The organism is Corynebacterium sp. HMSC068G04 (assembly GCF_001814885.1).
Taxonomy (GTDB): domain Bacteria; phylum Actinomycetota; class Actinomycetes; order Mycobacteriales; family Mycobacteriaceae; genus Corynebacterium; species Corynebacterium hiratae.
Window position 1 is genome coordinate 1 of the sequence record NZ_KV818349.1, and the last position, 51,612, is coordinate 51,612.

Below are 51,612 nucleotides of genomic sequence, written 5' to 3' on the forward strand. Positions count from 1 at the left end.
CTACGCACCCCGAAACCGGAAGAGCCGGTTTAGCGCTGCGTACCGCTCGCCGCGCGCGATCCACGCCAATGCGCTACAAGTAAGCCATGAACAACCTAGGCATCTTTCACTACATAGACACCCACATAGTCGATCTGCGCACGCTCACCAACGACGACCCCCGATGGGGCAAAATTCACGCGAGGAAATTCCATAAGCTCGCGTGGTGCTATGCCATTCCCCTGCACCGATGGCTGCACTTGAAACCCTGGGAGCGAGAAACCGCAGAGGTCTATGCCCATGCGCGTGCCGCACCGCGGGCAACTCTCCTGGGCAAAGCGGCGGCTCGCATCCACGGCATCCCTACGCTCACAACGCCGAGCGAGTATTTCGCGACAGTCCCCTCCAACTCCGTTCCCCAAAAATCCAAGCGCCAATACTTCCGCTACAAGCAAACGAAACTCAACAATCAAGTCACAGAAGTCCACGGCATCCGGGTCACTTCTCTCGCGCGTACGGCGATTGATATCGCACGATTCGATGGATTCGTCGAAGGACTCGTCGCCGCAGACTACGTAAGGTCACGACGGGTATCAAAGGACACTCTCAACTGGGTACTCGGCGACATGGGCCGCGTGAAAGGAGTCGCGGATGCACGCCGGGCCGTGGAACATAGCGTCAACAGCTCCGAATCTCCCTGGGAGTCCTACGCGCGGGCGCTCATCCTTGACGCGGACCTTCCGGCGGTTCGCAGCCTGCGCGCCCAATACCGAGTCAATCAGTACTACGCCGACCTCGCGATCAATGACTGGCTCCTCATTGAGATCGACGGCAACGTGAAATACGAGAACGAGCTGGATGAGGTGATTCGGGCCGAGCACCAACGCCAAAAGGCACTCCTCAACCAGGGCTTTGTCGTCTTACGTTTCTCTCCCCAAGAATTGCGCGAAGCTCCAGAAGACTTCATCAACACCATCGCACGGCACTTAGCTGCGGGCCCCCGAAACTTCCGCTAGATCCCCAGACCTGAAACCCGCAACCTGCAGGTGGGCGTCGCCAAGCGCTTGCCGACGCCCCACCGCCCACCAGGGAGTTTCGGGATCGAGGTCTGGGGGTTTGCGCTACCACAGCGCGAAGAAAGCAACCGCGCCGAGAAGCATCGTTCCCAGCGCAACGGCGGCAAGCGCCGAGGCCCCGGGCAGGGCAGGTGATTCGGCCCGGGCCAGGATCTCGTCAGCATCGCGGAGCTTGGCGGTGGCCAACCACAGCACCACGGCCACCACTACCCCAACAATTACGGCGGCCCATGGCGCAACGGAACGAACGACCAGCAAACCCGCGATGAGGCCGGCAAGCCCCGTGCGCTGCCAGGCTAAGCGGGTGCGCTCGGGTTGGAGGCCGGGATCAAAAAGCTCGCTCACGCTAGCAGCTCGCCCACCAGAATCATCAGACCGATGATGATCACCACGCCAACAATCAGCGCCAACGCCGGGCTAGCCGGGAGCGGGCGCCCCTGGCGCATCGCGCGCTCGGAGGCACCCCAGTGAAACCACGCCACCGCCGGCAGCACGATGGCCACGATCAACATGATGACGGAGACGACACGAGTCAGCGTGGAATTCAGAGGCAGCTCGAAAGTCTCCAGCGCCACACCACCGGCAATAAAGGCCAATGACGTGCGGATCCACGCCAGAAAGGTGCGCTCATTAGCCATGCTGAAGCGCGGGTCGGGTTCCTCCCCTGTTCCATACACCGAGCGCGGGAAACGTGCCTTCCTCATAGGCGCTACTGTAGCGCCCCGCTCCTCACTCCACAGCGCGAGGCGCCGCCTAGGACTGCGAGAAGGCCTCCAGATCCGCGGGGCTACCGGCGACGACGATGAGGTCGCGGTGGGTGAGCTCGGTGCCGTCGACAAGCGGGCGCCACTGGCCAGGCCCCTCACAGCGGGAGATGAGCTGAACGTTGTGTGCTTCCCACACCTGGTGCAGGTTGAGCGGGCGCTTGCTTATCGACGCCGGCGGGGTCATCGCCGTCACGCCATAGTCGGTGGCGATTTCCGCAAAATCCTCGAAGCGCCCGCCCAACAGGTGCGCCACGCGGCGACCCGTATCGCGCTCCGGGCGGATCACGTGGTGCACTCCCAGTTGGCGCAGGATGCGGGCATGAGCATCTGAATCGGCCTTGGCCCAGATATCGCTTACCCCGAGCTCCACGAGGTTGGAGGCCGTAAGGATGGAATCCTCCAAATCGGAGCCGATGGCCACGACCACGCGCTCTACTTCATCAACGCCCAGCTGGCGGAGGGCCTCGGCGTCGGTGGTATCCGCGGTCACCGCTTCGGTGAGGTACGCGGCGTGTTCGCGCACGTGCTTCTCCTCGGCGTCGATGCCGAGAACCTCCACGCCGTGCTCCATCAGCTCGCGGGCCAGGGAAGAACCGAACCGCCCCATACCAATGACGACGACCGGTGGAATATTGATGGACGTCTTCTCGCGCCGCAGGGCGCTGAACATGTTAGCCAATGAACGGCCTTTCTTCTGGGTAGCGGTAGCGCAGGCTGATGGTCCGGGCGGCCAGTGCCGCCACGAAAGTGGTGGGGCCTACGCGGCCAACGTACATGATGAGACACAGCATGAGCTGCGATGGTGCGGACAAACTTGCAGTAATACCCGTGGACAAGCCCACGGTGGCGAAGGCGGACATGACTTCGAAAGTGACCTGGTCCGCGGTGAACTCGGGGTCCCAGATGCGCAGCGTCGCCACACCTACGGCAACGACGATCATTCCGGCGGCAGTCAGCGCGAGGGCCTGACGGAAGGTGGACAGCGGCAGGCGACGGTGCCCGATGGAGGTGTCTTCCCTGCCCAAGAATTCAGAAATCATCGCCGCGCCCAGAACGCATGCGGTAGTCACCTTGATGCCACCCGCCGTACCGGCGGAGCCGCCGCCGATGAACATCAAGATGTCCGTAACCATCAGCGTCAACGGGTGCGCTTCCCCGTAGTCGATGGCGTTGAAACCGGCCGTTCGGGGCGAAGCGCTCATGAAGAAGGCGTTGATCAGCTTCTGGTCCAACGGCATCCCATGCAGCACACCGGAACCCTCGGAGAGGAAGAAGACCACGGTGCCACCCAGCAACAAGAACGCGGTGGCGCCCAGCGTCATCCGGGCGGTCATGGACATGCGGTGAATGCGGGGCGTGCCGCCGCGCCAGCGCGTTAGCCGTGCACGGGCCCGTCGCACGAACTCCGCCAACATGGGATAGCCCAGACCACCGACAATCAGGGCGAAGGCGAGAGGAATCAGAATCCAGCCATCGGCGGCGAAGGAAATGACGCTGTCTGAATAGGTACTAAACCCAGCGTTATTGAAGGCCGAAATGGCGTGGAAGATACCTTCCCACACCGCGCGCCCTGGTGCCACGCCGTGTTCGGTGGCTAGGCGCACACCGATGAACACGGCAACTGTGGCCTCACAGATCAGAGTCATCATCAGGGTGAGCAGCAGGGCATGTCGAATGCCTCCGGAAGCCACAGCACGACCTTCCGCCGCCATGGTCCGGCGGGCTTTGAAGCTGATGCGACCGGTCAACAACATGCCTGATAGCGATGCCAGGCTCATAATGCCGAGGCCGCCCAGCTGGATGAGCGCGATGATGACCGCTTGGCCGAAGGGCGTCCAATAGGTGCCGGTGTCCTCCACCACGAGACCCGTCAAGGAGACCGCCGAGGTCGCCGTAAACAGCGCTGGCAGGAACGGTGTCCACTGCGGAACGTTGGCGGAAATCGGCAGCATCAGCAGCAGCGTTCCCACGAGGATGAGCAGGATAAAGCCCACGGCGGTGAGCCGAGCCGGGCCCAGGAAATGACCGCGTTTCACAGCGCTTCAGCTTACTGCCATTTACCTCCGATGGACACTCCCCTCAGCCTTGAATATTGCGATTTTATTATGTGAATCATCACAATCGATAACCCCGAAGGCACCGCGAAGTAACCGCTACATCAGCTTGGTCTTGTCCAAGGTCTCCACCCAGCCGTTGGTGAACTTCTCCAACGGCTTGTGGAAGACCACGCCCAGAATCAGCATCGGTATGGCAAAGAGCAAGAGGGCGAACAGGGAGAGCCAGTAATCACCGTGGTAAGTTCCGGCGATGGCCGCGCGGAAAGCACGGATGGTATAGGTCGCCGGCAGCCACGGGCTAATGTTCTGGAACCAGTCCGGGAGCACCTGCAAGGGGTAGGCACCGCCCGACGACGATACTTGGACCACCAGCATGAGCACCGCCAAGGCTTTGCCTGCGTTGGCGAAGGAGACCACGAAGGTGTAGCAAATCAGCATAAAGATGAGCGAGCTAACCCAGCCTGCCAGCAGCATGAGAATCGGGTGCGCGGGCTCGATGCCCACGAAGAAGATGAGGCCCAAGATGAGCATCGTCGACTGCATGAGACCAACCGCGACGAACATTCCAAAGCGGCCGAAGAAGCGCTGCATCGGCGAGTACTTGTCCTTGTCCACCACGTCGGTGCGCACGCTCACCGCAGTCAGCAGCGCGCCGACCCACAGGGCCAGCGCCGTGTACATGGGTGTCATGCCGGCACCAAAGCTCTTGACTGGGTAGACCGCTTGCCTGTCGACGTCCACCGGCGCCGCAATCGCACGCGCCAAGGCATCCGGATCGGAACCGATGAGGTCCGCCAACTTCTTCAGGTCACCAGATGCCGCAGCGGAGTCGATATCCTTCCGCAGGTCGCCGAACTTGTTGGCCTTATCCTGCAGGCCAGAGGCGAGCTTCTGTACCGCATCCCGAGCATCCGTCAGGGAAGAGGAATCAATGGTGACGGGAGTCTTCGCGGTATCCAGATCCGCGCTCACCTGGCCCAGGGAGTCCTGCAGCGCACGCAGGGATTCGCGCAGACCAGAGGTGGAGATTCCCTCCACTGCCTTCTTGGCATTGTCGATGCTGGAGAGATCCGGCTTCGTGGGTTCGGGAGCATTCGCGGCCGCAGTGAGGCGCGCGTGGAGAGTGCGCTGCGCGTCGATGGCCTCCTCGATACGGCTGAGCGACTTCTCTTTATCCCCGGCAGGAATTGGCAGGGCCTCAATGTGGCCGTGCAGGTTCTGATACTGGGCAATGGTGCCTTCTACCTGGCCGGCCAAGGTGTTGAGCGCGGCGACGCGGTCGGCGCGGGAGGCGGAGGCGTCGTCGTAAAGCGCATCAATGCGTTGGCGCACCACATCATAACTAGCGCTGGTGGCATCGAGCGATTGCTGCAGCGCGTCCGTGGAAACGTTGAGCGAGGAGGACTGAACCTCCGGAAGCTCCAGGTCCGCTGAGTCCGCAATGCGTTGGGCGCTTTCCATGAGCGGAACTGCGGTATCCACAAGTCCAGCCAGGGAACGCGCAGTACGCGCCGCCATATCCAGCTGGGTCTGCACGCCATCCGCGCGCGCCTGCATCCGGTCCAACACAGCCTTGGTATCGCCCTTGCTTAAGAAGTCGGAGAGCGAGGTGACCAGATCGAAGGACACGTCACCGACCGTCGTGGTGAAGGCTTCGGCAACCTGGGCCGACACGCCCTCTGCGCCTTGACCGGTGATCTTCGGCGCCAGCGCGTTCTTCTTCTCATTCATATAGAAGGATAAATCCGCGGGCTGGGAACCATCCGTGTAGAAGTTCATCATGTCGGTACTGAAGTCTTCCGGGAGCACGATGGCTGCGTAATACTCACCGGACTTGGTACCTTCAATCGCCTCATCGGAGGTGGTCACAACCCAATCCAGCTGCTCGTTCGCGCGCAGCTCATTGAGTACTTGATCGCCGACGTTGATGGGCACCGGCAACAGATCGCTCTCATAGCCGGTGTCCTTGCTGGCCACCGCCACCTTGAGCTGGCTGGTGTTATCAAAGGGATCCCAGCTAGCCAACACGTTAAACCACGTGAACAGCATCGGAATGACGACGAGACCCACGAGCATCACCGCGCTCATCACGTTGCGGCATGCGGTGCGCATGTCATTGAGGAAAAGATCGAGTGTTCCACGCATTAATTATCCCCCTCCGTGGAATCCGCGCCGGCGCGAGCCGGGTGTTTGATGTCATCTTCATCCAGCGTCACGAGCTCCGCGGACTGCTTCAGGCTAATGCGCAGGTATTCCAGGGTGACCGCGGCGACAATAATAAGGAAGCACCACGCCGTCCAAATGCCCAAGAGCAACGGCTTCTGGTCGGGCAAGAGGCCCGAGACAACAATGAGGATGACCGCGCCGACAACGCCCGCGATGGCCACCAGCTTGAGCCAGTAGCCCCAGTTATGAGCGCGGCGGTCCAAATCCCTCTTGAGGCCACTGCGGCTATCCAGCGCCTGGATGACGTCCGCGATGCGGTAGCCGGAGCCCACAACCTGCACGTTTTCATAGTCGAAGAGCTCGGTGTCCTTCAGCTCGCGGTTGAAGATGACGTTGAAGTGCGCCAACGCCTTGCGCAGTAGAAGGCCGAAGACAAAGAAGAGAATGAACATGAAGGCGAGCACGCTCATGTTCTTGAAGTAGTGGTTGCCGTAGAACCCGCCGATGGTTTCGCGCATGGCGTCGATGCCGTAGGTGAAGGGCAGCAATGGGTAAATGGTGTGGAAGAAGCTGGGCAGCAGCTCAATCGGGTACAGGCCCGACGCACCTGGAATCTGGATAATGGCAAAAACCACGCAGAGGCCGCGGCCGAGGTGACCCAGAGACGTCGACAACCCATAGATAATGCTCAAGTAGGCCAATCCCACGAGCACGCCCGTCAGGATGAAGGCAGGCGCGTTCACGGTCTGCACGCCGATGAGCAGATCACCCACGGTCACCGTGACGGCCTGGATGATGACCATCAGGGCCATGAGGAGGAAGCGGCCCAAGTAGGCCTGGCCCACCGTGATGCGGTCGAAGCCCTCCTTATCGACCTCAACCCGGAAGATCACCATGAGGACGAAGGCACCAATCCACAGAGAGAGGTTAGTAAACAGCGCCGCCATGGCGGAGCCGTAGCTGTCCACCGGGTACACGGTTTCGGTCTTCAGCTCGATGGGCTCCGCAAAGAATTTACCGATTTCTTCCGCGTCCAGCCCGGTGACATTTTGAACGACTTTGGAGTTCATCGCGGCACGCAGCGAGCCTACATCGCCCTGCATAGCGCGCAGGCTGTCCTGCAGGGCCAGGAGGTTGGTATCGAAATCGGACAAGGTGTCCTTCGTGGCGCGCAGCTGCTGGGCCACGCCGTCCAGGAGACCATTGGCCTCCTGCATGGTTCCCTTCTGAGCTTCCAGGGTGGAGCTCAAAGCACTCGCCATGGAGCTCAGATTGCTCATGGCACGGTTGATTTCCGGCACGGCGGTGGTCACGGTATCGCGCAGCGTCTGCGACGTGGCCTTGGTATCTGCCGCTGCCTGGTTGATGGCCTCCGCGCTAGCCTGCACGTTGTCCGCTGCGGCCTGGGTATCCTTGCTCAGCGCATTGAGGTTCCCCACCAATTGGCGGTTGGATTCATTGCCCTCATCGAGGCGCTGGATGGCGTCATCGATCTCCTTGGCCACCTGCGGTGAAAGCGTTGCGGAATCGCGCAACGCCTTAAGCTGCGCAATCGATTCCGCACTCGCGTCAATAGCAGTGTTCGCCCGTTGCGTGGCGTAATCGAAACGGTCACCGGCCTGGTTCAGGCCAGCTGTGACATCCGCAATGGATTCCTGCGCCTGTGCGGTGCCGTCTGCCACCGCACTTGCGCCACTGACGAAGGCACCGGTGGTCTGGTCGGTGAAGTCACCGATGCCCCCTTGGGCCTGCTCGACTAGGGAGGAGACCTCGGCGAGGGCTGTTTGGGCGTCGCCCAGCGCAGCACTCACATCAGCCACCGTGGACTTGGCGCCCAACGTGGAATCAGCGGCGGCGTCAAGCTTTCCCTGGATGCGCGCGAGGTTCTCACGGTTGCCGTCAATCTCCTGCGCGGTCTCCCCGAAGGCCGAACTAGTGTTGTTCATCGCGCGCGTGACTTTTCGCTCGAAGTCGGTACCGGTGTCCTTGATGTTCTCCGCCGCGACGGTGGCCACCTGCTCCTTGAAGGCCGCAGTGATCTGCTTGTCTAGACCTTTGGCACCGGTATCCGTGATCTTCACGGCGATGGCGTTGTTCTTCTCGTTAACACGGTAGACCAGCTGCGGCTGCGTGAACTTCCCGTCGAGCATGCTCACGAGGTTCTCGCTAAAGTCCTCAGGAATCGTCACCGAGGCATACACGTCTCCCTCTAAAAGGGCTTTCTCGGCTTCGTCGCGCTCGAGGAATTGCCAGCCTAGCTGGTCATTCTTTTTGAGTTTCTCAATGACCTCGCTGCCGACATCTATCTTCCCCGTCAGCTCGTTGTTAGCACCCTTATCCTCGTTGACCACGGCCACCTTGATGTTGTTGGTATGGCCGTAGGGGTCACGAAAAGCCGCGATGTTCACCCATGAATACAACGCGGGGGTGATGATAAGCCCGATGAGGATGATCCACGCCCTGGGGACGCGGCCAAGCCTGGCTACATCTCTAATAAAAATCTTCCAACTTTGGCGCACTGAAGGCAGTGTACCCGTTGAAGCTTCGAGTCTCTAACCTGCCGAAATACATAAAGTAATTTAAATAATTAACAAATAAACTTTAACATGGTTTGCCGGATCAAACCCCTGGCTTGAACATATGGCGATGAAAACTAGACTTCAAGTAGTTGAACTTTTGGTATGGAGATGCCTATGCGTAAGACCTTAATCAGCCTCACCGGCCCCGCCTTCGTTGCTGCAGTGGCTTACGTCGACCCCGGCAACGTAGCCGCCAACATCAGCGCCGGCTCCCACTACGGCTACCTCCTGGTGTGGGTACTCGTCGTGGCCAACCTCATGGCCATGTTCATCCAGTACCACTCCGCCAAACTGGGCCTAGTCACCCACCGCTCCCTGCCGGAAATCATGGGCGAGCGTCTCTCCCGCCGCGCGCGCCTAGGCATGTGGGCCCAGGCCGAGCTCATCGCCGCGGCCACCGACCTCGCCGAAGTCATCGGCGGCGCCATTGCCCTGCAACTCCTCTTCAACCTCCCCCTGTTCGCGGGCGCGCTCATCATCGGCGCGGTCTCCATCATTCTCCTCATCTTCCAGAAGAAGAACCAGTGGTTCGAGGGGCTTGTCATCGGCCTGCTCCTGGTCATCTGCATCGGCTTCCTTGCCGGCCTCGCCATCGCCCCGCCCGACCCCGCCGACGTGGCCGGCGGCCTCATCCCCCGCCTAGAGGGCAAGGACAGCATCCTGCTGGCCGCCTCCATGTTGGGCGCCACCGTCATGCCGCACGCCATTTACCTACACTCCTCCCTGACCAAGCAGCGCTACCCCGACCTGGAAATCCCCCACGTGCTGGCCGGCACCCGCGCGGACATCGCCGTGGCGCTGTCCATCGCCGGGCTCGTCAACGTGGGCCTGCTGGTCCTGGCGGGCTCGGCCCTCTACGGCGTGGACGGCACAGAGACCATCTCCGGGGCCCACACGGCGATTGCCAGCCACCTCGGCCCGCTGGCCGGCGTTCTCTTCGCCATCGGCCTGCTGGCCAGCGGCCTCGCCTCGACGTCAGTGGGCGCCTACGCCGGCTCCGAAATCATGGACGGCCTGCTTCACATCAAGGTCCCCCTACTAGTCCGCCGCCTGGTCACGCTCATCCCGGCGCTGGTCATCATCGGCTGCGGGGTCGACCCCACTATGGCACTGGTGGTCAGCCAGGCACTTCTTTCCCTGGGCATCCCCTTCGCCATCATCCCGCTTTTCCGCTATGCCGGCTCCCGGGACGTCATGGGTGAGTTCGCCGCGAAACCCTGGTCTATGGCCGTGGGCTGGACGCTTGCCGCGCTGGTCATCGCACTCAATCTCGCCCTCGTGCTCCTGCCGCTGCTCTAGGCCGCCTACAATCAGCAGCCATGATTGAAGTAGCAGCCGTCGTCATCCGCAACCCACAAGGCCACGTGCTTACCGTGCGCAAGAAGTCCTCCACCAAGTACCAACTGCCCGGCGGCAAGCCTGAGGCGGGCGAGGCGCTTGTCGACGCCGCCCTGCGCGAAGTTGCCGAAGAAGTAGGCCTCACCCTCGACGCCGAGAGCCTCAACAAACTCGGCACCTTCGACGCTCCCGCCGCCAACGAACCGGGCGAGGTCGTCGTCGGCACCATCTTCACCTACACCCGCACCGTCACCACCGACGAACCCCACGCCGCCGCCGAAATCGGGGACACCGCCTGGGTCAACCCAACAGCACCCGACCGCGAGCTTGCACACCTGCTGCGCGACCGCGTCTTCCCCACGCTGGCCTAGCGCCAACTGTCAACACTTCGGCGTCATTGACCTCGAAACCATCAAGAGCTACCCTTTTGAACATGTTCACTGAACACGTTCACTCATCGCGCTCGGCCGCCAAAGCTGGCACCGTCAGCAAGGTCCTAGCCACCGCCTACGAACTCTTCCTCACTCAGGGCTACGCCACCACCAGCATCCGGACTATCGCATCCGAAGCTGGCGTTAGCGTGGGAACCGTCATGGGAGTCGGCGACAAACAAACGCTGCTCATCCGCACCATTGGCCAACACATTTCAGAACTCCACGATGACATCCGGGGACAATCCGATAGCCTTCTCGATGTCCTGAGACCTTTCCTCCAGATGTTTACCGGCCACGAAGAGCTCTCCCGCGCCTTTGGCGCAGCACTCATCCAACAAGGCAATCAAGGCGAAGCGCTCACCGCACTCAAAACGCTCCTGACCGATGAAATCACCCTGCGACTCGGCACCAGGCTCAGCAGCGCCGATGCGGCCGAGTACGCCGACCTGCTGTACAACGTCTACCTCGGCTTACTCATCGGCTGGGCCGCCGGAATCTACGACACCGAGCACCTCACATCCCAAGCCGCCTCATCGATCGAACGCCTCAACACCGCATTCGGAGTAACCCAATGATCCTAGAATCTTCCCCAGCCTGGCCCTCCCTTCTACTAGCAGCCATTCTGCTTGGCGACGCCGCCCTCTCCCTCAAACCAGTCCCCTTCATCGAAGCCTGCCTCAGCGGCGTCAAACTCCCCAAGGACTGGTGGTGGGCGCTCATTGTCATCAAGTGCCTCGCCGCCGTAGGACTCATTGCCGGCCTCTGGTTCCCCGGCGTAGGAATCACAGCCATGATTGGAGTCATCGCCTATTTCTGCGCGGCCGCAGCAGCCCATGTCCGCGCCCACTTCCTCGGTAGCGCATTCTGGATCAACTGCTTAGGCATGCTCGCATTCTCCATCGGAGTACCGATCCTGACGCTCGCACTGACTTAAGACACCAGTCAACCATTCACGGCTTCCAGAAGGAAGATGCATCATCGCACCTATTGATTGATGACTTGATGCTTTCTACCCTAAAGGTATGCACACCAGGATAAACCTCCCCTCCTTCGATTGCGGCGGACCAGCTCTAGTTGATCTCAGCGACAAAGAAGCCGTATGGGCGGTGCTCGATGATCATTCCTGATGTCAACATTCTCGTTTATACCTTCCACTCCGCAGCACCACAACATAAACCCGCTCAGCAGTGGTTAAGTGGTGCGCTGAATCGGCATGAAACAATTGGGCTCCTGGATGTTGTGGCAACGGGCCTTGTTCGAGTTATGACCAACCACAAGCTATTCCACAAACCACTAACCGCCCAGCAAGCACTGACTGCACTCAATACCATTTTAGCGGCCCCAAACGGGCACTCTTTTGAGCTCCAGCCCAGGGACCTGGACAACCTTCACTGAACTGGTGCGCTTGCACAAGCTTAAAGCCAGCGACATCCCTGATGCCTGGATAGCCGCGTCCGTAATAGAAGAAGAAGCAACCTTACTGAGCCAAGATCAGGGCTTTGCCCGCTTCCGAGAGCTGCGCTGGCACCCGCTTCTAGAATGACAACAACAAACGCAGATCCCGAGCCACCGGTGAACGATGACTAGGGTTCTATAAGTTGAAGCAGCGAAATCAAGCAATCAATAAACCGACAAGCCCTCGACTAAAGCGACAAAATTAACGCACTCTAAAACTTCTCGATGTTAGGACAAGGACTAGTATTGAGGCATCTGCCGATGGCGCTACGTCCGCCGACTAACAAAATACACTCGGCAACAACCAACACCGTCCAAATCCGACTCGTCGCTAGCGCAGGAAGTCGTTGAGCAGATTCCGCCTCCTCTTTTGCGTAGCAGCTGCAACTAGTCGTTAGATAAAGCGGAAAATCTCCTAGCAAACAGGCTGTGTAATTTAACCATTTCCTTTACACTCATTAGAAGAAGAGTCTTCAGAGAGTTTTTCCTCCAGGAAAGAAAGCGGCGTGATAGTAGTATCCCCTTTCCCATTGCCGCCTTCAATGAGGGCCACCAATTCTCCTGCAGGATTATAGACAGGGGCGCCTGAATCCCCAGGTTTTGAAGTCATTTGAGCCTTTAGAGTTCGCGCCTGATATTCTCTCCCATTGATGGAAAATGCCTCACAATATAAGTTCTTGTCGTTGACAACCCCATCAATTCTCCCTCCGAGAAAGGTTTTTGCAAAAATAGCTGAAGGTATTTCGATACTTTTATCACTAATTTTATCAGCCCGAAGAACGTAATCTACCGGAGGATCAAGAAGTATTTCTGAAACATCTATCCCTTGGTTACTCCACAAGTAGTTTTCACCAATACTTCCAATACGCCTACCTTTCGAATACACTTCATCCGCACTTTCACTTTCACCACAATGACCGGCAGTCAAGGCCCGCTGCTGGGAAATGATAGTCACAGAACACGTCACCGCCCCTCGGGGAGGACCCACCTGCACCTCATCTCCACTTTCAATATATGAAAGAGGATCGAAATTCCTCTGTTGAGCAGTAGATATTGATGAAGCCGTGGCCCCAAAAGATACGCTAGCCAGAAAGAAAAGAGCTAGCCTGCCTACTATAGAAATAGTATTTTGTTTCATAACTTAATAAATAATCAATCTAAAACAGAGGCAGGCCCGCTAAAATACCCACCTCTGCTCAGATATTTACTTCTTCCCAGATGGAACAAACACAAGGAAAATGACCAAAATTGCTAGAGCAATCGTGACCCCATACGGCCACTGAAGTTGAGCGGAAAGCATCATCAATAAAACGCCCACAGTGGCCAATATCTTTTTCCACATATTTTACTCTCCAGAACCATTTCTATTCTTGCCAGGCGGCAGATTCTCTTGGACTGTTATCTGAACAATGCAGAAACATCCATATGGCAAAATTCCAATTACCTTTCCCTAAACCCCTTTCTGTTTAGAGGAAGGATAATTTATTGAAAACCAACCCGCTGAGGATATGCATTATGTGTGAAAGCGCCAGCCACAATCGAACCAATGCCATAGTCTGCATACATACCACCGGGCGCAAGACCAGCAATAGCCCCTCCAGTAGCTAGGATTTTGGAAAGAACTGGCTCGGGAATCCAGACTCCAGCGATTGTGACACCGCCACCCACCCGGTTAATCGTCGTTTTAGACAGTAGCACCCTCACATAAGTCCCATGGAATTCAATTCCATTCCGACCCTCTTGAAAGTATGGATCAATGTCATCATCATCAGCGCTCGAAATCTTCGGCCCTTTTTCCCAGAAAGTTATCGAGTCTCCCGCCACCTTCATCTCAAGGTTACTATCAGCCTTGGCCTCGCTGATCCTTTCGTTCTGAGTCTCTACTTCATTTTTGATTTCTTGCAGTTCCTTTTGCGAAAGAGCGCTTTCTGCCTCTCTAGCAATCGCGAATTGGTCTCCCTGAAGGAAAACATAGGAATCTGCTTTTTCCGCAACTTCTGAGGAAACAGAAGACTGAGAGGCATTATTCTGAGTCGACTCAGCGAGGTCAGTCTCAGTACCGGCACTAGCATTGACTGGTGCAAAAACTGTTGCTGCCGCAACCAGCACCACTAAACGCGTAGATTTCTTGAGACGATACATGTCCATAATCCTTTCTAGAAAAGATGGCTGAAAATCGGACACCCCTAGAGTTACATCCAGTAGGGATAATTGGAAGCAAAAGATGTAAAATGTAGACTATTGTATAAACTTCCTCAAGATTTGTTGCGAGGGCGCACAAGAAGGCATATAATCCCTCCCCTTCCCCGCAAACCCTAGTCTTTTGAGACTCGGGTTAACCAGCGCCCCAAAGACTGGTGGTGGGCGCTCATTGTCATCAAGTGCCGCGCAGCCACAGGAGTCATCGACGGACTCTGGTTCCCAAGCGTAGGAATCGCATCCATGTTTTGAGTCATCGCATATTTCTGCGCAGCCTCAGCAGCCCGTGTCCGCGCCCACTTCCTCGACAGTGAATTCTGGATCAACTGCTTAGGCATGCTCGCGCTCTCAACCGGTGTATTGGTCCTGCCGCTAGTGCTGAATTAGGCGACCAAAAATTCTTCGGAACCACCCCTGCCCCATTTCGCCATCAAGCACATTCGCCCGATATTTACTTCTTTTTCATCCCCCACCTCACTATGCCGTTCGTTGCTTTGGGAAGTGGCTGAGGGGAATAGCACTCATGAATTTTGGAAAGAACAAAATATTCGGACAAAGTTCTCATCGGGATCGATGTTCGCGTTACTTTCCACATCCCAAATTGGCTCTTTTAGTAACTCCATGACGCTCCCAGCCAGCACAGATTAAGGTCAGCGCCTTCATTCTAAGCTCTCTGCTCACGGGCTGCCGACATACGAAGCGACTGAAAACGTAAAATCCCGAGCCACCGGTAAAACGATGACTCGGGTTCTGTAGTTTGCGGAGACGAGAGGGACTGAACCCCCACACCACTCCCATGGAGGTCAAAGGCTACTTTTCAAACATCAACTTGCGGACTGTTGCGTAATTGTTGCGTAACGGACAACAGGAACCACCAGGAAAGGGCCACCATGACCACCCCCGAAACCACCACCCGCCAGACGCGCCGGGCCACTGGCACGCCACGCTTGCGGCACCTCATTCACCACATCGAACCACACGGCGTAATCCACACTCTATGCGGCCAACGCCTCTACAAGCACAAGGGTGCCACCACCGGGGCACACACCAACAAACAGAACTGCCCCGCATGTGATGCCGCTGCAATCCTCTACGAGGTGACACTGTGAGCATCCAACAACTCAACGAGACCATGCAGGAACTGAAGACCAATCTTGAACTGCTGGAGAGCATCAACCAGCAGTGCCAGAACTGCACCCCATCCGAATACCAACGGCTAGACCAACAGGCCCTGAAAATCATGCGGGCCAACACTCGCCTAACACGCACCATCCGCAACCTAACCAATGAACTGACAGGGGCACCACAATGAGCACACACCAACTGCCCACAGCAGACCAACCAGACAACTACACCGGCATCTGGAACCGGCACCGGGTGCGCTACCTCTATGCGGACACCACCACCGGCCTCTGGCACCTATGTGTTGGCACACCCCACGAGGGCAGCTACTGCACACACATGAACCCCATGCGGTGTGTTGACCTAGCCGGGCTTAATCTCCACTACAAGGACGGCGGCTACATCATCGTGCCCCGCGACGGGCTAACAGTAGGCACCCTCATGCCAGACTCCCTAGCGCGGCACTACCCCATGACCTACAAGGAACAACACCTAGAGGTGTGCTCCAACTGTTTAAGCATGGCTGCTGTGCAAGCAGAGATGTTGGGCCAGCGGGCATACCCGCTCAGGCGGCTGTTAAACGAGTTGGAGGGTACCAACGCCCCTAGCCGGTAGGTTCATCGCCTTAAACGGCGATATTGAACAGGCAAAACGCGGGAGGTTCCGGTAATCTCCAACTGTAGAAACAGGGACGGCCCGGCGGGGGCGTTCGGGGGGGGGTCGCCACACAGCACCGGGCCTAACCATTCACACCGGGGGGATAGTGAACGGCTACACGTAGTCTCACACAGGCATGGCGGGCGCGCCACCGGAACAGCACGCGAACACCCCGCTATCCGTGGCTACTAATGCAGGTCACAAAGGGTACGGCCCATACGGGCGCGGGCGATATTCGACAATTGACGATTTGAAGGCGCTAGGGAAAGTACGGCCCATACGGGCGCGGGCGATATGTAGACAATGGTAACCATTGTCTAATTAATCAAAGTAGGTCACCTACCTTGAACGGTAAACGAGACGCTGAGTACTACCTTGCAGCCTTGAAGAAGAAACGACCCGACCTAGCGCAACAAGTCATCAACGGCGACATGAGCGCAACCAAGGCGGCACCCGGTACTTTTCGGCACCCCACTACTTCCACGAGGTGTGGAGAGAGAGACGGCCTGACTCACGGGCAGACGGGCAGAGTCAGGCAGGGCAACGGCCTTAAGAAAACAGGCGGCACCCCACCGGCACCGAAATGCTGGAACCCGTACACAGGCCCGGCCCCTATGCCTTCCGGCCCACCACCACGGGGCGGGGAGGGGCATCCCCCAGGGTGCCGTTTCTGATAAAACTCCAGACCTGTAGCCGAGTGGAGCAACAATGCCTTCCGGCGGTGCCAGCGGCTAGGGGCGGGACAACTCCCCTGCCCTCTACTAGCCCACCTTCCTGTGGCTGTGTTCAACGAGGTCACGCAAACTTTTGGCCTGTGTGTAAAAAATGCTTGAACCGTAGCGAAACGGGGCAGGGTTCTGTGGGCAACCCTAGGAATAATGTTGGTGGGCACCAGGGCGCGGGGGTTGCTGCCCAGTTATGAGCGGTAACAGGTGACTGTAGTCCGGGTAATTATCGTGGGTACATGTTTGTTAGCAGGCGCTGTACTCCCCCAACACCGCTATGCATAATCTGGAAACATCATGCACCAAACTGACATAATATAGATTATCGGACAACATACAATGCAACACTATGTATACACCTCCACTACCTGCATAAACGGCTGCATAGAACAGGTGTTGCTGTGCACGTTATCGTTATCGTCTGCCTAGTGTCATACTCCTACCTGTGTTGCTAAACTGCACCACATGGAAGAATACACCACATGGCTTGCCACCATCACCACGGATAGCGCACGCACCATTGCTAAAGCCACCGGCCTATCTCACACCACAATCAGCAGGGCAGCAGACAACACCACTCCCCCACCGGCTGTGGTGGTTGCCGTGGCACGCGCCTACGGTGCCAACCCTGTTACAGCACTAGCCCAGACAGGCCTACTCACCACAGCAGAGGCGGAACCATTCAGCGGCGCTCACGAGCTACGCACGGTGCCTAGCGCGGTGCTGCTTCAGGAACTACTCAGGCGGGAAGTGGAGAGCAGCTAACCACCCTCCACGCCCCGGCGCGGCGGTCTAGTAGGTGGACACCTCAATAATGCGGCCACCGATGTATCCATCCTCCCGGAAGGCGTGCGGGAACCTCACCACATCCGCGTGCGTCCACTCCAGCCCCTCCACGGGAACCTTGCGCACAATTGTCTTTGGCAGGCCACTATCCGGGTACCAATCCGGGTTGGGCTTGCGCACGGACTTGCGGCGCTTGCGCGTTAGGTTAATCTCCCGGCCCAATACTTTCGGGGCCAGGGCCATGCAAGCGTTGTACCAATCATCTGTGTCATGCGCGGACTGCCTTCCTGAGGCTCCTAGCCAGCAGTGCAGCATCTCGTGAAGCACGGTATCTGAGACCACATCCGTGCCCTTCTCGAATAGGTTGGACGCGATAGAAATACGCATGGACTCCAGGCCCACATCTACATGGCGAGTCAGTCCTAAGCAGTGTCCGTAGGCAGTGATGCCAATGACCATAGGCAGTTGCTCAGGGAGGCCAGGGAACAACGGCAGGTGCTTCTTGTAGCACTCATGGATAAAGTCGCCTGCTTCACCCCACAGGGCGCGGGCGGCTGTTTGGTAATCGTACGTAGTCGGCATAGCTATAGTGCCCACTTTCTTTCTGGTAGGGCACCGCTGGCAGCTCAGGCGTTGGACTGTCATCCGGCCATAAGCGCCAGGGCGCGGGGGTTGGTTGGTGTGCTGTGTGGTTGGGGGCGAAATATCTCAGCTGAGTTGCACCGTGTTCCACGTGTTCCATGTGTTCCACCAGGTCAGGGGCATGTTCCCTGTGTGTTCCCTACCGTGTTCCATGTTCCACTGAATCCCAGCAGCTGAAGGGGTAATTATTTTCTTTGGAACTTAATGGAACAAGAATGGAACATAGTGAAGATAGTTATCTACCAGGGGGAACGTATGGAACATAGGGAACACGGTAGTTTCAGCTACTTAATTCCCAATACGTAGCGGGGGCGCTTGCGCTTCTGCCCAACTACCCAACCATCTTGTTCAGGTGCTTCACGCTGCCTCACCTTCACTATCGGGGTCAGGGCGTTAATGCGGCGGTGAAGCTCAGCCTGTGAAACAGTGCCACGGCCTTCTTCCTTGCACCACTGCTTGTAATCGGCATACACAGTTTGCAAGACGATCCGATCATCTTCATCGCCGGTCACGTCGTAGGTGTCATAAAGGAAGGCACGCACGGGCGCGCCCAGGTCGCGCATCTCAGCAGCAACTACTTCCATCGTCTGTGGAACAGTGAACTTGCCCTGCTGGTTCAAACGCTTAAGCCCCTCCAGCGCCCAGATAAAGATGCCGGGCATCTCTTCTGCAATGCGCTGCCCCAAACTGGTATCAGGCTTATCCGCGAAAGACTTCACAAGGTTGACTGACATGAACCGGGTAACAATGGCTCCAGAGGCATCAATCAGTTTCGGAGTCTCATTACTCACCAGCATCAGGCGGGTGTTCATCGTGCCAACCCAATAGGGGCGATTCTTGCGGTTGATAGACACTTGGTCTTCACCCGTAATGTTCAGAATGCGCTCCACCTCACGAGGTGCGGGCTTATCATCACCACGGGCATCTTCCACCACTGCCAACGGCTTGCCAATCATCTGCTCCAGACCGAAATCACTGGCAAAATCTTTCAGCGCCGGGCTTGCCGTGTTCTCCATGCCAATCAGTGCTTTCAGCGTGCGGGAAATAGTGCCCTTGCCACCACGAGCCGGGCCAATGAGCAACAAGGCCTTATGCAGGTCTGTACGGCCCGAAATCAGGTATCCAGCCCACTCTTGTACCGTTAGCTGTGCTTCAGGGTCATGCGCAAACACGTCTGCCAGGAACTCCTTCCACACCGGGCATTCTGCACCAGGGCCATACTCATATGGAAGGACATAACTACAGAAAAACCGTGGCGTATGCGGATACAGCTCACCTGTTTCCAGATACACCAGCCCGTTATCCACCGGGGCGAAATCTTGCGCCAGGTGCCAATCTCCCTTGCGGACGTAATAAGGCATGTCCTGCGAATCAGACACATGCCGGTTACACAGTCCCTTCAGCGGCTCCAGCACCTTAGAAATCTTGGCAGGGTCAGGACTCCACGGCGCGTAAGAATCTTTACCGACGTTATAGACCTGCGCGTTATCCAGCACCTCATACAGTTCAGTACGGAGGTCAATCTCATCTTGCACAGCCCAGTGCGTGCCCTGATAACGCCACCATTCCCCACGGTAGAACTTCAGCACCGGATAGCCGTCATCGTCTAAGAAACGATCCCTAATCAGTTCCTGCGCTACCTTAAACGGCTCATGACTACCAGGCAGCAGCTGCTTACCTTCAATCATTACTTCCTACCTCCCCATGCTTCATCGGGTGCGTCTGTACGCGGGCCAATAGGGTCACGGTGCCCACTAGGCAGCGGCGGCATCCTTAAACCAGCCTCACGGCGGCGGGCAGCAGCTTCCCTATCCTCCAGGGCCTGCTGCTTCTCGTTGAGTTCATCAACCAGGCGGTAATCAACAGTCCCCATTACGTCACCTCCAGCCCGGCGCGTTTGGCTACATCCACGAGGCCACTTAGGCGGCTTAAGCAGCGGGTTATCTCTTGCGTGCTTGCCGTGGCTGTGGTCAGGCAATCCTCCCCCACCACCACGAGGGCGCGCCTTAAGCGGGCCTGCTTCATGCCCAGGGCCAGGTGTTCTACATCCGGCCATGCGGGCGGTAAGTAGGCTCCAGCGGTCACAGCAATCAGGGCGCGGGCCACTGTGTCCTGCTGGAGAGCGCCGGCCTGCTGTAGGTGTTGCTGTACCCGCTCAGCAGCTACCGGGGCATCACCACAGCCTGCCTCCACGAGGGCGTGGGCACAGGCCACCACAGCAGCGAACACCGTGTGATTATGCGGGGCATGGAAGTCATGCGGAACGAGAGTGTTGGCCAGGGCCACAACACGGGTAGCGGGTGCACCAATCAGGCCACGGATTAAGCCCTGCTCTAGTAGTTCCGGGCTGGTTGTGCTGGTATCGTCTAAGGCGATAACGCCGCCACCTGCATTATCGTCTTGCACCTGCCCTTGCACCGGGCGGGTGCTTTGCTTTGTGTCGGTCACTTAGCTGCACCCCCGTCTAAAGCGGTGAGCGTGGGGCGCGTGGCACGCTGTTTCTCCCACTCTGCATATCGTTGGTTGTGCTCTCTGTGCTGCTGCAATTGCTTGTTGTCAGTTTCGTTTGGTGCCATGAGCACGGGCAGGCGGTTGTATCCCAGTTCCTCATAGCTCCCAGGTTCCGTGTGGATCGGGTCACCAGGCTGGAGATAGTCGAGTCCGACGTATGCAATCACAGGCCTGCCGTTGCTATAGGTCTTAGGGCCTTTGAGCATTTTTATTCCTCCACCGTGGTTTGTTCCAACAGTGAGCAGTCCGAGGTCACGGAGGGCGTTATTCATCTCTGCGCAGAGGTCACTAAAAGGCTGTAGTAGCGCGTCCCACTCTTCCGGAAGTTCCGGCCCAGGTTCATCTTCTTCTTCTTCCCACGGCCTGTACTCGTAGTTGGTCTCGTAGTAGAGCTCTTCAAGTTCACGGGACATCTCTAGCCAGAGCGGCTGTGCGCGATATGCGAAGTAGAGCAACCAATCTTGTGCGGTAGGTTCCTGCATTACGCTGCACCTCCGCTCCACTTGTTGGTGGGGGTGAACAGCGCGGCTACGTCTTCAGGCTTCAGGCGGATAGCGCGGCCCATGCGGTACGCCACGAGACGGCCCTCCGCGATATAACGGCGCAAGGTGCGGGCGCTTATCTGTGTGCGCTCAGAGGCCTGCTGAAGCGTAATCAGTTCAGGTAGGGCAGACGCTGGTTTTTGGACAGTCATCCGGTTCAACTTTCCCCATGCTTTAGGCATGGCAACTAGCCCCAACGAATCGGGCACTTGTTGCACTCCAGGCCATTTAGCCTGTCATGGGTAGTTGAAACTCCACCATCCCCCGTTTATCCGCACGCTAACCTTGTCGGTGACTTGTTCAATCCCTTACGGCGGCTTGCTTTAGTAGACGGGTCGCACTTGCAAGCTGGATAGTTGTCAGCATACACCAACCGGGGCCATGTGCGGCCAGAAACTACATTCCTAGTAGACGGCGCAGGTTAGAGTACTCAATCTCACGCATCCCACCATTAAGCGCCTGTTGGACAATGGGCAGCAGCTTCTCAGCTCGAATCGAAAAATCAGGGAACTGTATATGCGGCCCGTCTTGTCTAATTGTTCGTGGCCTGCGCTCACGCTTCTGCGTTTCGGCCCACTCCAGAAACCTTTGGTGACTACCAGAAATTGCGGACGGGACATTAGGCCGGTTATCGGCTGTAAGTGTTGTCACCCGTTTAGCCGTCGTGCGGGGCGCTCCCAGTGGCGGCACAGACCAGGATTCATCCACTACCAGATCTCCTAGAATCCGGTCACCATCCATAACCCGCAATGTTTCGACAAACAACCGGCCACGGTATCGCTCAGATTTTTTCTTAGCCACTACGCTGCACCTCCCAGGGTTGCGTTAACCTTCTCCATCAACGAGGTTGTGCGACCGGCGCGAACCTTCATGTACACATCCAAAATTGTGGCCACATCGTCCTGCCCCAACAGCGTGCCAATCTCTTTCAAGTGCGCGCCCTGCTCAGCCAAACGAGTAATCAACCAGTTACGCCCACAGTGCGGATCAATATCGGCACACACCCCGGCCTTCTCTTTCGCACGTTTAAGGGCACTGCGATAACTCGTGTCCATCATCAATTGCCCTGTGTTAGTGGTGGTGAACAGGCGGGCGCGGCGGGTGCCAGCAGCAGTCCGCAAAACCGTTGACTCAGCAGGCACATGCAGGGCCAGGTGCTCCAGGAAGTAGGGAACGTCCGCGCTCATAATCGGTACCTCACGGTACCCCGCTTTAGTCTTAGGCGGCTGCACCTCCATGTGGTTGCCTCCACCATCCGTAATGCGCTGTGCGTTCTGCTTTACATGCACGCTCACACGCGGCATCCACGGGGCGGGCAAGTACTCAACGTGAACATCCTCAGCCTCCAGGGCCAGGGCCTCACCAATCCTTAAGCCGTGGTGCAACACGAGGGACGTTAGGGCCTTATAGCGGGCGGGCATGTGCTTCAGAATCGCCTTAAGCTCCCAATCTTCCGGCAAGTACTTCCCTTTAGTGGCCACTTTCTTACCAGCGTCTGGAACATCGACCGGGTTAACGGTGAGCATCTCACGGCGTACAGCTTCAGCGCACGCGGCCTTAAGTCGCTTATAGGCCTGCTGGTTAATCGTGCGGGCCTTTGGATAGCAGCGCTGCACCCCATCCCACCAGCGGTACACGTCCGCTTTAGTCAGCTCCACCAGACGCACATCCTTCAGGTGGCACACGTCCACATCGTCCGCGCCGGTGCCATAAGGCTCAGTAATCCGCACGCGGGTCACGCGCCTGTAGTTCTGCATGGTGGACTTACGGGGCGGCTCAGGGCGCTGCTCCAGCAACTCGTGAAACCTATCCATCCACTCCCCCACAGTCTCCGCGCTTATCTCTTCCTGCACGCGGCGCTGTTTCGGTGGTGTCCACTCTTCTAGGTCGATCAACTTACGTTCTGTTGCCAACCATCCACGGGCATCTGTTCGTGTCTCAAATGAGCGGCCCGGGGTATGCCTAGCCCCATCCGGGCCTGTGTATTGCGCGGTGAACCTCCGGCCCGTCTTGCGGACAGTGCCCCAATCGCTACGAGTGCGTCGTGTGCGTGCCATGTCTTATGTCCCTTTTTCGTGGGGCCAGGTCTTGCGCAACTGTTGCGTAACTGTTGCGTAGTGAGTGCTACTAGTGGCAACTCATGGCCACCTATGGCAACATAGTATCATGCCAATGACCAGCACAGATACAACAAAACCCCCGGTGAACACTCACCAGGGGAAATGTAGTTTGCGGAGACGAGAGGATTTGAACCTCCGGACCTACGCAAGTAAGTCAACTCCTTAGCAGGGAGCCCCATTCGGCCGCTCTGGCACGTCTCCAGCGATTCGCAATGAATCGTCCATCACTCTACCTGAGCGCTTCCCCTAGGGACAAAATGGGGCTTCCCTATTCTTTCCCTGAAGCGCCGCATGCAGCTTGAGAGCCACGTAGAGAGCCGCGCAGCGCCAGCCATCATCCAGCACGCCAGGCCCGAGAATCTCGCGGACGCGGTCCAAGCGGTAGTGCAGCGTGGCACGGTGGATGTAGAGCGCAGCAGCGGTCGCGGAGACGTTGCGGGAATGCTCAAAATAGGTCAGCAGGGTGTGCCAGTAGGAGTTGCGGGGGTCGTCGAGAAGCACGGCGGCATCCGGGCTCATCTCCACCACCGTCGCTGGGGTCAGCTCCCACCCGCGCAGCAGCCGCCACGCGCCCGCCTCCTCCCAGCGCAGCGAATCCTGGCCACAGAGTTTGGCCACGTCCGCCATGAGTCGCGCCTGCGGGGCCGTCGGCGCCGAGCCGCTCGCCACCACCTCAGCGCCGGTGACAAGCGCGGCACTCTGCAGCTCCTCCATGAGAGCCTCGGTGTCCTTGTCATCGCGGCGGCACTCAATGAGCACGAGGGAATCATGAGAGTCCGCGACCAAAAAGGGCCGGCGCACCAACGGGCGGGCAAGTTCCACGGCCACCGCACGCTGATCGCCTTCCACCAGCACGCGATGCACGGTCAGCTCGCCATCGGAGGGCAGGAGATCGCGCTCCCGGGCACCCGCCAGCGCGGCCGGATCACCGGTGAGCACCTCGCGGGCCAGCTCCCCGAGCTGTTGGGCGCGGGCGGCGAGGGGAGCATCGCGTTCGTCGATAAGCCTGGCAAGGGGCGCAAGCAAAGAGTCCAGGCGGGCCAAGGGGGCGTCGCCCAGCGCGGGCTCATCAATAATCCACAGATAACCCACCAGCCTGTCCTCGTGACGCAAGGGAATGACTACACGGGGCAGCATGTCATAGCGCGGGTTAGCGGGCAGGCGCACGGGCAGCACAGCCTCTTGGATTCCGAAGCTGAGCATCCACGGGATGGGCTCCGGGGGCGGGGTGCGATTAAGGATGGAGGCCGCGCGGTTCTTATCGATGGCACCGATTTGCGCACTAGCCGCAATCACCGCAATGGCGGGGGTAGTCACCTCAACGGAGCGCTGCAAGATCTGGGCGCATTCGTCGACGATATCCTGGATGCTCGTCAGCTGCGGGGGTGTCACTTTTGACATATGTCAAAGATACTTCCGAATATTGTCTAGTGACAAACAAAACTGTGCTGCGCAATAATCTCCTACAGCTAAATGACCCACGTCACACATATACGTTCATGAAGGGCGTCTACATGACCACAACCAACAATTCCGTCCGGGCGCAGGACGTTGTCGCCAGCGACAACGCCAGCACAGACGATGGCCTGCAGCGCGGCATGAAATCGCGCCACCTGCAAATGATCGCCTTCGGCTCGTGCATCGGCACGGGCCTCTTCTTGGGCTCCGGTGCCTCCATCCAGGAGGCCGGTCCCGGCGTTATCGCCGCCTACGCCATCGGCGGCTTCATCATCTTCCTCATCATGCGCATGCTCGGTGAGATGGCCGTGGAGCACCCCGTCGCCGGCTCCTTCAGCGCCTACGCCCGCGAATACATCGGGCCCATCGCCGGCTTTGTCACCGGCTGGAACTGGTGGTTCACCACCATCGTCGTCGGCATGGTGGAGCTCACCGCCGCGGGCACCATCATGGACTTCTGGTTCCCTGGCATCCCGCACTGGCTCACCGCCCTCGTCGCGCTCGTCATCGTCACCGCCATCAACCTGGTGCACGTCGGGGCCTTTGCCGAGGCGGAGTTCTGGTTCTCCCTCATCAAGGTCGTCGCACTCATCCTCATGATCGTCGTCGGCGCGGCCATCGTCTTCGGCCTTACCCCGGAGCCCGCCCTCGGCTTGAGCAATATCACCGAGCACGGAGGCTTCTTCCCCAACGGTGCCGCCGGTGTGCTCTTCTCCCTCGTCGCGGTGATTTTCTCCTTCGGCGGCATCATCTCCATTGGTACTGCCGCGGGCGAGGCCCAAGATCCCGCCAAGAGCCTGCCCAAGGCCATCAACAACGTGATCTGGCGCATCCTCATTTTCTACGTCGGCGGCATCAGCATCATCGTGCTGCTCGCCCCGTGGAATGAGCTCGATACCTCTACCTCCCCCTTCGTACGCGCGCTGAGCACCCTAGGCATTACGGCCGCCGCCACGGGCCTCAACCTCATCGTGCTCGTCGCCGCCGTCTCCGTGTTCAACACCATGACCTTCTCCGGCGCGCGCATGCTGCGGGATCTTTCCCGCGGCGGCCAAGCCCCGCCCTTCTTCAACTCCGTCAGCGCCAAGGGCGTGCCGGTTCGCGCCTTGCTCTTCAACTCCCTGCTCATGGGTTCTGCCGTGCTGCTTAATTTCCTCTTCGAGGGCAAGATCCTGATTGTTCTCCTCGCCATCATCGTCGGCGCGGAGCTCATCTCCTGGTCCGCCATTGCCATAGCACACCTGAACTTCCGCAAGCGCTGCCCGAACGCCGCCTTCCGCGCGCCCCTCTACCCCATCGCTAACTACCTGTGCTTGGGCTTCTTCGCCCTCATAGTCGCCTTAATGTTTACGCTGCCCGACTACCGCACCGGCGCCATTGTCCTACCCTGTTGGATTGTGACCTTGGCCCTCATCTGGCTGGGCAAGAAGCGCCACGACGCCCGAAACAACTAGAAAGGACCCTCTCATGCAGACCACCATTGGTGATTTCATCCTGGACCGCCTCAAGGCCATCGGCATTACTGAAATCATCGGCGTGCCCGGTGACTTCAACCTGAGCTTCCTCGAGCAGATTGAGGCATCCGAGGGCATCCGCTTCGTCGGCGCCTGCAACGAGCTCAACGCCGCCTATGCTGCCGATGGCTACGCCCGCCAACGCGGCGTAGGCTGCCTGCTCACCACCTATGGCGTGGGCGAGCTTTCCGCACTCAACGGCATTGCGGGTGCCCGTGCCGAGCACGTCCCACTGGTGTCGCTGGCAGGCGCGCCGCCGCAGTATGCGACTGAGTTCCGCTGGAACCTGCACCACTCGCTTGCCGACGGCGACTTTGCCAACATGCTCGATTCCTTCGCGCCCTTCACCGAGGTGGCCACGCGCGTGTCCCCCATGAACGTGGTCGAGGAATTCGACCGCGCCCTGCACACCTGCCTGCGCGAAAAGCGCCCGGTGCATATCCAGATCCCGTCCGATATCACGCACCTGACCATCGAGGTTCCCGACGAACCTTTCTCCACCGAGCTCGCAACCTCCGATCCGGAGCGCCTGAACGCCGCTGCGGACTACGTGCTGGAGCACCTCGCGAAGGCCAAGGACCCGATCATCCTCATCGACCAGGACACCAACCGCCACGGTTTCACGGAGAAGTTCCGCGCCATCATCGACAAGGCCCAGCTGCCCTACTCCCAGCTCTCCTCCGGCAAGGCCATCTTGTCTGAGCGCCACCCGCTCTTCATCGGCACCTATAACGGCGCGGCCTCTGCCCCGGGCGTCCAGGAGCGCATCGAAAACTCTGACTTCCTGGTCACCACGAACCCGCGCTTCATCGAGGTCAACTCCGGTTCCTTCACCCACAACCTGGCCGACGCCCGCGTCTACAACTTCGGCGACCAGCACCTCAACGCCGACGGCGAGTTCTTCGTCGGCATCAATACGCTGGAGCTTCTCGACGTCCTCCTGGACCGCATCCCGGAAGCGGAGGCAACCACAACCAAGGAATTCCAGCCCGAGGCCTTCGAGCCCAACCCGGATGCCCCGCTAACCCAGGAACGCATCTGGCCGCAGATGCTCGGCTTCATCCAGGAAGATGACGTGGTCATCGCCGAAGCCGGCACCTCCAATATCGGTTTGGGCCAGCAGCGCATGCCCGAGGGCGTGCAGTACATCAACTCCACCATCTGGGGTTCCATCGGCTTTACCCTGCCGTGCGTGCTCGGTTCGCAGCTGGCCAACCCCGAGCGCCGCCACGTCCTCTTCATCGGTGATGGCTCCTTCCAGCTCACCGCACAGGAGCTGTCCACCATCCTGCGCCAGGACCTCAAGCCCATCATCGTGCTGGTCAACAACGATGGCTACACCATCGAGCGCTACATCTTGGGCATGGAACGCGAATACAACGAGATCCAAATGTGGGATTACACGGCGCTGCCGAAGGTGTTCATGAAGGACACCACGATGGAGTCCTACGTGGCCTCCACCGAAGGCGAGCTGGCGAAGGCCCTGAAGGACATCGCCGCCCACCCGGAGCGCGGTGCCTTCCTCGAGGTGCGCCTCGATGCTTTCGACGCACCGAAGGGCCTCCAGGCCTTCGGCCCGCAAACTGCAGAATTCGACTTCGGCCCTCGCGGCCCCCGCAACGCCTAAGGTAGAGAACATGATTCGACCAGACCTTTCCTCCCTGCCCGCCTACGTCCCCGGCAAGAATGCCGAGCACGCCTTGAAGCTCTCCTCCAATGAGGCAACTCAGGAGCCGCTGCCCGGCGCGCTGAAGGCCATGGAGACTGCTGCCGCGCACGTCAACCGCTACCCGGATATGGGCGCGGTGGAAATCCGCAAGGCACTCGCCGAAAACCTCGGTGTTAGCCCTGAGCAGGTCACCACCGGCGCTGGTTCCTCCGCGATTTGCCAGCAGCTGGTGCAGATCACCTCGGTGCCCGGTGATGAGATTGTCTTCCCCTGGCGCTCCTTCGAGGCTTATCCCATCTTCGCGCAGGTCGTGGGCGCTAGCCCGGTCAAGGTTCCGCTCACCGCGGATCACCGCGTGGACTTGGAAGCCATGGCGGCTGCCATCACGGACAAGACCCGCCTGATCTTCGTGTGCAACCCGAATAACCCCACCGGCTCCATCATCACCAAGGAAGAGTTCGACGCCTTCTTGGCCAAGGTCCCGAAGGACGTCATCGTGGCGCTCGATGAGGCCTACATCGAGTACAACCGCAACGACGCCGTCCCGCTGGCCACCGACTATGTCCACACCCACAACAACGTCATTGGCCTGCGCACCTTCTCCAAGGCCTATGGCCTGGCCGGTGTCCGTTTGGGCTATGCCTTCGGCAACGCCGAGATCATCGAGGCCTTAAGCAAGGTGGCCATTCCTTTCTCCGTGAACTCGGTAGCGCAGGCGGGTGCGGTGGCCTCGTTGGCCGCCCAGAACGAGCTACGCGAGCGCACCGATGAGACCGTTGAGCAGCGCGACCGCCTGGTCACGCACTTCGCGGACTTTGGGGTTCCGGAGTCCCAGGCCAACCACATCTGGTTTGCCGCCGACAGCATCGCGAAGCTGGGCTCCCCGCAGGACGTCGCCGCAAAACTCGCGGAGAATGACGTCCTGGTCCGCGCCTTCCCCGAGGGCGTGCGCATTTCCGTCACCACGGCGGAGGAAACCGACGTCCTGCTTAAGGCGTGGGACGCTGCCTTCGCTGCAGAGGAGTAGTTTCCGCGCTAGAGTGCAGTTGTGAAGACATTTATCAATTTTGCACTCAACGTCATTGCCGTCGCGGTGGCCTTCTGGGCCGTGGTGGCGATTGTCCCCGGAATCGACATCGTTCCTGCTAGTACCCAGAATTTCCTGTTCATCGCGGCGGTCTTCATCATCGTCAACGAGGTCGTCACCCCGGTGCTTCGCTTCCTCGGCGCCCCGCTGACCTGCCTGACACTGGGACTGTTCGCGCTCGTCATTAACGGCGCGGTCCTGCTCCTCGTCAGCGCGCTGATGGACTCACTCGTCATCGACGGCTGGGGTGCTGCCATCATCGGCGCGATTGTGCTCGCGATTGTCTCCGGCGTGGTGAACTTCTTCACCAGCCCGCTGCGCAGCCGAAACTAACCACCAGCGAAGGGTGGGAGGACGTCGACGCGGGAAGCGCGACCAAGCACGGCACCCTCGGTAGCGCTCGCGCCATCCACCAGGAAGGTGCAGCGCTCCAGCACCTCTGCAAAGCTCATACCGGCCTCGGTGCTGCCGGTGTGGCGCTGACGCAGTACTTCCAGCAACTCCCCCAGTGTCGCCGCCTGCGCTGTGTCCTGCGCGCGCCCTGCGGCGGCGCGGGCTGCGGCAAAGTAGTGTATGTCAACCATGGTTGCCACTATGCCAGCCTCCGTGACAGGAAGGAACCCGATGCGCACCTATGAGGAACACCTTGCCGCCGTCCGCGCGGCCCTTCCGCAACCCCGCGCGGTCTCCACTCCCCTGAGCAGCGCCTTCGGACGCCGTGCCGCCGCCACGTACCGCGCGGAACACAACCTTCCACCTTTCGATAATTCGCAGATGGATGGCTATGCTCTTCCGACTACACACGGCGGCGCCTTCACCGTCGGCCGCACCATTGCGGCGGGTGATCCTCCGGTGGACCTCACCGAAGGCACCGCCCTTCCCATCATGACCGGCGCCAAAATCCCCGAAGGCACCGCTACCATCGTCCCCGTCGAGCACTGCGAGCCCCCGCACTTCCCCGAGGAGGGCGCCACGGTCACCGTGCCGGCAGCCCCCGAGCAGTTCATCCGCCGTGCCGGCTCCGATGTCCAGGCCGGCACGACCCTCATCAACGAGCACGCGCTTCTCGACGCCCCCTCCATCGCCACCCTCGCCTCCCAGGGCCTGGCCGAGGTCCTCACATACGCGCCCGCCCGCATCCTCATCTGCACCGGCGGCGCGGAAATCGGTGGCACGGGCGAGGCCACCATCCCCGATTCCAATGCACCGATGCTCGCGGCCTTGGCTGCGCAGTATGGCATCGACGTAGCCGGCTTCGTGCGCACGAATGACGATCCTTCTGCCCTGCGCGCGGACCTCACCGAAGCGGTCATCACCCACCGCCCCGATGTCATCGTCACCTCCGGCGGCATCTCCCACGGAAAGCTTGAGGTCATCCGCCAGATCTTCGAAGAGGACGGCTGGTTCGGCCACGTGGCGCAGCAGCCCGGCGGCCCGCAGGGCCTGTCGCGTTTGGGGGAGGTTCCCGTTGTCTGCTTCCCCGGCAACCCGATCTCCACGCTAGTAAGTTTTCGCCTCTACTTGGCACCCGTTATCGGCCGCGCTCCCGCTCCATTTAGAGCACACCTTACTGAGCCCGCCGAAGGCCTCAACAACCGTGAACAGTTCCGCCGTGGAACTATCAACATTTCCGATGGCACCGCCGAAGCCTCCTTCCTCGGCGGCACCGGCTCCCACCTGATGTCCCAAGCCATCGGCGCTACTGCCCTCATCCGTATCCCGGCTAACACGCAGCTTTCAGCCGGCGACCTCGTGGAGGTGTTCCCGCTCTCATGACCCGCCGCGCACTCGTCATCGTTGCCTCGACCCGCGCCGCCGCCGGTGAGTACGAGGACCGCTCCGGACCCATCCTGGTGAACTTCCTTCGTGAGCAAGGTTTCGATACCCCGCAGCCCCTCGTCGTCGCGGACGCCGATATCGACTCAGCCCTCGCCACTGCCTTCGCCGATGCGCCCTCCGTAATCCTCACCTCCGGCGGCACCGGCATCACGCCGGATGACCGCACCGTCGAAGCACTCACCCCGCACGTGGAGCGCGAACTGCCCGGCCTAGCCCACGCCTTCTATGCGCACTCAGCGGCCATCCCCACCGCGGCACTCTCCCGCACGGTTGCCGGAGTCACCGGGTCCACTTTCGCCATGGCCCTGCCCGGCTCCACGGGTGCGGCCAAGGACGGCTGCGCGGTCCTCGAACCAGTTCTTAACCACATCATCAACCAGCTGGAAGGCATCAATGAGCACTAACTTCGGCCTACTCGGCGCGCACATCAGTGCTGAGACCATCACAGCCCCCGACATCGCCACCGCGGAAACGGGTGCCGTCGTTTTATTCGACGGCATCGTACGCAACCACGACTCCGGCCGCGGCGTCAAACTCCTCACCTACACCGCGCACCCCTCAGCCCAGCAGGAGATCGAGCGTGTCGCCGGCGAGGTCGCCGCCGCCTTCCCTGCCGTCCGCCTCTGGTGCGCGCACCGGACTGGAGCACTAGAGATCGGCGAGTCCGCCTTCATCGTCGCCGCCGCCTCCGCGCATCGCAAGGATGCCTTCGAAGCAGCGTCGACCTGCGCCGACCGCGTCAAGGCGGAAGTCCCCATCTGGAAGGAACAGCTGCACACCGATGACACCACCACGTGGGTAGGCCTGGAATGAGTTCACGCTACGCACGCCAGGAAGCCCTGTGGGGAACCTCTACACAGGAACGACTTCGCGCTTCCGCCGTCGCCGTCATCGGCGCCGGCGGCCTGGGATCGCCTGCCCTTCTCTATCTCGCAGGCGCAGGCGTGGGACGCATCCTGCTTTTCGACGACGACACCGTCTCCCTCTCCAACCTGCACCGCCAAGTCATCCACAGCACAGCAACCGTAGGCCAGCCCAAGACCGAATCCGCCGCTTCGGCCTTGAACGCCCTCAACCCGGAGTGCACCGTCGAGGAGTTCTCGCGCCTGACACCCGATACCGCCTTGGAGCAACTGCGCGGCGCTGACCTCATCATCGACGGAACCGATAACTTCTACTCCCGCCACCTAGCCTCCTGGGCCGCCCATGAACTGGGCATTCCGCACGTATGGGCCTCGCTTCTGGGCTACGACGCGCAGCTCACCGTCTTCCACTCCGGCCACGGCCCGGTCTACGAAGACCTCTTCCCCACCGACCCGCAGGTGCCCTCCTGTTCGCAGGCTGGTGTGATGGGACCGGTCGTCGGCGTCGCCGGCTCCGCCCTGGCCGTCGAAGCGCTCAAGCTCCTCACGGGAATCGGCACCCCGCTCATCGGCACGCTGGGCTACTACGATTCCCTCGCCGGGACCTGGGAGTACATCCCCGTGCGCGCAAACGGCGCCACCCCGGCGCGCCCCGACAACCCCACCGACATCCGCGACATCCCAGAGGACGCCACGCTTATCGACGTCCGCACCGCCCCCGAGCGCGCCGCCTCCCTCATCCCCGGCTCGCAGCATCTCCCGCTCGATGAGATCCTCGCCGGCCACAACCCGCCACTAGACCCCGCCGACCTCGCCGTCCTCTACTGCGCCAGCGGCCTGCGCTCCGCCCAGGCCGTCGAGACCCTGCGCGCCCGCGGTTTCAGCAACGTCTACTCGCTGCGCGGCGGCATCGACGCCTGGCAAGAGCACATCTCCGAACTCTCGGCCGAAGCCGACGCCGAGGCGAGCTAGAGACCATTTCTCTCGATGACCTAGAGGCCGAACGTGGCGTGGAGAATTAACTTCACGCCGCGCGGTGCGAAAGCCTTCCGAAAGCTAGCCAGGCCAATGCAGAAGAGAGTCAGCAGGTTTCTTCGCGAAGTCTACGATTAATCAGCCAACGGGTCGGTTCCGCCGAGCTTCATCTCGAAACGCTCGTAGTCCTCTAGGTTCGCAAAGTGCCGCGAGTAAAGATCGCAATCGCGGTCTACATAACCATAGAGGGCTGGCGCGACATCCACGATGTGCCGTACCTTCACATCCTCTCCATCGGCCTGCTCGTTCGCCATCGCTTCAACGCGCTCTCGGGCCTTCTCTTCCGACTCCGCATACACAATATAAAAGTCCTCGCGGAAGAAGCTTTGGGCAGATGAACTGGACTTCTTAGCAAGCTCCATCACGACAATTCCAACATAAGGTTCCATTGCCGGCTACTGTCCTTTCCGGTTCTTGGTCAGCTTGGGCTCGACTCTACCTGCTCACCCAGACCACGTAGCGTGGAAAGAATCAGCCGGTCGCCCTTTAAGCTCATTACCAATGAAGACCCATTCCGCACCCACGGCTTCAGCAACGTCTACTCGCTGCGCGGCGGCATCGACGCCTGGCAAGATCACAACGACACATAGCCCGCACTCTTGCTCAGTCTCCTCTGCTCACATGGCATCTTGTAAAAGGCATCAACCAGAAGGCGTTTTCAGAGCCAAAAACGCCTTCTGGTTGATGCCTTTTGCCAGACGCCTTTCGCAGAGGTCCTCGGCCGGTCGCCTTGTAAACTCACTGGCATGAGAAGCCGCCAGTATTACGTCGCTACCGCTGTGGTGTGTGCTCTCACGCTGGTGTACATGCTGCTGCGCTGGGATTCGGTGCCTGATCCCATCCCGGTCCACTTCGATGGCTCGGGCAACCCGGACCGCTTCGAGCCCAAATCTTTCCTCAACGCAACGGTCCTGGTGTGGATCGGCGTTGTGTTCGCCATTGCGCTGCCGCTGTGCGTGCCGCCGATCTCGCTGGCTCGAAAAACAATGGATGTTCCGGCAGAGTCAACTCTTCCGTTCTCCGAGGCCACGGCACAGCGCGCGGAGCTGCTCACTGGAAAGACCTCCACGTTCATTGCCCAGACAGTCCTCACCATGACGGCCTGCGTGTGCCTCACTGCGGTCTGCACCGTCATTCCGGATATCCCCTTCTCGGGCTTTCTCCTCGTGGCCGCGTGGATAGCCTTCACCGTGTTCATCATGATTCAGGGCGTCCGATTGACGCTGACATCTGCGAAGGCCGTGCAATCCATTCCCACCGACCATGATGAACAGGTTCGCAACACAGCACTCCGCTTTGCCGGTGGTATGGGCTTCTATAACGAGCCCACAGACCCCATGTGCATGGCAGTCTTCCCCACGAATCCATCGAAGCTGCAGATCAACACCGCGCACGAACCGGGCCGGCGCTACCTGTGGCGCATGGGCATCGCCCTCACTGCATCCATAGCATTCTGCGTGCTCATCGCCGTACTCTAGGCATATGGAGCACCTGTTTGAGCGCGCACACTCGATTCTTTCTGATGCCACCCACGTCGAGGTGTTCACCGGCGCGGGCATGAGCGCGGATAGCGGCATCGCCACGTACCGCGATGCGCAGACGGGCATTTGGGAGAACGTGGATCCGGTGGCGATGGCGTCGATAAGCGCATGGCGCAATGATCCTAAGCCCATGTTCGCCTGGTACCTGTGGCGCGCCCAGCTGGCGCAGCGGGCCGCGCCCAACGCCGGGCACCGCGCAATTGCTGCCGCACGCGGCATGACGGTGACCACGCAAAACATCGATAACCTGCACGAGCGCGCCGGAAGCCAAGACGTGGTTCACCTGCATGGCTCCTTGTTCGCATTCCGCTGCACCGACTGCGATACGCCGTATGACGAGGACATTGCACTGCCGAGCGAACCGGTCGAGAGCATCACCCCACCCGAATGCCCCGTGTGCGGCGGGCTCGTGCGCCCGGGCGTGGTGTGGTTCGGCGAGGCCCTGCCCGACGACGAATGGGCCGAGGCCGAGCGCCGCATGTCCACCGCGGACGCGCTGCTCATCGTTGGAACCTCCGGCGTGGTCTACCCTGCCGCCGGCCTGCCGCAGATTGCCCACGCGCGCGGCATCCCCATCGTGGAAGTCACCCCGCAGCCCACGGACCTCTCGCCGCTTGCCAGCGTGGTGGTCACCGCCACCGCAGCGGAGGCGCTATCTCGCATCCTGGCGGGGCGGATCGGATAAACAGCAACCCGATATCCCGCGACCCTTGCCCACCGAAATGTACAAGATGTACATTTGCAGTATGAAAACGATGTCAGTGGCATCCAGCCAATTCCGCCAATCCCAAAGCCAAATTCTTGAAGAGGCACAGCACACACCCATCGCCATCACTAGTCGTGGAAGCCGGATTCGCGCTTTTGTCGTCTCTCCTTCATTTTTCGCCCGCGCAGTCGAAGCACTGGAAGATCGTGAAGATGTTCAGGCCGCTGAACTTGCCCGAGGAGAGTCCGTAGAGATTTCACACGAAGACCTTAAAAAAGAACTGGGCCTCACCTAATCGCCTTCTATGGCTAACTCCACTTATCGCATCACCTATAAGGCATCCGCAGCCAAGGAGCTACGCAAGCTCGACAGGCCGACACAAAGGCGACTACTTGCCGCAATCGAAGATTTGGCCGTTACCCCTCGCCCGGATGGAGTAAAGAAGCTCAAACCGGCCAGTCATTCCGCCCCTTCAGAGGAGGTAAACCCATGCTCTACCTTGTTCCAGGAGCCTTAGCGGGAATCACCTTTTACGCCATTCTCACAGCAGTGAGCTGGGCCATCGGGAAAGCCTGGCCACAACGACGTCTAGGCGCACATAGCCGGTTGACCATCCACTGCCTTGCCGCAGTTGCATTTTCAATTTTTCTCGCTTTGCCTGGCGGCGGCGGAAACTGGGCCACCCACCTGCAAATCAGCGGGTTCCTACTAGTGGGATGCGTTCTGAGCTGGGTGACTGCAGCGATGAACAACGGAGACAATGCCTGACGCCGTAGAGCGATAACTTCCCTTAATCGCCATTCCTCACATCCCTAATGCATACAAACCCTGTGAGTTGTTCTCCGGGGAGGCATAAGGGCTTCTTCCCTGCATTTTCTCTTCGCTCATTAACGGAGAAAACGAATTGAGCGAACTGGGGAACAATCTGTACCGATGGAAAAAGCTCCCTTAATTGGTGAGTAATACGCCATCCCGCGTCGTACCATCGAAATCTATCGAATTGGTCCTTCCAACGCGGACGCTGGCGAAAGCTATCGGGTATCTCGAGGAAATTCTGCTGAAACTCCTCCGTCCACTCAAGGATTTCGCGTCCCAGATCGGACTCAATTCCTAAGTCTTCAGGAAGATAGAATCCGATTCTATTAGCCCCAGAAACTATGAGTTCTTTAGACGGCCACAGCGAGCTTGGGTGGCTGTACTCTGGGCGGAGGAATATTTGCCGGTTGGCCATGGGACTAGAATAGCCCAGTGCCACTGCTAAATTTACGCAAGATTTTGGTGTAATCACCAAAAAAAATTGGCGGAGGCGGCGGGATTTGAACCCGCGGTGAGTTTCCCCACGCTGGTTTTCAAGACCAGTGCATTCGGCCGCTCTGCCACGCCTCCTCGTCACGCGTCAGCATGCACCGCGCGCAACACGTTCAGAGTACTAGACTCCGGCGCGGGAGAAGAATTCGGCTCATCTCGTTGAGCAATGGCCAAGCTATGGAGTTCAAACTTGATGCTTAGCGTTATGGGGGTAGGTCCGTTAAAGCGAGCGAGTGGGGTCAGGCAACAGCGCATATTCAGCGTGACTACACCATCACGGAGCCAGAGGAGGGTGAAATCGTTGACTACCACTAACAAGCTTCCGCCAGTGCACCCGGGGGAGGTCCTCATGGAGGACTCCATCGAGGGGTTCAGCATCACGCAGAACAAGCTCGCGGTGCCGATCGGTGTGCCTCAGCGGCCGAGCAAAGAGATGGTGCACGGCTAGCGGTCCATCACCGCCCTGCTTCTGGGGCGCTCACCGAGAATGCATGCCGACGTTGATGACGTTGCCTGATCCGTCGCGGTAGAAGAAGCGCGTAACGCCCTACTCTTCGGTCGTGAGAGGGTGCACGATCTCGCGACCTGCCTCGACAGCGCGACAGTAGGCGGCTTCGACATCATCGACGAAGATTGAGACATCGGGATTCTCGCGGGCTGTGGCATCTCTCGTGAGGAGATTCAGCTGACAGCCTCTGGAATCGGCGAGTGTGACGATCCAGCCGTGATCCATCACCACCTCGAGACCGAGGACCGCAGCGTGTTCGTCGACGCTTCTGCGGAGATCTGCCACCGTGAGGTTGGGGACGATGCGTTCGATGTTCATGCCTTCACGCTTCCAGCTGGAGGAGTGCCAGTCAAGAAGTTATTCAGCTACGGAACGTGGTGGAGTTCAAGTTCAACGTGTAGCCGAGTGCGTCGTTCAGCCTCTGGTTGATCGGCTGAATGGCCGCTTGAGGGCGGCCCCGGAGTTCGCCGGGGCCGCCCTTTTCGTGTGGGGGGAGCCGGTTGGCATGAGTGACAGGTGGTGTGCATGGCTCGGATGGAAGGAGGAATTGGACGGCTCGGGTTTTTCTGCCGGCATGGCCTTCCTTGCCGATGGCAATCGCATCCGCGCCTCCGAGGAAGCTCTGTCCGGCACCGCCCTTGTTATGCTGGCGGGCGACGATGCCGTCCAACTTTGGAACTGCGAACTCACTGAGGTTCAGCTCGTCGAGGTGGTTTTCGTCGACCAGTCTCCAGTCACGGATGAGTAGGGGAAAATTATGAGGTTGATTGAGACCAACGAGGTTTTCAGTTCTCTTGAGCAGCTTGATCCCGCCATCAAAAACAAAGGCAAGATCCCTGACATCGATGCAACGTACACCGAGTTCATTCATCGATATGACGGGGTAAGTATCACGCCGGACATTGTTCTGTATGGCTATCAGAAGGTCCTCGAGTGGAATCGGCGAGCACGTGGCGACGGCTTGCCCGAAGATCTGTGGCTTATCGGGCAGTCGGGGCAGGGCGATGAGTGGTTCTTGAGTGCACGGCGCAAGACAGTGTTCTTCTTCGACCACGACCAGGGGGAATACGGAGGGCCAGAGAGCTTCCTCGATTTGAAGATAGATTTCACTGGTTTTCTCAGGATGGGGTTCCTGTTGTCGGAGCTGGAGGAGAAGCTTGCCGAGGGGCAGGAGATCGATGACCACGAGCAGGAAGTTTCGGACCTTCTGAACAGCATCGATCCGCAACTGAGTGAGAGGTATCCCTTCAACTATTTTGAATGATTGCACCTTGGTCTCAGCTCACGGCCATTAGCGCAGGCGCGATGTTGACGCCTGTGGCAAGTGCGCGGGTGTGGGCGTCTTCGACGGCATCAACCAAAACGGAAGTATCGGGGTTCTCGGGAGCGGTGGTGCTGAAAGGACGTTTCCAGTCACCCCAGGGACGTGACTGTCTCGAAGGACTTGGCCAGCACTCGGGCTTTCTTCAGTGCTGCAGACGAACCTTTCTTCGCTGCCAGCGCGTCGAGGCCGTCCCACGCGTCAGCCGGTATGTAGCCGCGGCGGGTGGCTTCGAGCAGGATCTCGGCGTGCAACGTCACAACGTCGAGGACTCGGTTCACCCACTTCGGTATCGTGTCCAGGTTCCCGGCAAACCGCAGGGGTTCGCTCAACGTTGGCCACAGGTATGGCAGCAACTCAGGTTGCTTCTCCAGGGTGTGCACCACCCGCGCCGGGCTCCACACCTCGTGGTATGGCAGCAATCCGATCGTGGCGGCTTTTACTGCTGCGGAGCCGTAGGCCTCTTTTTCGGCCAATTCTTGTAGCCGTTCCGCTGCCCATTCCCGCTTCTGGTGGACGTTGTCGGCGCGAACCCCTGTGTAAGCGATCAATACCGCAATAAGCGCGTCGGAAAGCTCAGGTGTAGCCTCGCTCCGGTTTCTGGAATCGTCTGCAACCAGGGCGTCGCCGTCCCAATAGAGCCAGCTTTCCTTGCCTTCCGGCTCGGCCTGGCTCACGCGCTTGGAAATAGCCTGCCCCAAATTCCTGATTTCAAGGAACTCTCTGGTCGGGCTTTTAATCTCGAATACGGACGCCGGGTAGCTGGGAACAACCATGTCGAGTTGCAGGTGGGGCTGCTTTGTGTTCGAACCTGCCTCGCGCAGCGAATACGTCGCCCCATCCGGGATGTTCGGCTTGGTCCCGGCCGCTGCCGGCCAGATCCGTTCGAACAGCGCTACGTCGAGCGCAGGCGTAGCAGGCTGCGGAGGTTCCACCTGCCGATCGGGCAGTTGCTTGACGACACCCCTGGCCGCGTCAACCGCCTTTGAAGACCCTTTCCGAGCCGCGAGCGCGCGTACTCCCGGCACCTCCAACGCTGACGCCGGTGCAACACCCGAGGTGACCGCAGCCAGCACCTCGCCAACATAGTCTTGCATCGCCTGAGCTGCCTCGGCGGTGCCTGCCAACATCCGCGGGGCTTTGAGAGAGGCGACGAGCACGTCGTCCAACACCGGCCAGACAACCGACAACATGCCGCGATCCGCTGCGTCGCGCAACGACTCAACAAATGATGCGATGTTGCTCAGCTGAGCATCCCAGTCGAGGTAGTCGATGTCAGCAACGCCGGGCACTAAAAGCCCGCGCTCCCAGGCTTCTTGTAGCGCTAACGCTGACTCGGTGGCATACTGCGGGCGTCCGTGACGTTGAACGGCCAGCAAATTCACCGCCCCGCCCGGCCCAAGCGGCTTGGCGCTGCGAGCTAACTGCCGAGCCATGACCGATGCATAGTCCGGGTAGAATCGTCGATCAAGGTCGATATTCAGGGCATCACCCCAGTTGGGGAATACCCCGAAGCAGTTCTTCCGGTTATTGACGATCATATTGCAGTCCAACCCAACCAACGACTTGGGCCAGGCCAAGTTGCCATTGCGGTCTGACAAGGCAAAAGGCGCCTCCATATCGACGAATGGTCTCTTCAGGTAGGACATGATCACTTGGGCTGTGTTTCGAAGTAGCAGCCTGCCGTTTGCCAGCTTCACCGGAACCTCGGGCAGGCTGGCTTTAGCGTCCGCCTTCGTCACGTCGAGGCGAGCCAGCGCCATAACCAGGTCAGCCTGCAGCACCGGGACGCCCGCGGCCGCGTACTTTTCCAAGGACGCAACCAGATCGTCGAACTCGACACTCAGATCAACCCGCGATGGTTGCGATAACAGACAGGGGATCTGCCCGAGGTGGTCAAACGTGCTTTCAATACGCATGTACCACAAGAAACTTCCCGCTTGCCAACGGGGACGCGCCGGGTCCCCCGCCAACCAGTTACGGACGACCTGTGCCCAGAGCACCGACGAGATCCCACTGAGCGCCCTTCGGGTGTCGTCCAGGCTGTGGTTAGCCAGTGCGACCGCCAGCGCCAGGAATCGTTCTGCGTCCAAGTCGAGCACAGCAATGTCACCGCGAGATGTCAACACTCGAAGCGCTTCGGTCAACGCCTCCGGGGTGACCTCATCCACTTCAAATCGTGGGACGTTCCACAGCTGTGGAGTTGGCTGCCACAGCCCGGTGACCTCGGGCTCTTCGCTTGCGACCGCGGGGGTCACGTTCCAATTCGCCAGCACCGCCTCGGCCAGCTTCGCCGTGGCTTTGTCGCGGGACTGGGCAAGTTCACTCAGTCTGTCGTATAGCAGTTCTGCACTCGCCTGCCCCGGAAAGTCGCGCTGCTTCAAAGCAGTCAACACTTGTCGCACTGCCTTCTGTGTCTTCACGTACAGGCAAGCCAGAGCCACTTCTCCCACCAGGTCGTCGGCTACGTTCGCGATCAGTCGAGGGCCGAAGCTCTCGACGATCGGCCCTTCGCCGTGACTGAGGACGGGGATTAGCGCGTCGGTGCGGGCGACCAGTTCATCGTCGGTCACCGCGATGTCGTTCACGATCAACGACGTGAGTGCTTTACGATCACCAGGACGCACCGCCGCATCCAAAGACGCAAAGAGCTGCTCCATCCCCGCGCTGCGCTCGATTAGCCCTGCTTTGACCGCAGCGGAAAGAAGCTTGCCCAAAGGCCCCGTCATGGGTACACCTGAATGCAGTGCTGCCCGCCAGTGCTCGTCAAATGAAGGGCGCAGTTCTTCAAAGGTCGGGAGCGCATGTTTTTCAGGCCATGGGATTTCGGCGACGTCACCGGTAAGCGCCGCAAGCGCCACCACTGCCCAGTCTTTGAGGTAGTCGATTTTTTCCGGGACAGCTAGCCCGAGGTCGCACACCAACCGGACGGCCGCCGCCCCATGGGCGGACAGGGAGTGCTCAGACGCCCTCAGGAGCGGCAGGCACACTTCATCAATGAACTCGGCGGCGTAAGCCTCGCCGCGTTGGGCGACACACCTGGCCAAAACAACATCGTCGGCATGCTGCAGCAGCCACAATGCCCTGTGCGGGATTACACCGAGCCGCAACTCAAACAGCGCCAGCATGGTTTCATCGACGTCCACCGCGCTGATCCAGCCGTAAGTGTCCGGCCCGACCTTCCCGTACTCGCCCCAGTCGCCGGTTCTCAGACCGGCTAAGGCCACCTTCTGTTGTTCTTTCGTGCCGAGCGGCAGCGTTGGCGCATCGGCGACATCAGCCTTGTCCCAACCTAATTCGCGGAAGATTTCAACGGCCTCATGCAGCCTCGGATTCACTGTCATTAGAGTCCTTGTCGTTCGGTGGGGCTGGTCGATTGCATCAGCATGACGGCGAGAACGTGCTTGCACGGCCCACGGTCGCCAGCATGTGAGAGATACCAGGTGCAACTGCAGGTGGCGCCCTTCTCGGGAACATCAGCATCGGGGCCGAGCCGCACGCCATATTCAGCGTCACCCGATGTGACGGTCCAGGCATCCGAACCGGCGCTTCGCACGGCGCCGGCGGACACGAGCTTCTGTGCTGCGGTTAACCGTGGATTGTCTTTTTCCACCCGTTCGGGCGTGTCAGGTAGTTCGCGGTGGAAATAGGCTTGGTCGTTGACATCCCACCCCACGCGGCCAGAGGCTGCGAGTACTGCCAGAGCGGCTTTCACTCGAGACTCGGGAAGCGCGGTGTCCTTGGCAAGGCGGTGTACGTCAATGATCGGCTCAAAAGCCAACATGGCGCTCACCAGGTCGGCGTCTTCCATGACGTTCGGTTCTGCCAGTGAGGCCAGTAGTGAGCCTTCGCCGGAGTACCCGCGCCATTCTTTATCAGTCAGCCCGAGGGTGAGCCGAGCGTCCGGAAGCAGCAGCGTGATCATTGCTCCAACGGTGTGCTCGTCGGCGGGGCCGTGGACGACGAGCCCTTGCGTGTGCGGCAACAGCCGTTTTAGCGCGCTCAGCCGCTGCAGACCGCTGACCAGCACCGCTCCCGGCGTCGCCACCGCACTGACCTTTATCGCGCCACGGGATGAGGACAGCCAGGCTGAATGCCCGGACGCACTCGCCGGCGGTAATCCGGCAAGGAATCGGCGTGCACCCGAGGCCGGCACTCGGAACGCCTCGACGAAGCCTTGCTGCGTCTGCGCCGCGTTGCCTAGTGCAGGCACCCAGCGTAACGGCATTGTCACAGGACGCTCAACCGTGGACGTCGTCAGCGTCGCCGCCCGCAGACCCTCTGCGCCGACGTCGAGATGCAGAAGTTCGTGGCGCGGCAGATTGGATAGCATCACCCTAGACGCGGGGCCGATGTCGACGTTGGTCGTGCCGCGCCCGATGTCACCGCCGTCAAGGCCTGAGCCCATCACCTCGAAGCACGCGTAGACGGCGTTGCACCCCGAGAAACACTCGGCCCGCAGACGATCGCCGTGTGCGGAAAGAATCGGGTCACGCTCCGCCATCGGGGTGAAGTTGTAATAGCGGGTGGCGGTGATGTCTGCGAGTGTTACGAGCCCGCGTGCGAGCACCTGCGGGTGGGTCGCAAATCCATGGAAGAAACTGGGGGACGCGTTAAGTCCATCAGGCTCTAGCCCGGGCGCGAGTGCGAGCGTCAGCCGGTCATCTACGAGAGTGGTTTCTCTGGAGAAGGTCCTTACCATCTAGTCCTCCAAGCCAGTGCCCCTTGTCAGTGGCAAGCCGTATTTGCCGCTCAGCTTACATGACCTCGCGTGAGGTTGCCGGACGGTTGTGACGATGCTGTTCTGCGGTGCTCGCATAGCGGGGGGCTGGGTTTCGCATAGACTGCTCGCATGGCATTCCCCGTTGATGAATCACGAATCCGCGCTGCTGAGGAAGCACTGGGCCGCACCTTCCCAGACGACTTGCGGCAGCGCCTGATGTTGGAGAACGGCGGCGAAATTGACGACGCCGACGAGGGCTACTGGTTCCTCTATCCGGTGTACGACGATTCTGACCGCCGCCGTCTCGCGCGCTCGGCGAATCACGTGGTCAAGGAAACCGAAACGTGGCGTTCCCAGGCCGACGGGTTCCCGCAGGACGCTGTCGTCGTCGCAGAGGACCAGGAAGGCAACGCGATCGTTCTTCTGCCCGGCGATGACAGCTTCTACGTCTGGGACCACGAATTGCGGGATACAGAGCCGATCGAGTTGCTTTTCGACGAGTAACGCCTGTTGGTTTGGCTCAGCCCTCGTAAACCTTGTCTCTGCGACCGATCGAGAAAACCTCGATGAGGACGATGTCATCGTGGATAAGGGCGAGGATGCGATAAGAGCCCACCCGGTAGCGCCATTCTCCCGAACGGTTCGCGGTCAATCCCTTACCGAAGGCGCGTGGATCGGCACATCTATCGAGGTTGTTCTTGATCCATGTTGCCAGGATCTTGGCGTCGAAGCGGTCTATTTTCTTGAGTTGCTTGCGTGCTCGCGCGGTCAACTCAACGCGGTAGGTGCTGGACTGAGGTGGCATTAGTCGAGTTCAGCGAGCACTTCGTCGATGCTGAAGCGTTCGCCTGAGTCGTGTGCAATCGCTTCGCGAAGTTCTTGGAGGTCGTAGGAATCTTCGATTTTTTCCAAGATGGCGGTGCGGGCAAATTCGGAGATGGTGACGCCCTCGAATTGTGCGAACTTGCGCACGAGTGCAGCATCCTGTTCACTCATGCGCACTGTCATTGTGCTCATTGTTTCTCCTTTCCACTGCTCTGAATACAGTGTATTCAGGTTCGTGGGCCGCTGGCAAGGTGTACATGGAGGACAAAGACTACGTCATGGGTCAATGGTGACGTAGTGCGGTTTTGGTTCCTCGACAGCGCTACTCGTCGTGCTGATTGCGCGCGACATGCAGTCTGGCGTGGGCGATGGCATCGGGTGTGTCGTCAAAGACGTGATTCGCATGCGCAAGCTGGTCAAATACGCCGAGTTCGCGCAACACCGGAACATGTTCGGGCTTCGTGGCTGAGAGTAGGACCCGGGTGCCGTGACGTTCAAGGCGCCCGATCGTGTCAGCGAGCATCTGGGCGCCAGTGGCGTCAATCGTCGTGACATAGCGCATGCGGAGCACGACAACCTTGACCGACGAAGCATCAGCGAGATCGAGGAGGAAATCGTGCGCTGCGCCAAAGAAGAGTGGGCCTTCCAAGCGGAAGGCGGCGATGTGCTCATCGAGGAGTTCGCGTTCCTTGTCGCGGTGGTCTCCTGTCTCCAGTGGAGCGGCCTCTAACACCGCCGTGCGGGCGGTATCGCGCAGCGCGAAGAAGCCCGCTATTACAAGGCCAATGAGCACGGCGACGACAAGGTCGAACACGACGGTGGCGGCAGCCGTAATAAGCAGGGTGACCCCGTCGCCCTTGGTGGCGCGCATCACCGAGCGGAGGTTCCGCGGATGGATCATCTGGATCGCAGTGGCGATAAGCACGCCGGCAAGCGCAGCGAGAGGAATCTCGCCCACCCACCGGGCCGCGACGAGCACTGCGACGAGCAAAAGCAGCGAATGGAACACCGCCGCCAGGCGCGTACCTGCGCCGGCCCGCACGTTGACAGCAGTTCGGGCGATCGCGGCGGTCGCGGGAATCCCGCCAAACAGAGGCGCGACGACATTGGCCACGCCCTGCCCGAAGAGCTCGCGGTCGGGATCGTGACGGTCGCCGACAGTCATCGCGTCGGCAACCGTCGCAGACAGTAACGATTCCAACGCACCGAGAGCTGCGACGGCGACCGCTGCCAACAGCAAGGAATCCAGGTGCTCCCACGGGATCTGCGGCAAGCGCGGAGCAGGCAACGTCGACGGGATGTAGCCGATTGTCTTCAGGTTACTGTCTGCCAGCATGTTGATGGCCGTCGCGGCAGCTACCAACACCAGCGCCGCGGGAAAGCCACTACGAACGCGCGCCGCAACCACGATTCCGGCCGCCACCGCGAGGGTCATCACTGGCGCCTGCCATCCCGGGGCATCTAACCAAGCTTTGATTGCGCCCCACGCCAACCCGAGGACCTTCTCGCCGTCGACGTCAACACCGAGTGCAGCAGGCAGCTGTTGGAGGCCGATGATCACCGCAATACCGGCTGTGAAACCTTCGACGACAGGCAAAGGCATGTACTTCATCGCGCGGCCAGCGCCGGTGAATGCCAGTAAGAGCAGCATGAGTCCCGCCAGCACGCCAACGACGAGCACCCCATCGGCACCATGGTCGGCCACGATGGGGATTAACACGACGGTCATTGCGCCGGTCGGGCCGCTTACCTGAACATTGCTACCACCGAAGACCGCGGCCAAGATGCCCGCGACGATGGCCGTCGTAATTCCGGCTGCGGCGCCAACACCGGACGCAACGCCGAAGCCGAGCGCGAGGGGCAGTGCGACGAGGGCCACCATGAGGCCTGCCGAAAGGTCGCGCCCGATCGTCGCGCGGGACCAGTCCGAGCGGCGCGGTGCGAAACGCAGGGCACGCGATCGGATGCCCACCTTAGAGACGGTGGAGGGGTAGGTCATGCTACTTTCTTGCTCCTTAAAAGCTCAACGACATCCAAAGGATACACAAGGCGCCATCCTTCGACGGGCCGCATTCGCAATTCTGGCCGATGCCTCATGTTGACGAATTCCCACCACACCCCAACCCTTCGACACTAACTTGGCCAAGTCAGGGTTGGGCGTGACGCCTGCCACAAATTAATGAAAACCATTGCCATATAAACCCTCCTCTGGTTTACTCGCGGCCATGCAGACAGTAGATACCCTCATCATCGGCGGTGGCGCGGCCGGCCTGCAGGCAGCCCTAGTCATGGTCCGCGCCCGCCGCAGCGTGCTCATTGTTGATTCCGCCACTCCCCGCAACCGTTTCGCCCATGAAATTCATGGAGTCATTGCCCTCGAGGGCACGCCACCCCTTGAGTTCCAGGAGCGCGGCAAGGAGCAGCTGCGCAGCTATGGCGCGCAGATCATAAACGCCACCGTGGATTCCGTCACCGATAATGACCGCACGCTCACCGCCACGTTGAGCAACGGTGAGACCGTCGCTGCCCGCTCCATCATCGTCGCCAGCGGCGTGGACGACGAGCACCCCAACATCCCGGGCTTGGAAGAAAACTGGGGAAATACGGTCCTCCACTGCCCCTACTGCCACGGATACGAGGTGGCGGACAAGAAGCTCGGCGTGCTCTACATCGGCGAGTTCTCCTTCCACCATGCCGCGGTTCTGCGCCAGTGGTCGAAGGACATCACCTTCTTCACCAATGGAATGGAATTCACCGACGAGCAGCGCGCGGACCTGACTCGGCGGGGCATTGCGCTTATCGACGGCCCCGTCACCGCCTTCCAAGACGGAAAAGTCCTGCTGGAAAGCGACGAGCATGCCGTCGATGCACTGTTTTACATGCCCATTCCCCGCCCCCACGATGAGTTCCTCGCTGACCTCAACCTCGAGCGCCACAGTCCGCCTCCTGCGATGGGCGGCAGCCTGATCAAGGCCGATCTCACCGGTGCCACCAGCCACCCGCGCGTCTGGGCAGTAGGCAACGTGGTCAATCCAGCCGCACAGGTGGCGATGGCCATGGGCCAGGCCAATGCTGCTGCTATCACGGTCAACGGCTTCCTCGTCGAGGATGATTGGATTTAAGTACGGTGGTGTGGCATGAAAGCTATCATTCAGACCAACCTGGAAGACCCGCACTCGCTGGAGTTGGGGGATGTCGCCACACCAGAACTAGCTGCCGGCGAAGTCCTCGTTAAAGTCAAAGCCGCCGGCGTAAACCGCGCCGACCTGCTCCAGGCCCGCGGGCACTACCCACCGCCGCCGGGCGCTTCGGAGATTATCGGCCTCGAAGTCGCAGGCGAAGTCGTCGACGCAGGCGACACCGACGTCGCGGTTGGCTCCAAGGTCGGCGCCCTGCTGGCCGGCGGCGGCTACGCCGAGTACGTGGCCGTGCCCCAAGGCCAGCTGCTGCCCATCCCCACCGGCTATTCCTTTGCCGAGGCCGCATCCGTCATCGAGGTGGCCTGCACGGTCTGGTCCAACATCGCTATGGAAGCTGGTCTTACTCAAGGCCAGACCATCCTCATCCACGGCGGCGCGGGTGGCATCGGCACCTTCGCCATCCAGGTGGCGAAGCAACTGGGCGCCACCGTCGCCGTGACGGCTGGCTCGGACGAAAAACTCGAGACCTGCAAGGAACTCGGCGCGGACATCCTCATCAACTACAACGAGCAGGACTTCGCCGAGGAACTGAAGAACCAGTGCGATGTCATCCTCGACATCATGGGCGCGAAGTACCTCAAAAAGAACCTCATCGCGCTAGCCAAGGGTGGCCACATGGTCACCATCGGCATGCAGGGTGGCACGAAGGCCGAGCTCAACATGGGTATTCTGCTTAACAAGCGCCTGACCCTGCAGGGCACCACGCTGCGCTCCCGCTCGTTGGAGGGCAAGGCCGCCATCGTTGCGGACACCGTCAAAAATGTCTGGCCTTGGTTGGAAGACGGCAGCGTCAAGCACCACCTGCATCGCACATTTGCGCTTGCTCGCGCCGCCGAAGCCCACAAAGCCCTCGACTCCGGCGAGGTCACGGGCAAGCTCGTCCTCGAGGTCTAAGCCAAAGACGCGACCACGCGGGTGAGGTGCTCGACGTCGTGATAGGTGCTAAACGGACTCAGCGAAACCGTAACGGCACCGCCAACCTCCTCCACACCCATCTCCGTAAGCAGTGGGGTGTGCGGGGCGATGGTAGTCACCAACCCATTATCGAAGAGGCGGCGGTGGATCACGTCCGCAGGCACATCGCGCACGGCGAAGGTCAGGCGCGGGAGGCGGTCATCGGAGGCGTCGGCTGCCGCTTCCCCCGTCACACCAAGGATGTGGACGGCCGGCAGCGTGCCCAACAAGCTGTAGAGATCCCCGGTGAGATCCTCCATATAGCCGGAGAGAGCTTGCATCGAACGCGTCAGGCGCACGCGGCGCGAACCGCGCTCCCCGCCGGCGAGTTCCGCCACATGATCCACTAGGGGGCCAACGCCACCCGCCAAGCCCGCGGAAACCGGGCCAACGACAAGCTCATCGAGGCGGCGGAACATCGCGGTATCGCGGAAGACCAGCGCTGCCATCTGCGGGCCACCGAGAGCACCCACATCCACGCCGAGGATATCCGCCCCAATCGCATCAAAGTCGAGGAGACGGTAGGGGGCGATCGAGGAGACGTCGACAAGCACCCAGGCGCGCGAGCGCTCATGGACCGTATCAATAATCTCCGACGCCGGCGTGACCGTGCCCAGCAGCTCATGGGCAGCCGAAAAAGCAACAAACCGCGTAGAGCCATCCACCAGATCAGCGTATTGGAACGCCGGCAGCTCGCCCGTGCCCAGGTCTGGCTGTGACCACCGAGTATCGGCGCCCACGTGCGCAAAAGCGCTCGTAAACTCCGGGGAATCAAAACGGGAGAGCACCACCGAGGACTGGCGGCGCAGCAGCGGGCGCAGTGCGACTCCCAGAGATTGATACAGCACCGGCAGGGACGGGCCGAGGATAACGCGGTCTGCCGTCGCACCCGTGAGATCAGCCACGGCTCGGCGCGCGGAAGCATACATGTCTGCCGCGTGGAGCTCCCCGGGGTCGTGATGCGCCGAGTGTGCGCCCACGGCATCCTCCAGAGGCTTCACCGTGGCGGACATTCGGAAAGAACGGGCAACCCCAGAGGCCACGCGTTCTGCAATCTGCGGCGCGGCGTGCGCGTTCAGGTAGGTCCAACCATCGGACAGACCAGTGTAAAGACCTCGCACGCTGGCGACGTCATACTGTTCCGTCATGCTTCAACCCTTCCTCGAATCGTCGGATCGACTCCCTACTCTATACGCCCTACGTAAATCTTTCCTAACCCGAGATTTTCCCAGCTCGCTCGTGTTTTCCCAGGTTAAGGGCGTGTGTGTAGGTTTTTAGCGGATGTGCGCGCTAGGGTGAAGGGCGTGCAAGACAAGAAAAACCTGCGTGACGACGTCGCCCGCATGACCTCCGCGCCTGCACCCGGCGAGGAGCCGGCCTCGCGTTCCATGACCATGTCGGCGGCCTTCGCCGATCTGTTGCAAGGTGCGCGCCAGCGCGAGCTGTGGTTCAAGCTGGGCATCCAAGACATCAAGCAGCGCTACCGCCGCTCGGTACTGGGTCCTTTCTGGATCACCATCGCGACCGGCGTGATGGCCGCGGCCCTAGGCCTGCTGTACTCCATGCTTTTCCAGATCCCGGTTGCAGAATTCCTGCCCCACGTGACCGTGGGCCTGATTATGTGGAACTTCATTTCGGGCGCCATTAAGGAAGGCTCAACGGTCTTCATCGACAACGAGGGCTTGATCAAACAGCTGCCCGCACCACTATCGGTGCACGTCTACCGCTTAGTGTGGCGGCAAACCCTCTTCTTGGGCCACAACCTCATCATCTGGCTGCTGCTCATCATTATCTTCCCGCGCCACCTGGGCTGGGAGTTCCTCCTGTTCATCCCGGCGCTAGGACTCTTCCTGGTTAACGGCGTGTGGGTAGCCATGTTCTTCGGCATCATCGCCACCCGCTTCCGTGACGTTGCCCCGCTGCTGGAGGCTCTAACCCAGCTGCTCTTCTACGTCACGCCTATCGTGTGGATGACCAACACCCTGAAGGATCAGGGAGGCGCTGTGGCTAGCCGCGCGCGCATCGCTGAGATCAATCCGCTCTATCACTACATGGAGATCATCCGCGCCCCTATGATCGGCGAGCCCGTCGCCGGTTATCACTGGCTCATCGTCATCGCCTGCACCATCGCCGGCCTGCTCATCGCTGGCCTGGCCATGCGGCAGTGGCGCTTCCGCGTCTCCTACTGGGTCTAGAAAGGATCGTCCATGGTTTCCATTGATACGTATAACGCTTGCGTGGACTTTCCCATCTTTGATGCCAAGTCCCGTTCACTGAAGAAAGCGATGCTCTCCACGGCCGGTGGCTCCATTGGCAAGAATGATCAGAACGTGGTCATGGTGGAAGCGCTCAAAGACATCAACCTCCACCTGCGTGAGGGCGACCGCGTCGGCCTCGTCGGCCACAACGGCGCGGGCAAAACCACTCTGCTGCGCCTGCTCTCCGGCATCTACGAACCTACGCGCGGTGCTGCCGACGTCCGCGGGCGCGTTGCCCCAGTCTTCGACCTCGGCGTGGGTATGGACCCGGAGGTTTCCGGCTATGACAACATCATCATCCGCGGCCTCTTCTTGGGCCAGACCATCAAGCAGATGAAGGCCAAGATGGATGAGATCGCCGAGTTCTCTGAGCTGGGTGATTACCTCTCCATGCCGCTGCGTACCTACTCCACCGGTATGCGTGTGCGCCTAGCGCTGGGTGTGGTGACCTCCATTGAGCCGGAGATCCTGCTTCTCGACGAAGGCATTGGCGCCGTCGACGCCGCCTTCATGGCCAAGGCTCGCGTCCGCCTCCAGGACCTGGTGAAGCGCTCCGGCATCCTGGTCTTTGCTTCCCACTCCAATGACTTCCTGGCCCAGCTGTGCGATACCGCCCTGTGGATCGACCACGGTCAGATTCGCTCGGTGGGCGAGGTCTCCGAGGTCGTCGGCGAGTACGAAGGCCCCGAGGTGGGCGAGTACGTGCGGGATTTGCGCAAGCGCTTCGACAACGAGGAAAACGCCTAAGTTTCCGTGAAAACAGGCGACAATTCACTTGTTTTCACGGAAACCTTGCTGTTCCTACTGCCCTAGTTGCCAAACTTTTCGGGCCCCAGCGAGGCGGTTTCAAGTGGTGGATGCATCACTTGAATAGTTCTTGGATTTTCTCTTCTGGTGTGTACCAGTTGAGGACTTTTCTGGGGCGCCCGTTGAGTAGGTCTTGAATGTGTTGAACGCCCTTATCGGTCAGGGTACTAAAGTCGCTTCCTTTGGGTAGGAAGTCTCGGACTAGCCCGTTGGTGTTTTCGTTGGTAGGACGCTGCCAGGGTGAGTGCGGATCGCAGAAATAGACTGCGAGCCCACGCTCGATGCTCAGCCTGTCTACCTGGGCTAGTTCCACACCCTGGTCCCAGGTCAGCGTTTTGGTGATGTTGCGTATTTTGCCAGTAAACATCTCGATTAACTTATCGACAGTCGTGGCGGAATCATGCACATCAAGTTTGCGGATCATGGTGTAGCGCGTACTGCGTTCCACGCAGGTCACAAGGGCCGTTGTGCCTCCTTGCCCGATGATGAGATCACCTTCCCAATGTCCTGGAATAGCACGGTCTTCAACGCTGGCAGGGCGCTTGCTGATGCGGTAGTCCTCACCAATCCAGCTTCGATTACCGCGGGCTGGCAGGCGCGATTGCGGCCTTCGGCCGGTACGCCCAGAACGCAGGGCTTTTTCTACCTTCAACTCCTGGCGCAAGGCACCTTTAGCTTGGATGTAGAGAGCTTGGTAGATGGTTTCATGACTAATCGACATATCCCCACCTTTACCGAAGCAGCGGGCAAGAAAGTTCGAAATCTGCTCTGGTGACCACTTCGTGTTCAACCCCTCGATGACAAAGGCACGCAACTGCGGGTTGGTATCGAGTTTACGGGG

55 protein-coding genes, 2 tRNA genes and 1 pseudogene are annotated in these 51,612 nt (G+C 59.8%); 29 read left to right on the forward strand and 29 right to left on the reverse strand.

The window, feature by feature from the left end; all coding sequences use genetic code 11:
- Positions 1–86: 86 nt before the first annotated feature.
- Entirely contained in the window at positions 87–995 is a 909-nt protein-coding gene (locus HMPREF2993_RS11320) for a DUF559 domain-containing protein (RefSeq protein ID WP_046648864.1), read from the forward strand.
- Between the two features lie 105 nt (positions 996–1,100).
- Here the strand turns inward: HMPREF2993_RS11320 and HMPREF2993_RS11325 are convergent, their stop codons facing one another.
- The 6 genes from HMPREF2993_RS11325 to HMPREF2993_RS11350 all read right to left on the reverse strand — a co-directional run bounded on the left by HMPREF2993_RS11325 (position 1,101) and on the right by HMPREF2993_RS11350 (position 8,564).
- The gene (locus tag HMPREF2993_RS11325) at positions 1,101–1,400 is read right to left on the reverse strand and encodes a DUF202 domain-containing protein (protein ID WP_070702440.1); all 300 of its coding nucleotides are present in this window, start codon (positions 1,398–1,400) and stop codon (positions 1,101–1,103) included.
- Positions 1,397–1,759, reverse strand: coding sequence for a YidH family protein (locus HMPREF2993_RS11330; RefSeq protein ID WP_070702442.1), 363 nt, complete (start codon positions 1,757–1,759; stop codon positions 1,397–1,399). Before HMPREF2993_RS11330 ends, HMPREF2993_RS11325 begins: the two co-directional genes overlap by 4 nt.
- 49 nt (positions 1,760–1,808) lie before the next feature.
- Positions 1,809–2,492, reverse strand: a complete 684-nt coding sequence (locus HMPREF2993_RS11335) for a potassium channel family protein (protein WP_070702445.1) — start codon at positions 2,490–2,492, stop codon at positions 1,809–1,811.
- A gap of 1 nt (position 2,493) precedes the next feature.
- Entirely contained in the window at positions 2,494–3,858 is a 1,365-nt protein-coding gene (locus tag HMPREF2993_RS11340; RefSeq protein WP_070702447.1) for a TrkH family potassium uptake protein, read from the reverse strand.
- A gap of 117 nt (positions 3,859–3,975) precedes the next feature.
- Complete coding sequence (locus HMPREF2993_RS11345) at positions 3,976–6,024, reverse strand: YhgE/Pip domain-containing protein (RefSeq protein ID WP_070702448.1); 2,049 nt, start codon at positions 6,022–6,024, stop codon at positions 3,976–3,978.
- On the reverse strand, positions 6,024–8,564 hold the full coding sequence (locus tag HMPREF2993_RS11350) for a YhgE/Pip domain-containing protein (protein ID WP_070702449.1): 2,541 nt from the start codon (positions 8,562–8,564) through the stop codon (positions 6,024–6,026). Before HMPREF2993_RS11350 ends, HMPREF2993_RS11345 begins: the two co-directional genes overlap by 1 nt.
- A 174-nt stretch (positions 8,565–8,738) precedes the next feature.
- Between HMPREF2993_RS11350 and HMPREF2993_RS11355 the strand changes: the two genes are divergently transcribed.
- The 5 genes from HMPREF2993_RS11355 to HMPREF2993_RS11375 all read left to right on the forward strand — a co-directional run bounded on the left by HMPREF2993_RS11355 (position 8,739) and on the right by HMPREF2993_RS11375 (position 11,791).
- Positions 8,739–9,923 carry an Nramp family divalent metal transporter gene (locus tag HMPREF2993_RS11355; protein ID WP_011272788.1) on the forward strand — a complete coding sequence of 395 codons (1,185 nt, stop codon included), beginning with the start codon at positions 8,739–8,741 and terminating at the stop codon, positions 9,921–9,923.
- Positions 9,924–9,943: 20 nt separating this feature from the next.
- Positions 9,944–10,333, forward strand: coding sequence for an NUDIX hydrolase (locus HMPREF2993_RS11360; protein WP_070516271.1), 390 nt, complete (start codon positions 9,944–9,946; stop codon positions 10,331–10,333).
- 62 nt (positions 10,334–10,395) lie between these two features.
- Positions 10,396–10,971, forward strand: coding sequence for a TetR/AcrR family transcriptional regulator (locus tag HMPREF2993_RS11365; protein WP_005292598.1), 576 nt, complete (start codon positions 10,396–10,398; stop codon positions 10,969–10,971).
- The gene (locus HMPREF2993_RS11370; protein ID WP_049157746.1) at positions 10,968–11,330 is read left to right on the forward strand and encodes a DoxX family protein; all 363 of its coding nucleotides are present in this window, start codon (positions 10,968–10,970) and stop codon (positions 11,328–11,330) included. Before HMPREF2993_RS11365 ends, HMPREF2993_RS11370 begins: the two co-directional genes overlap by 4 nt.
- A 179-nt stretch (positions 11,331–11,509) precedes the next feature.
- Positions 11,510–11,791 carry a PIN domain-containing protein gene (locus HMPREF2993_RS11375; protein WP_070510735.1) on the forward strand — a complete coding sequence of 94 codons (282 nt, stop codon included), beginning with the start codon at positions 11,510–11,512 and terminating at the stop codon, positions 11,789–11,791.
- Positions 11,792–12,287: 496 nt separating this feature from the next.
- On the opposite strand, the gene HMPREF2993_RS13515 is transcribed toward HMPREF2993_RS11375, so the two are convergent.
- On the reverse strand, positions 12,288–12,989 hold the full coding sequence (locus HMPREF2993_RS13515; RefSeq protein WP_141758307.1) for a S1 family peptidase: 702 nt from the start codon (positions 12,987–12,989) through the stop codon (positions 12,288–12,290).
- A gap of 344 nt (positions 12,990–13,333) precedes the next feature.
- Positions 13,334–13,993, reverse strand: coding sequence for a hypothetical protein (locus HMPREF2993_RS11380; protein ID WP_070510733.1), 660 nt, complete (start codon positions 13,991–13,993; stop codon positions 13,334–13,336).
- 947 nt (positions 13,994–14,940) lie between these two features.
- Here HMPREF2993_RS11380 and HMPREF2993_RS11385 point away from each other — a divergent pair.
- The 4 genes from HMPREF2993_RS11385 to HMPREF2993_RS13520 all read left to right on the forward strand — a co-directional run bounded on the left by HMPREF2993_RS11385 (position 14,941) and on the right by HMPREF2993_RS13520 (position 17,319).
- On the forward strand, positions 14,941–15,159 hold the full coding sequence (locus tag HMPREF2993_RS11385; protein WP_070702450.1) for a hypothetical protein: 219 nt from the start codon (positions 14,941–14,943) through the stop codon (positions 15,157–15,159).
- On the forward strand, positions 15,156–15,362 hold the full coding sequence (locus HMPREF2993_RS11390; protein ID WP_070702452.1) for a hypothetical protein: 207 nt from the start codon (positions 15,156–15,158) through the stop codon (positions 15,360–15,362). The genes HMPREF2993_RS11385 and HMPREF2993_RS11390 overlap by 4 nt, the downstream gene beginning before the upstream one ends.
- A complete protein-coding gene (locus tag HMPREF2993_RS11395; protein WP_070702454.1) occupies positions 15,359–15,787 on the forward strand; it encodes a hypothetical protein in 429 nt (142 codons plus the stop codon). The genes HMPREF2993_RS11390 and HMPREF2993_RS11395 overlap by 4 nt, the downstream gene beginning before the upstream one ends.
- A 1,232-nt stretch (positions 15,788–17,019) precedes the next feature.
- On the forward strand, positions 17,020–17,319 hold the full coding sequence (locus HMPREF2993_RS13520; RefSeq protein WP_141758308.1) for a hypothetical protein: 300 nt from the start codon (positions 17,020–17,022) through the stop codon (positions 17,317–17,319).
- 27 nt (positions 17,320–17,346) lie between these two features.
- Here the strand turns inward: HMPREF2993_RS13520 and HMPREF2993_RS11400 are convergent, their stop codons facing one another.
- From HMPREF2993_RS11400 to HMPREF2993_RS11440, 10 genes are all read right to left on the reverse strand, one after another.
- The gene (locus HMPREF2993_RS11400; protein WP_070702456.1) at positions 17,347–17,922 is read right to left on the reverse strand and encodes a hypothetical protein; all 576 of its coding nucleotides are present in this window, start codon (positions 17,920–17,922) and stop codon (positions 17,347–17,349) included.
- Positions 17,923–18,266: 344 nt separating this feature from the next.
- Entirely contained in the window at positions 18,267–19,670 is a 1,404-nt protein-coding gene (locus tag HMPREF2993_RS11405) for a DNA primase family protein (protein ID WP_070702458.1), read from the reverse strand.
- A complete protein-coding gene (locus HMPREF2993_RS11410) occupies positions 19,670–19,855 on the reverse strand; it encodes a hypothetical protein (RefSeq protein WP_070702460.1) in 186 nt (61 codons plus the stop codon). Before HMPREF2993_RS11410 ends, HMPREF2993_RS11405 begins: the two co-directional genes overlap by 1 nt.
- The gene (locus HMPREF2993_RS11415) at positions 19,855–20,430 is read right to left on the reverse strand and encodes a hypothetical protein (RefSeq protein ID WP_141758309.1); all 576 of its coding nucleotides are present in this window, start codon (positions 20,428–20,430) and stop codon (positions 19,855–19,857) included. Before HMPREF2993_RS11415 ends, HMPREF2993_RS11410 begins: the two co-directional genes overlap by 1 nt.
- Complete coding sequence (locus HMPREF2993_RS11420; protein ID WP_070702463.1) at positions 20,427–20,975, reverse strand: hypothetical protein; 549 nt, start codon at positions 20,973–20,975, stop codon at positions 20,427–20,429. Before HMPREF2993_RS11420 ends, HMPREF2993_RS11415 begins: the two co-directional genes overlap by 4 nt.
- Positions 20,975–21,187 (reverse strand): helix-turn-helix domain-containing protein, encoded by a 213-nt coding sequence (locus HMPREF2993_RS11425; RefSeq protein WP_070702464.1) that lies wholly within the window; start codon positions 21,185–21,187, stop codon positions 20,975–20,977. The genes HMPREF2993_RS11420 and HMPREF2993_RS11425 overlap by 1 nt, the downstream gene beginning before the upstream one ends.
- 244 nt (positions 21,188–21,431) lie before the next feature.
- Complete coding sequence (locus tag HMPREF2993_RS13760) at positions 21,432–21,836, reverse strand: hypothetical protein (protein WP_210401567.1); 405 nt, start codon at positions 21,834–21,836, stop codon at positions 21,432–21,434.
- On the reverse strand, positions 21,836–23,092 hold the full coding sequence (locus HMPREF2993_RS11430) for a tyrosine-type recombinase/integrase (protein WP_070702465.1): 1,257 nt from the start codon (positions 23,090–23,092) through the stop codon (positions 21,836–21,838). Before HMPREF2993_RS11430 ends, HMPREF2993_RS13760 begins: the two co-directional genes overlap by 1 nt.
- Before the next feature lie 175 nt (positions 23,093–23,267).
- Positions 23,268–23,356 (reverse strand) — tRNA-Ser (locus HMPREF2993_RS11435).
- A 45-nt stretch (positions 23,357–23,401) separates the two neighbouring features.
- Positions 23,402–24,556, reverse strand: coding sequence for a PucR family transcriptional regulator (locus HMPREF2993_RS11440; RefSeq protein WP_070702467.1), 1,155 nt, complete (start codon positions 24,554–24,556; stop codon positions 23,402–23,404).
- Positions 24,557–24,669: 113 nt separating this feature from the next.
- Between HMPREF2993_RS11440 and HMPREF2993_RS11445 the strand changes: the two genes are divergently transcribed.
- Genes HMPREF2993_RS11445 through HMPREF2993_RS11460 form a run of 4 tightly spaced genes read left to right on the forward strand, consistent with a single transcriptional unit; the run spans position 24,670 to position 29,216 of the window.
- The gene (locus tag HMPREF2993_RS11445; RefSeq protein ID WP_083318732.1) at positions 24,670–26,067 is read left to right on the forward strand and encodes an amino acid permease; all 1,398 of its coding nucleotides are present in this window, start codon (positions 24,670–24,672) and stop codon (positions 26,065–26,067) included.
- 13 nt (positions 26,068–26,080) lie between these two features.
- On the forward strand, positions 26,081–27,754 hold the full coding sequence (locus HMPREF2993_RS11450; RefSeq protein WP_070702471.1) for an alpha-keto acid decarboxylase family protein: 1,674 nt from the start codon (positions 26,081–26,083) through the stop codon (positions 27,752–27,754).
- A gap of 10 nt (positions 27,755–27,764) precedes the next feature.
- On the forward strand, positions 27,765–28,823 hold the full coding sequence (hisC, locus tag HMPREF2993_RS11455; RefSeq protein ID WP_070702472.1) for a histidinol-phosphate transaminase: 1,059 nt from the start codon (positions 27,765–27,767) through the stop codon (positions 28,821–28,823).
- A gap of 21 nt (positions 28,824–28,844) precedes the next feature.
- A complete protein-coding gene (locus tag HMPREF2993_RS11460) occupies positions 28,845–29,216 on the forward strand; it encodes a phage holin family protein (RefSeq protein ID WP_070702473.1) in 372 nt (123 codons plus the stop codon).
- On the opposite strand, the gene HMPREF2993_RS11465 is transcribed toward HMPREF2993_RS11460, so the two are convergent.
- On the reverse strand, positions 29,213–29,467 hold the full coding sequence (locus HMPREF2993_RS11465) for a MoaD/ThiS family protein (RefSeq protein ID WP_070702546.1): 255 nt from the start codon (positions 29,465–29,467) through the stop codon (positions 29,213–29,215). The genes HMPREF2993_RS11460 and HMPREF2993_RS11465 overlap by 4 nt on opposite strands.
- Before the next feature lie 40 nt (positions 29,468–29,507).
- Between HMPREF2993_RS11465 and HMPREF2993_RS11470 the strand changes: the two genes are divergently transcribed.
- Genes HMPREF2993_RS11470 through HMPREF2993_RS11485 form a run of 4 tightly spaced genes read left to right on the forward strand, consistent with a single transcriptional unit; the run spans position 29,508 to position 32,557 of the window.
- Complete coding sequence (locus HMPREF2993_RS11470) at positions 29,508–30,659, forward strand: molybdopterin molybdotransferase MoeA (protein WP_070702474.1); 1,152 nt, start codon at positions 29,508–29,510, stop codon at positions 30,657–30,659.
- The gene (locus tag HMPREF2993_RS11475; protein ID WP_070702475.1) at positions 30,656–31,126 is read left to right on the forward strand and encodes a MogA/MoaB family molybdenum cofactor biosynthesis protein; all 471 of its coding nucleotides are present in this window, start codon (positions 30,656–30,658) and stop codon (positions 31,124–31,126) included. Before HMPREF2993_RS11470 ends, HMPREF2993_RS11475 begins: the two co-directional genes overlap by 4 nt.
- Entirely contained in the window at positions 31,116–31,535 is a 420-nt protein-coding gene (locus HMPREF2993_RS11480; RefSeq protein ID WP_070702477.1) for a molybdenum cofactor biosynthesis protein MoaE, read from the forward strand. Before HMPREF2993_RS11475 ends, HMPREF2993_RS11480 begins: the two co-directional genes overlap by 11 nt.
- Positions 31,532–32,557: a ThiF family adenylyltransferase gene (locus tag HMPREF2993_RS11485; protein ID WP_070533421.1), complete on the forward strand. Its 1,026-nt coding sequence runs from the start codon at positions 31,532–31,534 to the stop codon at positions 32,555–32,557. Before HMPREF2993_RS11480 ends, HMPREF2993_RS11485 begins: the two co-directional genes overlap by 4 nt.
- A gap of 137 nt (positions 32,558–32,694) precedes the next feature.
- Here the strand turns inward: HMPREF2993_RS11485 and HMPREF2993_RS11490 are convergent, their stop codons facing one another.
- Positions 32,695–33,009 carry a DUF4288 domain-containing protein gene (locus tag HMPREF2993_RS11490; protein WP_010188343.1) on the reverse strand — a complete coding sequence of 105 codons (315 nt, stop codon included), beginning with the start codon at positions 33,007–33,009 and terminating at the stop codon, positions 32,695–32,697.
- A 357-nt stretch (positions 33,010–33,366) separates the two neighbouring features.
- Here HMPREF2993_RS11490 and HMPREF2993_RS11495 point away from each other — a divergent pair, with 357 nt between their 5' ends.
- From HMPREF2993_RS11495 to HMPREF2993_RS13255, 3 genes are all read left to right on the forward strand, one after another.
- Positions 33,367–34,098, forward strand: a complete 732-nt coding sequence (locus tag HMPREF2993_RS11495) for a DUF1648 domain-containing protein (RefSeq protein WP_070702480.1) — start codon at positions 33,367–33,369, stop codon at positions 34,096–34,098.
- 4 nt (positions 34,099–34,102) lie between these two features.
- A complete protein-coding gene (locus tag HMPREF2993_RS11500; RefSeq protein ID WP_070702482.1) occupies positions 34,103–34,846 on the forward strand; it encodes an NAD-dependent deacylase in 744 nt (247 codons plus the stop codon).
- 61 nt (positions 34,847–34,907) lie between these two features.
- Entirely contained in the window at positions 34,908–35,162 is a 255-nt protein-coding gene (locus HMPREF2993_RS13255) for a type II toxin-antitoxin system Phd/YefM family antitoxin (protein WP_371325913.1), read from the forward strand.
- Positions 35,163–36,165: 1,003 nt separating this feature from the next.
- Here HMPREF2993_RS13255 and HMPREF2993_RS11515 read toward each other — a convergent pair.
- Positions 36,166–36,253 (reverse strand) — tRNA-Ser (locus HMPREF2993_RS11515).
- A gap of 271 nt (positions 36,254–36,524) precedes the next feature.
- Between HMPREF2993_RS11515 and HMPREF2993_RS11520 the strand changes: the two are divergent.
- Positions 36,525–36,620, forward strand: a pseudogene (locus tag HMPREF2993_RS11520) (addiction module antidote protein, HigA family); the annotation flags it as partial.
- Positions 36,621–36,722: 102 nt separating this feature from the next.
- On the opposite strand, the gene HMPREF2993_RS11525 reads toward HMPREF2993_RS11520, so the two are convergent.
- The gene (locus HMPREF2993_RS11525) at positions 36,723–37,001 is read right to left on the reverse strand and encodes a VOC family protein (protein WP_308409928.1); all 279 of its coding nucleotides are present in this window, start codon (positions 36,999–37,001) and stop codon (positions 36,723–36,725) included.
- Positions 37,002–37,188: 187 nt separating this feature from the next.
- Between HMPREF2993_RS11525 and HMPREF2993_RS13525 the strand changes: the two genes are divergently transcribed.
- Together HMPREF2993_RS13525 and HMPREF2993_RS11530 are read left to right on the forward strand one after the other, a co-directional pair.
- A complete protein-coding gene (locus HMPREF2993_RS13525) occupies positions 37,189–37,431 on the forward strand; it encodes a hypothetical protein (RefSeq protein WP_141756288.1) in 243 nt (80 codons plus the stop codon).
- 9 nt (positions 37,432–37,440) lie between these two features.
- A complete protein-coding gene (locus HMPREF2993_RS11530; protein WP_049156784.1) occupies positions 37,441–37,947 on the forward strand; it encodes an SMI1/KNR4 family protein in 507 nt (168 codons plus the stop codon).
- A gap of 149 nt (positions 37,948–38,096) precedes the next feature.
- Here the strand turns inward: HMPREF2993_RS11530 and HMPREF2993_RS11535 are convergent, their stop codons facing one another.
- On the reverse strand, positions 38,097–41,348 hold the full coding sequence (locus HMPREF2993_RS11535) for a hypothetical protein (RefSeq protein WP_070702486.1): 3,252 nt from the start codon (positions 41,346–41,348) through the stop codon (positions 38,097–38,099).
- Entirely contained in the window at positions 41,348–42,706 is a 1,359-nt protein-coding gene (locus tag HMPREF2993_RS11540; RefSeq protein ID WP_070702488.1) for an SWIM zinc finger family protein, read from the reverse strand. The genes HMPREF2993_RS11535 and HMPREF2993_RS11540 overlap by 1 nt, the downstream gene beginning before the upstream one ends.
- Positions 42,707–42,856: 150 nt before the next feature.
- Here HMPREF2993_RS11540 and HMPREF2993_RS11545 point away from each other — a divergent pair, with 150 nt between their 5' ends.
- Positions 42,857–43,231, forward strand: coding sequence for an SMI1/KNR4 family protein (locus HMPREF2993_RS11545; RefSeq protein ID WP_070702490.1), 375 nt, complete (start codon positions 42,857–42,859; stop codon positions 43,229–43,231).
- A 16-nt stretch (positions 43,232–43,247) separates the two neighbouring features.
- On the opposite strand, the gene HMPREF2993_RS11550 is transcribed toward HMPREF2993_RS11545, so the two are convergent.
- The 3 genes from HMPREF2993_RS11550 to HMPREF2993_RS11560 form a co-directional block, all read right to left on the reverse strand.
- Entirely contained in the window at positions 43,248–43,532 is a 285-nt protein-coding gene (locus HMPREF2993_RS11550) for a type II toxin-antitoxin system RelE family toxin (RefSeq protein ID WP_070702492.1), read from the reverse strand.
- Positions 43,532–43,744, reverse strand: a complete 213-nt coding sequence (gene relB, locus HMPREF2993_RS11555) for a type II toxin-antitoxin system RelB family antitoxin (protein WP_052204876.1) — start codon at positions 43,742–43,744, stop codon at positions 43,532–43,534. Before relB ends, HMPREF2993_RS11550 begins: the two co-directional genes overlap by 1 nt.
- 130 nt (positions 43,745–43,874) lie before the next feature.
- Positions 43,875–45,551 carry a SulP family inorganic anion transporter gene (locus tag HMPREF2993_RS11560; RefSeq protein ID WP_070702494.1) on the reverse strand — a complete coding sequence of 559 codons (1,677 nt, stop codon included), beginning with the start codon at positions 45,549–45,551 and terminating at the stop codon, positions 43,875–43,877.
- Between the two features lie 226 nt (positions 45,552–45,777).
- On the opposite strand from HMPREF2993_RS11560, the gene HMPREF2993_RS11565 reads away from it, so the two are divergent.
- Positions 45,778–46,674 (forward strand): NAD(P)/FAD-dependent oxidoreductase, encoded by an 897-nt coding sequence (locus HMPREF2993_RS11565; protein WP_049156767.1) that lies wholly within the window; start codon positions 45,778–45,780, stop codon positions 46,672–46,674.
- A 15-nt stretch (positions 46,675–46,689) separates the two neighbouring features.
- A complete protein-coding gene (locus tag HMPREF2993_RS11570; protein WP_049156764.1) occupies positions 46,690–47,646 on the forward strand; it encodes an NAD(P)H-quinone oxidoreductase in 957 nt (318 codons plus the stop codon).
- On the opposite strand, the gene HMPREF2993_RS11575 is transcribed toward HMPREF2993_RS11570, so the two are convergent.
- Positions 47,643–48,854, reverse strand: a complete 1,212-nt coding sequence (locus HMPREF2993_RS11575; protein WP_070702495.1) for an aminotransferase class V-fold PLP-dependent enzyme — start codon at positions 48,852–48,854, stop codon at positions 47,643–47,645. The two genes, HMPREF2993_RS11570 and HMPREF2993_RS11575, sit on opposite strands and share 4 nt — an antisense overlap.
- Before the next feature lie 195 nt (positions 48,855–49,049).
- On the opposite strand from HMPREF2993_RS11575, the gene HMPREF2993_RS11580 reads away from it, so the two are divergent.
- Together HMPREF2993_RS11580 and HMPREF2993_RS11585 are read left to right on the forward strand one after the other, a co-directional pair.
- The gene (locus HMPREF2993_RS11580) at positions 49,050–49,901 is read left to right on the forward strand and encodes a galactan export ABC transporter permease subunit Wzm/RfbD (protein ID WP_141758312.1); all 852 of its coding nucleotides are present in this window, start codon (positions 49,050–49,052) and stop codon (positions 49,899–49,901) included.
- A 12-nt stretch (positions 49,902–49,913) separates the two neighbouring features.
- The gene (locus tag HMPREF2993_RS11585; RefSeq protein ID WP_070681585.1) at positions 49,914–50,711 is read left to right on the forward strand and encodes a galactan export ABC transporter ATP-binding subunit Wzt/RfbE; all 798 of its coding nucleotides are present in this window, start codon (positions 49,914–49,916) and stop codon (positions 50,709–50,711) included.
- A 115-nt stretch (positions 50,712–50,826) separates the two neighbouring features.
- Here HMPREF2993_RS11585 and HMPREF2993_RS13685 read toward each other — a convergent pair.
- Positions 50,827–51,612, reverse strand: a 786-nt coding sequence (locus tag HMPREF2993_RS13685; protein WP_168166776.1) for an IS30 family transposase, incomplete at its 5' end; no start/stop codon positions are given.

Excerpts from the sequence above, each read along its gene's own strand:
- HMPREF2993_RS11580 (WP_141758312.1), top strand. The coding sequence starts at position 49,050 with ATGACCTCCGCGCCTGCACCCGGCGAGGAGCCGGCCTCGCGTTCCATG.
- HMPREF2993_RS11385 (WP_070702450.1), top strand. The coding sequence starts at position 14,941 with ATGACCACCCCCGAAACCACCACCCGCCAGACGCGCCGGGCCACTGGC.
- HMPREF2993_RS11570 (WP_049156764.1), top strand. The coding sequence starts at position 46,690 with ATGAAAGCTATCATTCAGACCAACCTGGAAGACCCGCACTCGCTGGAG.
- HMPREF2993_RS11395 (WP_070702454.1), top strand. The coding sequence starts at position 15,359 with ATGAGCACACACCAACTGCCCACAGCAGACCAACCAGACAACTACACC.
- HMPREF2993_RS11565 (WP_049156767.1), top strand. The coding sequence starts at position 45,778 with ATGCAGACAGTAGATACCCTCATCATCGGCGGTGGCGCGGCCGGCCTG.
- HMPREF2993_RS11330 (WP_070702442.1), bottom strand. The coding sequence starts at position 1,759 with ATGAGGAAGGCACGTTTCCCGCGCTCGGTGTATGGAACAGGGGAGGAA.
- HMPREF2993_RS11465 (WP_070702546.1), bottom strand. The coding sequence starts at position 29,467 with ATGGTTGACATACACTACTTTGCCGCAGCCCGCGCCGCCGCAGGGCGC.
- HMPREF2993_RS11530 (WP_049156784.1), top strand. The coding sequence starts at position 37,441 with ATGAGGTTGATTGAGACCAACGAGGTTTTCAGTTCTCTTGAGCAGCTT.
- HMPREF2993_RS11585 (WP_070681585.1), top strand. The coding sequence starts at position 49,914 with ATGGTTTCCATTGATACGTATAACGCTTGCGTGGACTTTCCCATCTTT.
- HMPREF2993_RS11355 (WP_011272788.1), top strand. The coding sequence starts at position 8,739 with ATGCGTAAGACCTTAATCAGCCTCACCGGCCCCGCCTTCGTTGCTGCA.
- HMPREF2993_RS11500 (WP_070702482.1), top strand. The coding sequence starts at position 34,103 with ATGGAGCACCTGTTTGAGCGCGCACACTCGATTCTTTCTGATGCCACC.
- HMPREF2993_RS11360 (WP_070516271.1), top strand. The coding sequence starts at position 9,944 with ATGATTGAAGTAGCAGCCGTCGTCATCCGCAACCCACAAGGCCACGTG.
- HMPREF2993_RS11470 (WP_070702474.1), top strand. The coding sequence starts at position 29,508 with ATGCGCACCTATGAGGAACACCTTGCCGCCGTCCGCGCGGCCCTTCCG.
- HMPREF2993_RS11440 (WP_070702467.1), bottom strand. The coding sequence starts at position 24,556 with ATGTCAAAAGTGACACCCCCGCAGCTGACGAGCATCCAGGATATCGTC.
- HMPREF2993_RS11575 (WP_070702495.1), bottom strand. The coding sequence starts at position 48,854 with ATGACGGAACAGTATGACGTCGCCAGCGTGCGAGGTCTTTACACTGGT.
- HMPREF2993_RS11335 (WP_070702445.1), bottom strand. The coding sequence starts at position 2,492 with ATGTTCAGCGCCCTGCGGCGCGAGAAGACGTCCATCAATATTCCACCG.
- HMPREF2993_RS11365 (WP_005292598.1), top strand. The coding sequence starts at position 10,396 with ATGTTCACTGAACACGTTCACTCATCGCGCTCGGCCGCCAAAGCTGGC.
- HMPREF2993_RS11495 (WP_070702480.1), top strand. The coding sequence starts at position 33,367 with ATGAGAAGCCGCCAGTATTACGTCGCTACCGCTGTGGTGTGTGCTCTC.
- HMPREF2993_RS13525 (WP_141756288.1), top strand. The coding sequence starts at position 37,189 with ATGAGTGACAGGTGGTGTGCATGGCTCGGATGGAAGGAGGAATTGGAC.
- HMPREF2993_RS13520 (WP_141758308.1), top strand. The coding sequence starts at position 17,020 with ATGGAAGAATACACCACATGGCTTGCCACCATCACCACGGATAGCGCA.
- HMPREF2993_RS11405 (WP_070702458.1), bottom strand. The coding sequence starts at position 19,670 with ATGATTGAAGGTAAGCAGCTGCTGCCTGGTAGTCATGAGCCGTTTAAG.
- HMPREF2993_RS11490 (WP_010188343.1), bottom strand. The coding sequence starts at position 33,009 with ATGGAACCTTATGTTGGAATTGTCGTGATGGAGCTTGCTAAGAAGTCC.
- HMPREF2993_RS13515 (WP_141758307.1), bottom strand. The coding sequence starts at position 12,989 with ATGAAACAAAATACTATTTCTATAGTAGGCAGGCTAGCTCTTTTCTTT.
- relB (WP_052204876.1), bottom strand. The coding sequence starts at position 43,744 with ATGAGCACAATGACAGTGCGCATGAGTGAACAGGATGCTGCACTCGTG.
- HMPREF2993_RS11375 (WP_070510735.1), top strand. The coding sequence starts at position 11,510 with ATGATCATTCCTGATGTCAACATTCTCGTTTATACCTTCCACTCCGCA.
- HMPREF2993_RS11430 (WP_070702465.1), bottom strand. The coding sequence starts at position 23,092 with ATGGCACGCACACGACGCACTCGTAGCGATTGGGGCACTGTCCGCAAG.
- HMPREF2993_RS13255 (WP_371325913.1), top strand. The coding sequence starts at position 34,908 with ATGAAAACGATGTCAGTGGCATCCAGCCAATTCCGCCAATCCCAAAGC.
- HMPREF2993_RS11345 (WP_070702448.1), bottom strand. The coding sequence starts at position 6,024 with ATGCGTGGAACACTCGATCTTTTCCTCAATGACATGCGCACCGCATGC.
- HMPREF2993_RS11400 (WP_070702456.1), bottom strand. The coding sequence starts at position 17,922 with ATGCCGACTACGTACGATTACCAAACAGCCGCCCGCGCCCTGTGGGGT.
- HMPREF2993_RS11525 (WP_308409928.1), bottom strand. The coding sequence starts at position 37,001 with ATGAACATCGAACGCATCGTCCCCAACCTCACGGTGGCAGATCTCCGC.
- hisC (WP_070702472.1), top strand. The coding sequence starts at position 27,765 with ATGATTCGACCAGACCTTTCCTCCCTGCCCGCCTACGTCCCCGGCAAG.
- HMPREF2993_RS11410 (WP_070702460.1), bottom strand. The coding sequence starts at position 19,855 with ATGGGGACTGTTGATTACCGCCTGGTTGATGAACTCAACGAGAAGCAG.
- HMPREF2993_RS11480 (WP_070702477.1), top strand. The coding sequence starts at position 31,116 with ATGAGCACTAACTTCGGCCTACTCGGCGCGCACATCAGTGCTGAGACC.
- HMPREF2993_RS11560 (WP_070702494.1), bottom strand. The coding sequence starts at position 45,551 with ATGACCTACCCCTCCACCGTCTCTAAGGTGGGCATCCGATCGCGTGCC.
- HMPREF2993_RS11485 (WP_070533421.1), top strand. The coding sequence starts at position 31,532 with ATGAGTTCACGCTACGCACGCCAGGAAGCCCTGTGGGGAACCTCTACA.
- HMPREF2993_RS11380 (WP_070510733.1), bottom strand. The coding sequence starts at position 13,993 with ATGTATCGTCTCAAGAAATCTACGCGTTTAGTGGTGCTGGTTGCGGCA.
- HMPREF2993_RS11475 (WP_070702475.1), top strand. The coding sequence starts at position 30,656 with ATGACCCGCCGCGCACTCGTCATCGTTGCCTCGACCCGCGCCGCCGCC.
- HMPREF2993_RS11550 (WP_070702492.1), bottom strand. The coding sequence starts at position 43,532 with ATGCCACCTCAGTCCAGCACCTACCGCGTTGAGTTGACCGCGCGAGCA.
- HMPREF2993_RS11425 (WP_070702464.1), bottom strand. The coding sequence starts at position 21,187 with ATGACTGTCCAAAAACCAGCGTCTGCCCTACCTGAACTGATTACGCTT.
- HMPREF2993_RS11445 (WP_083318732.1), top strand. The coding sequence starts at position 24,670 with ATGACCACAACCAACAATTCCGTCCGGGCGCAGGACGTTGTCGCCAGC.
- HMPREF2993_RS11370 (WP_049157746.1), top strand. The coding sequence starts at position 10,968 with ATGATCCTAGAATCTTCCCCAGCCTGGCCCTCCCTTCTACTAGCAGCC.
- HMPREF2993_RS11545 (WP_070702490.1), top strand. The coding sequence starts at position 42,857 with ATGGCATTCCCCGTTGATGAATCACGAATCCGCGCTGCTGAGGAAGCA.
- HMPREF2993_RS11540 (WP_070702488.1), bottom strand. The coding sequence starts at position 42,706 with ATGGTAAGGACCTTCTCCAGAGAAACCACTCTCGTAGATGACCGGCTG.
- HMPREF2993_RS11420 (WP_070702463.1), bottom strand. The coding sequence starts at position 20,975 with ATGCAGGAACCTACCGCACAAGATTGGTTGCTCTACTTCGCATATCGC.
- HMPREF2993_RS11450 (WP_070702471.1), top strand. The coding sequence starts at position 26,081 with ATGCAGACCACCATTGGTGATTTCATCCTGGACCGCCTCAAGGCCATC.
- HMPREF2993_RS11320 (WP_046648864.1), top strand. The coding sequence starts at position 87 with ATGAACAACCTAGGCATCTTTCACTACATAGACACCCACATAGTCGAT.
- HMPREF2993_RS11535 (WP_070702486.1), bottom strand. The coding sequence starts at position 41,348 with ATGACAGTGAATCCGAGGCTGCATGAGGCCGTTGAAATCTTCCGCGAA.